The organism is Pseudoalteromonas sp. 10-33 (genome assembly GCF_001469195.1).
Lineage (GTDB): Bacteria > Pseudomonadota > Gammaproteobacteria > Enterobacterales > Alteromonadaceae > Pseudoalteromonas.
The window spans coordinates 57,672-115,342 of sequence record NZ_LOFI01000003.1 but is presented as its reverse complement, the minus strand read 5'-3'; the positions used below and the strand labels follow the sequence as shown (position 1 = coordinate 115,342).

54 protein-coding genes (2 of these 54 cut by a window edge) are annotated in these 57,671 nt (G+C 40.6%); 29 read left to right on the top strand and 25 right to left on the bottom strand.

Features of this window, described 5'->3' with window-relative positions; genetic code table 11:
* The 4 genes in view from hemC to cyaY are tightly spaced (at most 36 nt apart) and all read right to left on the bottom strand, a layout consistent with a single transcriptional unit that may run on beyond the window.
* Positions 1 to 38 carry the start of a hydroxymethylbilane synthase gene (hemC, locus tag ATS76_RS04615; RefSeq protein ID WP_058551241.1) on the bottom strand. Its footprint begins 901 nt before the window's first position, so the window shows 38 of its 939 coding nt (coding positions 1-38); its start codon is at positions 36 to 38; its stop codon lies beyond the left edge, outside the window.
* 36 nt (positions 39 to 74) lie between these two features.
* The gene (locus ATS76_RS04610) at positions 75 to 1,067 is read right to left on the bottom strand and encodes a DUF2914 domain-containing protein (protein ID WP_058551240.1); all 993 of its coding nucleotides are present in this window, start codon (positions 1,065 to 1,067) and stop codon (positions 75 to 77) included.
* 22 nt (positions 1,068 to 1,089) lie between these two features.
* Positions 1,090 to 1,746 carry an alpha/beta hydrolase gene (locus tag ATS76_RS04605; protein WP_058551239.1) on the bottom strand — a complete coding sequence of 219 codons (657 nt, stop codon included), beginning with the start codon at positions 1,744 to 1,746 and terminating at the stop codon, positions 1,090 to 1,092.
* Entirely contained in the window at positions 1,743 to 2,066 is a 324-nt protein-coding gene (gene cyaY, locus ATS76_RS04600; RefSeq protein WP_006792464.1) for an iron donor protein CyaY, read from the bottom strand. Before cyaY ends, ATS76_RS04605 begins: the two co-directional genes overlap by 4 nt.
* Positions 2,067 to 2,223: 157 nt before the next feature.
* Between cyaY and lptM the strand changes: the two genes are divergently transcribed.
* From lptM to ATS76_RS04565, 7 genes are all read left to right on the top strand, one after another.
* Positions 2,224 to 2,418: an LPS translocon maturation chaperone LptM gene (lptM, locus tag ATS76_RS04595; RefSeq protein ID WP_006792465.1), complete on the top strand. Its 195-nt coding sequence runs from the start codon at positions 2,224 to 2,226 to the stop codon at positions 2,416 to 2,418.
* Positions 2,419 to 3,672: a diaminopimelate decarboxylase gene (lysA, locus tag ATS76_RS04590; RefSeq protein WP_058551238.1), complete on the top strand. Its 1,254-nt coding sequence runs from the start codon at positions 2,419 to 2,421 to the stop codon at positions 3,670 to 3,672. It abuts the gene before it with no gap.
* Positions 3,673 to 3,736: 64 nt separating this feature from the next.
* On the top strand, positions 3,737 to 4,567 hold the full coding sequence (gene dapF / locus ATS76_RS04585) for a diaminopimelate epimerase (protein WP_010557932.1): 831 nt from the start codon (positions 3,737 to 3,739) through the stop codon (positions 4,565 to 4,567).
* Positions 4,564 to 5,175: a DUF484 family protein gene (locus ATS76_RS04580; protein WP_058551237.1), complete on the top strand. Its 612-nt coding sequence runs from the start codon at positions 4,564 to 4,566 to the stop codon at positions 5,173 to 5,175. The genes dapF and ATS76_RS04580 overlap by 4 nt, the downstream gene beginning before the upstream one ends.
* Positions 5,172 to 6,116: a tyrosine recombinase XerC gene (locus ATS76_RS04575; protein ID WP_058551236.1), complete on the top strand. Its 945-nt coding sequence runs from the start codon at positions 5,172 to 5,174 to the stop codon at positions 6,114 to 6,116. Before ATS76_RS04580 ends, ATS76_RS04575 begins: the two co-directional genes overlap by 4 nt.
* Before the next feature lie 9 nt (positions 6,117 to 6,125).
* Positions 6,126 to 6,836 carry an HAD-IA family hydrolase gene (locus tag ATS76_RS04570; RefSeq protein WP_058551235.1) on the top strand — a complete coding sequence of 237 codons (711 nt, stop codon included), beginning with the start codon at positions 6,126 to 6,128 and terminating at the stop codon, positions 6,834 to 6,836.
* 47 nt (positions 6,837 to 6,883) lie between these two features.
* Entirely contained in the window at positions 6,884 to 7,240 is a 357-nt protein-coding gene (locus ATS76_RS04565) for a HopJ type III effector protein (RefSeq protein ID WP_058551234.1), read from the top strand.
* A gap of 36 nt (positions 7,241 to 7,276) precedes the next feature.
* Here ATS76_RS04565 and ATS76_RS04560 read toward each other — a convergent pair whose 3' ends face one another.
* Both ATS76_RS04560 and ATS76_RS04555 read right to left on the bottom strand, forming a co-directional pair.
* Positions 7,277 to 7,684, bottom strand: coding sequence for a GNAT family N-acetyltransferase (locus tag ATS76_RS04560; RefSeq protein ID WP_058551233.1), 408 nt, complete (start codon positions 7,682 to 7,684; stop codon positions 7,277 to 7,279).
* A 41-nt stretch (positions 7,685 to 7,725) separates the two neighbouring features.
* Entirely contained in the window at positions 7,726 to 8,031 is a 306-nt protein-coding gene (locus ATS76_RS04555; RefSeq protein WP_006792473.1) for a DUF6482 family protein, read from the bottom strand.
* Positions 8,032 to 8,122: 91 nt separating this feature from the next.
* Between ATS76_RS04555 and ATS76_RS04550 the strand changes: the two genes are divergently transcribed.
* The 3 genes from ATS76_RS04550 (at position 8,123) to ATS76_RS04540 (ending at position 10,511) form a co-directional block, all read left to right on the top strand.
* Positions 8,123 to 8,815: a pseudouridine synthase gene (locus ATS76_RS04550; RefSeq protein ID WP_058551232.1), complete on the top strand. Its 693-nt coding sequence runs from the start codon at positions 8,123 to 8,125 to the stop codon at positions 8,813 to 8,815.
* Between the two features lie 100 nt (positions 8,816 to 8,915).
* Positions 8,916 to 9,290, top strand: a complete 375-nt coding sequence (locus ATS76_RS04545; RefSeq protein WP_058551231.1) for a BlaI/MecI/CopY family transcriptional regulator — start codon at positions 8,916 to 8,918, stop codon at positions 9,288 to 9,290.
* Positions 9,291 to 9,299: 9 nt separating this feature from the next.
* Entirely contained in the window at positions 9,300 to 10,511 is a 1,212-nt protein-coding gene (locus ATS76_RS04540) for a TonB family protein (protein WP_058551230.1), read from the top strand.
* Between the two features lie 86 nt (positions 10,512 to 10,597).
* On the opposite strand, the gene ATS76_RS04535 is transcribed toward ATS76_RS04540, so the two are convergent.
* The gene (locus ATS76_RS04535; RefSeq protein ID WP_058551229.1) at positions 10,598 to 10,981 is read right to left on the bottom strand and encodes an MAPEG family protein; all 384 of its coding nucleotides are present in this window, start codon (positions 10,979 to 10,981) and stop codon (positions 10,598 to 10,600) included.
* A gap of 254 nt (positions 10,982 to 11,235) precedes the next feature.
* Between ATS76_RS04535 and ATS76_RS04530 the strand changes: the two genes are divergently transcribed.
* Positions 11,236 to 12,114: an EamA family transporter gene (locus tag ATS76_RS04530; RefSeq protein WP_201023490.1), complete on the top strand. Its 879-nt coding sequence runs from the start codon at positions 11,236 to 11,238 to the stop codon at positions 12,112 to 12,114.
* A gap of 81 nt (positions 12,115 to 12,195) precedes the next feature.
* Here the strand turns inward: ATS76_RS04530 and ATS76_RS04525 are convergent, their stop codons facing one another.
* The 4 genes from ATS76_RS04525 to ATS76_RS04510 form a co-directional block, all read right to left on the bottom strand.
* Positions 12,196 to 12,513, bottom strand: coding sequence for a DMT family transporter (locus ATS76_RS04525; RefSeq protein WP_058551228.1), 318 nt, complete (start codon positions 12,511 to 12,513; stop codon positions 12,196 to 12,198).
* Positions 12,513 to 14,045, bottom strand: coding sequence for a bifunctional GNAT family N-acetyltransferase/carbon-nitrogen hydrolase family protein (locus ATS76_RS04520; protein ID WP_058403712.1), 1,533 nt, complete (start codon positions 14,043 to 14,045; stop codon positions 12,513 to 12,515). Before ATS76_RS04520 ends, ATS76_RS04525 begins: the two co-directional genes overlap by 1 nt.
* 88 nt (positions 14,046 to 14,133) lie before the next feature.
* Complete coding sequence (locus ATS76_RS04515) at positions 14,134 to 14,982, bottom strand: MBL fold metallo-hydrolase (RefSeq protein WP_058551227.1); 849 nt, start codon at positions 14,980 to 14,982, stop codon at positions 14,134 to 14,136.
* Between the two features lie 57 nt (positions 14,983 to 15,039).
* Positions 15,040 to 17,322, bottom strand: coding sequence for a penicillin acylase family protein (locus tag ATS76_RS04510; RefSeq protein WP_058551226.1), 2,283 nt, complete (start codon positions 17,320 to 17,322; stop codon positions 15,040 to 15,042).
* 146 nt (positions 17,323 to 17,468) lie between these two features.
* Between ATS76_RS04510 and ycaO the strand changes: the two genes are divergently transcribed.
* The 7 genes from ycaO to folX all read left to right on the top strand — a co-directional run bounded on the left by ycaO (position 17,469) and on the right by folX (position 26,062).
* Entirely contained in the window at positions 17,469 to 19,229 is a 1,761-nt protein-coding gene (gene ycaO / locus ATS76_RS04505; protein WP_058551225.1) for a 30S ribosomal protein S12 methylthiotransferase accessory factor YcaO, read from the top strand.
* A gap of 110 nt (positions 19,230 to 19,339) precedes the next feature.
* On the top strand, positions 19,340 to 22,696 hold the full coding sequence (locus tag ATS76_RS04500) for an ATP-binding protein (RefSeq protein ID WP_058551224.1): 3,357 nt from the start codon (positions 19,340 to 19,342) through the stop codon (positions 22,694 to 22,696).
* Positions 22,697 to 22,746: 50 nt separating this feature from the next.
* Positions 22,747 to 23,376 carry a YceH family protein gene (locus ATS76_RS04495; protein WP_058551223.1) on the top strand — a complete coding sequence of 210 codons (630 nt, stop codon included), beginning with the start codon at positions 22,747 to 22,749 and terminating at the stop codon, positions 23,374 to 23,376.
* A gap of 68 nt (positions 23,377 to 23,444) precedes the next feature.
* Positions 23,445 to 24,275 carry an ammonia-dependent NAD(+) synthetase gene (gene nadE, locus ATS76_RS04490; RefSeq protein WP_058551222.1) on the top strand — a complete coding sequence of 277 codons (831 nt, stop codon included), beginning with the start codon at positions 23,445 to 23,447 and terminating at the stop codon, positions 24,273 to 24,275.
* A gap of 135 nt (positions 24,276 to 24,410) precedes the next feature.
* On the top strand, positions 24,411 to 25,130 hold the full coding sequence (gene folM / locus ATS76_RS04485; RefSeq protein WP_058551221.1) for a dihydromonapterin reductase: 720 nt from the start codon (positions 24,411 to 24,413) through the stop codon (positions 25,128 to 25,130).
* Positions 25,131 to 25,147: 17 nt separating this feature from the next.
* Entirely contained in the window at positions 25,148 to 25,702 is a 555-nt protein-coding gene (folE, locus tag ATS76_RS04480; protein WP_010557916.1) for a GTP cyclohydrolase I FolE, read from the top strand.
* Between the two features lie 3 nt (positions 25,703 to 25,705).
* The gene (gene folX, locus ATS76_RS04475; protein WP_008129424.1) at positions 25,706 to 26,062 is read left to right on the top strand and encodes a dihydroneopterin triphosphate 2'-epimerase; all 357 of its coding nucleotides are present in this window, start codon (positions 25,706 to 25,708) and stop codon (positions 26,060 to 26,062) included.
* A 12-nt stretch (positions 26,063 to 26,074) separates the two neighbouring features.
* Here the strand turns inward: folX and ATS76_RS04470 are convergent, their stop codons facing one another.
* Positions 26,075 to 26,509 carry a YqaA family protein gene (locus tag ATS76_RS04470; RefSeq protein ID WP_058551220.1) on the bottom strand — a complete coding sequence of 145 codons (435 nt, stop codon included), beginning with the start codon at positions 26,507 to 26,509 and terminating at the stop codon, positions 26,075 to 26,077.
* 69 nt (positions 26,510 to 26,578) lie between these two features.
* Entirely contained in the window at positions 26,579 to 26,944 is a 366-nt protein-coding gene (locus ATS76_RS04465) for a DUF4870 domain-containing protein (protein ID WP_058403704.1), read from the bottom strand.
* 182 nt (positions 26,945 to 27,126) lie between these two features.
* Between ATS76_RS04465 and ATS76_RS04460 the strand changes: the two genes are divergently transcribed.
* The 4 genes from ATS76_RS04460 to ATS76_RS04445 all read left to right on the top strand — a co-directional run bounded on the left by ATS76_RS04460 (position 27,127) and on the right by ATS76_RS04445 (position 30,868).
* Positions 27,127 to 27,828 carry a spondin domain-containing protein gene (locus ATS76_RS04460; RefSeq protein WP_006792493.1) on the top strand — a complete coding sequence of 234 codons (702 nt, stop codon included), beginning with the start codon at positions 27,127 to 27,129 and terminating at the stop codon, positions 27,826 to 27,828.
* A 10-nt stretch (positions 27,829 to 27,838) separates the two neighbouring features.
* Positions 27,839 to 28,561: a spondin domain-containing protein gene (locus ATS76_RS04455; protein ID WP_058551219.1), complete on the top strand. Its 723-nt coding sequence runs from the start codon at positions 27,839 to 27,841 to the stop codon at positions 28,559 to 28,561.
* Positions 28,562 to 28,650: 89 nt separating this feature from the next.
* Positions 28,651 to 29,376, top strand: coding sequence for a response regulator transcription factor (locus ATS76_RS04450; RefSeq protein WP_058551218.1), 726 nt, complete (start codon positions 28,651 to 28,653; stop codon positions 29,374 to 29,376).
* A 10-nt stretch (positions 29,377 to 29,386) separates the two neighbouring features.
* Positions 29,387 to 30,868, top strand: a complete 1,482-nt coding sequence (locus tag ATS76_RS04445) for a sensor histidine kinase (protein WP_058551217.1) — start codon at positions 29,387 to 29,389, stop codon at positions 30,866 to 30,868.
* A 46-nt stretch (positions 30,869 to 30,914) separates the two neighbouring features.
* Here the strand turns inward: ATS76_RS04445 and ATS76_RS04440 are convergent, their stop codons facing one another.
* Entirely contained in the window at positions 30,915 to 33,089 is a 2,175-nt protein-coding gene (locus ATS76_RS04440) for a S9 family peptidase (RefSeq protein WP_058551216.1), read from the bottom strand.
* Between the two features lie 133 nt (positions 33,090 to 33,222).
* Complete coding sequence (locus ATS76_RS04435) at positions 33,223 to 36,690, bottom strand: S8 family serine peptidase (protein WP_058551215.1); 3,468 nt, start codon at positions 36,688 to 36,690, stop codon at positions 33,223 to 33,225.
* A gap of 236 nt (positions 36,691 to 36,926) precedes the next feature.
* Between ATS76_RS04435 and ATS76_RS04430 the strand changes: the two genes are divergently transcribed.
* Positions 36,927 to 37,397, top strand: a complete 471-nt coding sequence (locus tag ATS76_RS04430; protein ID WP_006792500.1) for a DUF2721 domain-containing protein — start codon at positions 36,927 to 36,929, stop codon at positions 37,395 to 37,397.
* 90 nt (positions 37,398 to 37,487) lie between these two features.
* Positions 37,488 to 37,940 (top strand): c-type cytochrome, encoded by a 453-nt coding sequence (locus tag ATS76_RS04425; RefSeq protein WP_058551214.1) that lies wholly within the window; start codon positions 37,488 to 37,490, stop codon positions 37,938 to 37,940.
* 70 nt (positions 37,941 to 38,010) lie between these two features.
* Here ATS76_RS04425 and ATS76_RS04420 read toward each other — a convergent pair whose 3' ends face one another.
* Both ATS76_RS04420 and ATS76_RS04415 read right to left on the bottom strand, forming a co-directional pair.
* Positions 38,011 to 41,154: an efflux RND transporter permease subunit gene (locus ATS76_RS04420; protein ID WP_058551213.1), complete on the bottom strand. Its 3,144-nt coding sequence runs from the start codon at positions 41,152 to 41,154 to the stop codon at positions 38,011 to 38,013.
* Between the two features lie 11 nt (positions 41,155 to 41,165).
* Positions 41,166 to 42,344, bottom strand: coding sequence for an efflux RND transporter periplasmic adaptor subunit (locus tag ATS76_RS04415; RefSeq protein ID WP_058551212.1), 1,179 nt, complete (start codon positions 42,342 to 42,344; stop codon positions 41,166 to 41,168).
* 288 nt (positions 42,345 to 42,632) lie between these two features.
* On the opposite strand from ATS76_RS04415, the gene ATS76_RS04410 reads away from it, so the two are divergent.
* Positions 42,633 to 45,140 carry a zinc-dependent metalloprotease gene (locus tag ATS76_RS04410; protein WP_058551211.1) on the top strand — a complete coding sequence of 836 codons (2,508 nt, stop codon included), beginning with the start codon at positions 42,633 to 42,635 and terminating at the stop codon, positions 45,138 to 45,140.
* A 64-nt stretch (positions 45,141 to 45,204) separates the two neighbouring features.
* Here ATS76_RS04410 and ATS76_RS04405 read toward each other — a convergent pair whose 3' ends face one another.
* From ATS76_RS04405 to ATS76_RS04390, 4 genes are all read right to left on the bottom strand, one after another.
* Complete coding sequence (locus ATS76_RS04405; protein ID WP_058551210.1) at positions 45,205 to 45,993, bottom strand: PhzF family phenazine biosynthesis protein; 789 nt, start codon at positions 45,991 to 45,993, stop codon at positions 45,205 to 45,207.
* A 16-nt stretch (positions 45,994 to 46,009) separates the two neighbouring features.
* Positions 46,010 to 46,483, bottom strand: coding sequence for a pilin (locus tag ATS76_RS04400; RefSeq protein WP_006792506.1), 474 nt, complete (start codon positions 46,481 to 46,483; stop codon positions 46,010 to 46,012).
* Positions 46,480 to 47,301 (bottom strand): hypothetical protein, encoded by an 822-nt coding sequence (locus tag ATS76_RS04395; RefSeq protein WP_058551209.1) that lies wholly within the window; start codon positions 47,299 to 47,301, stop codon positions 46,480 to 46,482. The genes ATS76_RS04400 and ATS76_RS04395 overlap by 4 nt, the downstream gene beginning before the upstream one ends.
* 64 nt (positions 47,302 to 47,365) lie before the next feature.
* On the bottom strand, positions 47,366 to 47,980 hold the full coding sequence (locus ATS76_RS04390; protein ID WP_058551208.1) for a SemiSWEET family transporter: 615 nt from the start codon (positions 47,978 to 47,980) through the stop codon (positions 47,366 to 47,368).
* 284 nt (positions 47,981 to 48,264) lie between these two features.
* Here ATS76_RS04390 and ATS76_RS04385 point away from each other — a divergent pair, with 284 nt between their 5' ends.
* Both ATS76_RS04385 and ATS76_RS04380 read left to right on the top strand, forming a co-directional pair.
* The gene (locus ATS76_RS04385) at positions 48,265 to 49,398 is read left to right on the top strand and encodes a PepSY-associated TM helix domain-containing protein (protein WP_058551207.1); all 1,134 of its coding nucleotides are present in this window, start codon (positions 48,265 to 48,267) and stop codon (positions 49,396 to 49,398) included.
* Positions 49,399 to 49,446: 48 nt separating this feature from the next.
* Positions 49,447 to 50,598 (top strand): tetratricopeptide repeat protein, encoded by a 1,152-nt coding sequence (locus tag ATS76_RS04380; RefSeq protein ID WP_058551206.1) that lies wholly within the window; start codon positions 49,447 to 49,449, stop codon positions 50,596 to 50,598.
* A gap of 66 nt (positions 50,599 to 50,664) precedes the next feature.
* Here ATS76_RS04380 and ATS76_RS04375 read toward each other — a convergent pair whose 3' ends face one another.
* From ATS76_RS04375 to ATS76_RS04360, 4 genes are all read right to left on the bottom strand, one after another.
* On the bottom strand, positions 50,665 to 53,490 hold the full coding sequence (locus ATS76_RS04375) for a TolB family protein (RefSeq protein ID WP_058551205.1): 2,826 nt from the start codon (positions 53,488 to 53,490) through the stop codon (positions 50,665 to 50,667).
* A 126-nt stretch (positions 53,491 to 53,616) separates the two neighbouring features.
* On the bottom strand, positions 53,617 to 55,176 hold the full coding sequence (locus ATS76_RS04370; protein ID WP_058551204.1) for a PH domain-containing protein: 1,560 nt from the start codon (positions 55,174 to 55,176) through the stop codon (positions 53,617 to 53,619).
* On the bottom strand, positions 55,169 to 55,702 hold the full coding sequence (locus ATS76_RS04365) for a PH domain-containing protein (protein WP_058551203.1): 534 nt from the start codon (positions 55,700 to 55,702) through the stop codon (positions 55,169 to 55,171). The genes ATS76_RS04370 and ATS76_RS04365 overlap by 8 nt, the downstream gene beginning before the upstream one ends.
* 62 nt (positions 55,703 to 55,764) lie before the next feature.
* Positions 55,765 to 56,616: a D-hexose-6-phosphate mutarotase gene (locus ATS76_RS04360; RefSeq protein ID WP_058551202.1), complete on the bottom strand. Its 852-nt coding sequence runs from the start codon at positions 56,614 to 56,616 to the stop codon at positions 55,765 to 55,767.
* A 425-nt stretch (positions 56,617 to 57,041) separates the two neighbouring features.
* Between ATS76_RS04360 and ATS76_RS04355 the strand changes: the two genes are divergently transcribed.
* Positions 57,042 to 57,524 carry a MarR family winged helix-turn-helix transcriptional regulator gene (locus tag ATS76_RS04355; RefSeq protein ID WP_008131907.1) on the top strand — a complete coding sequence of 161 codons (483 nt, stop codon included), beginning with the start codon at positions 57,042 to 57,044 and terminating at the stop codon, positions 57,522 to 57,524.
* A 104-nt stretch (positions 57,525 to 57,628) separates the two neighbouring features.
* Positions 57,629 to 57,671, top strand: the start of a protein-coding gene (locus tag ATS76_RS04350; protein ID WP_058551201.1) for a porin. Its footprint extends 1,271 nt past the window's final position; the window shows 43 of its 1,314 coding nt (coding positions 1-43); it begins with the start codon at positions 57,629 to 57,631; its stop codon lies beyond the right edge, outside the window.

Below are 57,671 nucleotides of genomic sequence, written 5' to 3'. Positions count from 1 at the left end.
CGAGTTGCTATACGTACTAATTTTGTTTTTTCTGTCATAGGGGTATCCAATTAATTACTGCGGTTAGCATTGATTTAGTTAGCTAACACTCTAAATTCTTTTTGGGCAATTAAATTACCTTGCTCATCAACAACAGCTACACGCCAATGGCCTGTTTGCGTATTCATAATATTTTTTGTCGAATAAGTTCTGTAGCGTGGCGAAGTAACATTAAGTGAAATTTCGGCCATTGTTTCACTTTCAAAAGACCAAACATGTTTTACGCGCTGGCCTTGCAGCCCTTTAAGCTCACTAAAAAATGATAACGAACCTTCAAACTGGCTTAAACGCACGTCGGCTGCAAACACATTAGTAGGTTCGCGTTTTACTACACTGCGTGTAAGCACTGCGCGGCTTATTTTACTGGTATCAATCTGAGCACCGAGTGCCACGCTAGCAATATGGGCATCTTCCGCAAATTGCTCTGTAACAGGTTGCGAATCAATATTACTCTCTGGCTCTAATGCGATTGTGCCAAGCTCAGAAGTTTGCTCTGACGCAGGTACAGATACTGCTTCACTTGTTGTATCAGCGCTTATTGCATTAGTGACCAACGCATCGTTTTTACTGTTATCAACTGTATTCGTTTTTTCAGTTATTGAGTCAACTGTTGATTGGGTGTTCGTCGGCTCATCTGAGATTGGCGCAACGGTTACTGACTCAGCGTTTTCAAGTAAGGCATTGGTAATGTCCGCCTCTTGAGCTGTCGGTAGTTGATCAGCAGGCAGTGTTTCAGCATGCTCAGTCTCTATATGCAATTGGTTGCTGGGTGCATTATGTGTTTCGCTTTCAGTTACTTCATCACCTTGTGTGCTATCAGTAATTAAAAGCTCTGTTTGTTCATTGGGATGTGCGCCCTGATCTGCATTTACTGAGCTGGTTAAACCATATATCACAGCCGCAGACGTCATTACTATCAACATAGCCAAACTCACAATTCGACGCCAATGCCATTCATAGCTTACCGTAGGTAGGCTGTTTTGTGGTTCGCGTTTTACATTTGCTTTAATAACTATTTTTTGACTCATATTGACCTCAGCGGCTCCAAAATTAGCTTAAACGGGCAATTAACCATTGGCGAATAGCGTGTAACTCTTCTGCACACACTTGGTGTGCCATTGGGTATTCTTGCCAGCTTACATCCATGTTATGTGCTGTTAATACATCAAATGCACTTTTACCTGCACTCATTGGTACCACGTTATCGTGACTACCATGTGCCATAAATACATTTAAATCGGTATGCTTTGCTTCATCTGTAAATTTATGCGGCGCGCACATATAAGTAGACAATGCCATAACACCCGCCAACTTTTGTTCAAAGCGCGGAGCTAAGTGAAGCGACACAACACCACCTTGTGAAAAGCCAGCCAAAATAATTTTGTTAGCCGGTATCCCGTTGGCTATTTCTGTATTTATTAGCGCCTCTACTTTTTCAGCAGACTCCCTAACCCCTTCTTCATCGGCACGTTTATCAAGCTCAATTGACTTAATATCGTACCAAGAACGCATTTCCATACCACCATTTATGGTGACCGGTTGCACAGGTGCATGTGGGAAAACAAAACGCACACCTAACTCATCTGGTAAGTTTAATTGCGGCGCTACAGGGGCAAACCCATCACCCGAATCACCTAAACCATGTAACCAAATAACGGTCGCTTTATGCGCGCTCTGTGCGGGGTATTGAACAAACTCTAAACTCATAATGATGATTGCCACTTAATTTCTTGGCCAGCTTGGCGAGTTGACGCTTCGTTAATGAATTCCCAAAACTCTGCACCAGAGCGGTTATCAATCCATTGACCATCACGCATTTCAAAATGGTGACCATTGAATTTAGTTGCTACCCACACTTGATGAAGAGGCGCTTGCTTATTGATGACAATTTTACTCTTATCAGGAAAAATAATTTCTAAAATACCTTGCGCTGATTCGTAATCTAAATCGGCTTCACAATCATCAATTTGCTCTTCAATTGTGAACATAAGAGCTTCGGCTAATTGGTGATATTCGTGTTCAGTCATTGTTGATTCCTTTGCAGGCGGGCCGCCTAATATTGGGTACGTAATTGCGTTAAAAATATGCAGCTAGTGTAACAGGAATAAAATCATCCGCGAATAGCTGCATTTTTTAGATATTCTGTTACTCTGCGATTATAAAGCCAGCAACAATATTAATCTAATGAAAGCGACACATACCTTACAATTAAAAAAACTATTAATTTGCACGGCCCTATTTGGCGCATTAGCTGGCTGCGGACAAAGCGGCCCATTATATTTGCCTGAACAACAGGCCGAGCAAAACCAACCAGAAAACACTATGGTGCCTGCCGCAGAGGCCAAGCAACCTACAACACCAGTAAAACAGGAGCAATAAATGGATTTTTTTAACTATAAAAACAACCAATTGTTTGCTGAAGATGTGAGTATTGCCGCTATTGCTCAGCAATATGGTACGCCTTGCTATGTGTATTCTCGTGCAACGTTTGAGCGCCACTATCTTGCGTTTGCCAATGCGACTAAAAACCATAAAAGCTTGGTATGTTATGCCGTAAAAGCAAACTCTAATATTGCTGTATTAAATATTTTAGTGCGCCTTGGTTCGGGTTTTGACATTGTTTCAAAAGGTGAGCTGGCCCGTGTAATTAAAGCCGGAGGAGACGCGGGTAAAGTAGTATTTTCAGGTGTTGCTAAAACCGCTGACGAAATAGCGTATGCATTAAAATTAGGGATTAAATGTTTTAACGTTGAATCTGCCTCTGAATTAGAGCGTATTTCAGAGATTGCGTGTGAGCTTAACTTAGTAGCGCCAATTTCTATTCGCGTTAACCCCGATATAGATGCAAAAACGCATCCTTATATTTCCACTGGCCTAAAAGAAAACAAATTTGGCATTGATATTCAAACCGCTGTAAGTGTTTATCAACAAGCCGCGGCTTTACCTGGCTTAAACATAATAGGCGTAGATTGCCATATTGGTTCGCAGTTAACCGAAGTAAAGCCTTTTTTAGAAGCGCTCGACAAACTCCTTGCGCTAATAGATGAACTAAAAAATGTCGGGATAGAATTAAGCCATTTAGACATAGGTGGCGGTTTAGGTGTTCCTTACGACAACGAACAACCACCTCATCCTAGTGAATATGCAGAGCAAGTAACGGCTCGCCTAGAAAACTACCGCCATTTAGAACTTATTTTTGAACCAGGTCGTGCTATTGCTGCAAACGCAGGGGTATTAATTACGCAAGTTGAGTTTATTAAACAAAACCAAAGTAAATTTTTTGCCATTGTTGATGCCGGTATGAACGATATGCTTCGCCCTTCTCTTTATCAAGCGTGGCAAAAAATTATACCTGTGTCGGTTCGTGATGACGATACGCCAACTCACAACTTTGATATTGTTGGCCCCGTGTGCGAAACCGGTGACTTTTTAGGAAAAGACCGAGAACTGGCGCTGAAACAAGGCGATTTACTCGCGCAGCGCAGTGCTGGGGCATATGGCTTTACTATGAGTTCAAACTATAACTCTCGTCCACGCGTAGCTGAAATAATGGTAGACGGTGAACAGCACCATCTTATTCGCGAACGTGAAACCATTGAGAGTCTTTATCAAGGTGAGAAAATTTTACCATAAACGTTTTTGCCAACTAGCTGCTCTGTGGCATGATTACCACAGAGCAAACACGAATTAGAGCGCTATGTTAGTTAATTTTTCCAAAATGCACGGCTTAGGCAACGACTTTGTTGTTATTGATAACATTACACAAAATGTATTTTTATCACGAGATCAAATAAAAAAGCTGGCTGATCGCCACTTTGGCATTGGCTTTGACCAATTACTCATGGTTGAAGCACCATACTCTCCCGATCTTGATTTTCATTATCGTATTTTTAATGCCGATGGTACCGAAGTAGAACAGTGCGGTAATGGTGCACGTTGCTTTGCACGTTTTGTGCGTATGAAAGGCCTGACTAACAAACATAAAATTAGTGTATCAACCAAATCGGGTAACTTAACGCTCTATATAGAAAAAGACGGCCAAGTTACGGTTAACATGGGGCATCCTAATTTCGAGCCAAGCAAAATACCGCTTAAAGCCAGCAAACGTGAACTCACCTACATTATAAGGGCTGAAGAACACACCGTATTTAGTGGCGCAGTATCTATGGGGAACCCACACTGTGTACTTGAGGTTGACGATATTACGACAGCGCAGGTCGATGTATTAGGTCCACTGCTTGAAAACCACGAACGTTTTCCACAACGCGCTAACATTGGCTTTATGCAAGTTATATCGCAAGAGCATATAAAGCTAAGAGTATGGGAGCGCGGCGTAAACGAAACGCTCGCATGCGGCACTGGCGCGTGTGCTGCAATGGTCATTGGCCATATGCAAAGCAAGCTTTCAAGCGCGGTACAAGTCGACCTACCTGGTGGGACACTTCAAATACGTTGGAGTGGAGAAGGTCATCCAGTACGAATGACAGGCCCTGCTGAACACGTATTCGATGGACAAGTCGCGTTATGAGCGAGCTAAATGAAGAGCAAATTATTAGCTACTTACTCGCAAATCCTGACTTTTTAGTTAAACACCCAAACGTGCTTGCTCAGCTAGACCTTCAGCAGCAAGCGCAAGGGGCAACGTCATTAGTTCATATTCAACAGCGCCAATTGCGTGAGCACAATACACGTTTAAAAAAGCAAATCGACACCATGAGTAAACACGCTGTTCAAAATGAGCGAGTGTACAGTTTACTTAGCCAATGCCATCGCCAACTTTGGCGCCATGATGACTTTGATACAATCGCTAAAAACTTACACGCTATTGTGTGCTCAAATGACGACATAAGCGACTTCAAATTATTAAAATACACTCCTGACTTTGACGAACTCATTGAACATCGCCTCAGCAATTCTGGGTATTACTTAGGGCGTATTACAACGCAAGAACGTGCATTATTATTTAGAGATGACACGCAATCTGTGGCTATTTATTTAATTGGCGATGAAAAGCAGCCTAGTGCCATACTGGCGTTTGGCAGCAACAACGTGAACCATTTTGAACCCGCACAAGACAACCTATTTATACTGGATTTTATTAGCGCCCTGCAACTAAGGTTACAAAAACTCGCATGAGTGATGATGCGCCTAATATAAGCGAATTAAGTGACAACTGGCGCACACCCATTACGCTATTTAGCGACTACCTTAAATTTGAAAAACAATATTCAGCGCACACTGTAAATCAGTATGTGAGCCAACTTGGCTTTGCAGCGCTTTATTTCAATAAATTATGCGATGACTGGTTTGGCGTACAAGCAGAGCATATTCGCCGCTACAGTATGGCTTTACGCGCCAAACAATTAAGTGGCCGAACCATTAGCTTAAAATTGAGCTGTATCAGAAGTTTATATAAGTTTTTAAAAGCCAAAAATATTGCACAGCAATCGCATTATCATAACCCTGCGACCGGCATTAAAGGGCCTAAATTTGCCAAGCCTTTACCTAAAAATCTTGATGTTGATCAAATGGCGCGTTTGCTCGAAATACCCGACGACGACCCTTTAGCAGTCAGAGATAAAGCCATGATGGAACTTATGTACTCATCAGGTTTACGTATTAGCGAGTTAGTTGGCGCTAACATGCAAGATATTAATGCCAAAAGTGGCGAAATATTAGTTCGCGGTAAAGGTAACAAAGAACGCCTTATTCCCGTGGGAACAAAGGCATTAGACGCATTAAAAAAATGGTTAACCGTGCGGCCTCAATTTACAAAACCAGACGAGCCCGGCGTATTTTTAAGTAGCCAAAAAAACCGTATCTCAATTCGCCAAGTGCGTTTGCGTATGCAAGAGTGGGGAATAAAGCAAGGGATTAGCTCACAGGTGCATCCGCATAAATTACGCCATTCATTTGCATCACATATTTTAGAATCGTCGGGTGATTTACGTGCCGTACAGGAATTGCTTGGCCACAGTAGCTTGTCGGCCACACAAGTGTATACCCATTTAGATTTTCAGCATTTAGCCAAGGTGTACGACAACACACACCCGCGCGCTAAAAAACAAACTGATTAGGAAATTACAATGATCCGATTTAATCGTGCAATACGCCCTTTTTCTGTCATGAGCTTTGATTTAGACGACACCTTATACAACAACCACCCAATTATAAAAGCAGCCGTTAGCGCCCAACAAAATTACTTAAATGCATTACCACGCTACCAAGAACAAGGCCCACAATACTGGCAACAATGCCGGCAACTTGCCGCCCTGCAACAGCCAGAGCTAAAAGACAATGTAACGCAGTGGCGCAAGCACACATTGCGTTTAGCACTATCAAAGTTAGGATTTACTGAACAAGAAGTAGCACTGCACGCTAGTAACGCCTATAACGCATTTGCCGATGCACGCAGTAACATTGTAGTCAGCGACGACGTTTTAGCGCTACTTGATAACTTAGCGCAACATTTTACCTTAATCGCCATAACCAATGGCAATGTTGAAATAGAACGCTTTAATTTACACAATAAGTTTAAGCTAGTACTACAAGCAGGCATGCACGGCAAAGCTAAACCTCATAGCACCTTATTTGACAAAGCCGCTGCGCGCCTAAAAGTCACCAAAAGCGACATACTCCATATTGGTGATAGCCTAGATACCGACGTACAGGGCGCCAATAACACAGGTTGCCAATCAGTGTGGTTAAACGATCAAAACGCTAAGTATAACTACAAAGGCCTAGCCGACGTGGAAATCACCAACATTCACGCATTAACGCATTTTATTCGTTCATAAACTGCTACGAGTAAATTAGCCTTATAAATTAAATTTAGGGAACAATGATGACTTTAAACGAATACCTTAAATCACTTGCTGAAAACCCAAAAAACATTCAATTTACCGATACAATGGCGGTGATTGAAGCCAATTACGATTTTACTGCTTGTGCCTTTAATAACCACGGGTTGCTGAGTTCAGCGAGTGAAAATAACGGTTCATGTAAAATTTTTGCTTTTGCCAAACTCAATGGGCTTAGCAAGCAAAACACTCTTGATTGCTTTGGTAAGTTTTATCGCGAAGACGTACTACAAAACCCTAACGGTGACGATCATATGAACATTCGCACGTTTATGTTATCGCCAGAGGCGACCCCATTTTTGGGCATTACGTTTGAGGGCGAGCCTTTAACAGCTAAGTAACTGAGCTCCGGTTAAAAACTTAAGTTATGTTATAAATTAAAGTGGTTTTTCCATAAAATAGCGGGTGCCGCAAAGTGGGTAGTTATCAAGTTGATACTTTACGCTGTATCCGCGTTTTTCATAAAAAGGTTTTGCTTGAAAATCAAGTGTATCAAGCTGAGCTTTTTTAGCGCCAAGCAATATTGCAGCTTGCTCTAGTTCAGCGAGTAACTGTCCAGCAAGGCCTTTATTGCGCACTCTTTCACTGCACCAAAGCCAGTTTATAATTAGCCAATTACCAAATACGCAACCACTAATACCAACCACCAATTCGTTACTATCGTCAACAAATTTATAGCCGAGTGGCACTCTTTGCGCATCGAAATGCTGGGCATTAAATTCAACCATTTCACTACGTAACGTTGAGTTTAACGCATCACTATTGTCTGCTTGTAATTGGTACATATTGCGCTTCTTAAAAAGCAGATACTAACAAACTCATACCGTCAAAACAGATTATTTTTACCAAAGGGCACTTCAAGCAGATTACTTGAGGTTTTTTCTGGTTGACCACACATTTCGTCATAAGCACTTGTATGGCGGAGCATCATTTGTGCGTACGCTATTTTTTCAAATCGCTTTTGCACATGTAGCGGGCTTACTGCTCTTACAAACTCGCCATCTTCTTCTGTTACGTAATATTCAACGTTATTAATAATCACAGACACCTGGTAAAGCGCCATTTCTAGTGAGTGAACAACTACTTTTTGTAGTGGCTCATGATTTTTTAGTTCAGAAAATTTCATACCCATTTTGTTCACCTAAATTAAATATTGCTATATCGATACGCAGCTTTGCTATAATCGCGATCAGTTTTTTATTGCCAACCAACGAGTATATTTTATGAGCACCAAAATCCGACTGGCTAAATACATTGCTCATGCCGGTGTGTGCTCACGTAAACAGGCATCGCGTTTAATTGATGAAGGGGTAGTAACAGTAAATAATCGCCCTGCTAATCATATTGATCACGTTAATGAGCAAGACGAAGTAATAGTTAATGGCCAAGCAGTTAAAGGTGCGGCCGATTTAGTTTATTTTGCGTACCATAAGCCAGTAGGTATTGACTGTAAATTAAATAAAAATGACCCTGCCAGCCTTATTCACCATTTGCCTACACTTACCCGTGTTTACCCTATTGGCCGATTAGATAAAGACTCTCGAGGCTTACTTATTTTGACCAACGATGGCGACTTTTGTAATCAGCTAATCCATCCTGACTTCCACCAGCCTAAACATTATATAGTCACAGTAGATAAACCTATTAATAATGAGTTTTGTGAAAAAATGACCGCTGGGGTGCCTGTTGATAAGCAAGTAACCTTACCGTGTGAAGTAACAAAAGTAGCTAGCAATCAATTTAGTATTATTTTAAAGCAAGGGCTTAACAGGCAAATACGTAAAATGGCGCATTACTGCGGCTTTAAAGTAATTGATTTATTTAGAGTGCAATTTAGCGACCTTGCTCTTTCAAAATTAAACCTTTCTGAAAACCACTACATACAAATTAATAAAACTGATATTTCAAAAATCTAACCTTCGTTTAAATAGCGCACAAAAAAAGTTAAAAAATAACCTTGCAAAAATAGATTACAGGTGTAGTCTTAACTTAAAGATTACATTTGTAGGCAATAAAATGATTGAGTTATCAAAAGCAGAATTTGAAGTACTTGACGCACTTTGGATTAATTACCCAGCAACTGCCAGCCAAATTATTGAGCGCTTAAGCGATGACAAACAATGGCACGAAAAAACCATTAAAACCTTACTCGGTCGATTAGTTAAAAAAGGTGCACTGTCGTTTGAAAAAGACGGTCGCCAATATATTTATACCCCCTGCATGGAGCGCGCCGACTACACTTTAAAAGAAAGCCAAAACTTTATTGAGCGCTTTTTTAGTGGCCGCATAGCGCCGCTGGTAAGCGGGTTTGCTAAATCGGAGCAGCTTTCTCAGCAAGATATAAATGAGCTTAAAAAAGTCATTGATGACTGGGAAAAAAAACAAAAGTAAGGGATTAACATGGTTATTCAAACTGGGTTTAATTGGTTAATTGAGCAACAACTACTATTAAGTATTTTGTTTTGTGGATTTATTTTACTCGAGCGATTTGGTTTAAAAACCCTTGGCGCGGGGTTTGTATACAAGTTAGTGTGGTTAGTGCCTGCGGCATTAGTTATCGCTAATTTACCCAATGCGATTAAACCATTGCAAAATAGCAATATTAGCCATTACTTAATTACCCCTAACCAGCCTTTTGCACATGAAGTGGGTATTAGCTGGGCACTCATGTATGTACTTATTACCGCAGGGTTATTAATAGCTAGTTTTATTACACATACTCGTTTTGTCAAAAGCCTGCAGCTAACTGAGCTAACACACTTTAACCATACACTTACTACAAATGCTAAAGCTTATATCAGCCAACATGTAGCCACACCAATGGTAGCCGGTATTTTTCAAAGCAAGCTCATACTGCCCAACAATTATAAAAGCCAGTTTGATAAAGCCACTTTGGCGCTTATTTTAGAGCATGAATCTGTGCACATAAAACGCAAAGACAACCTAATAAATGCCCTGCTGTTACTTGCTACTATTTTATTATGGTTTAACCCGCTCGCGTGGATGGCATACGCAAGCTGTAGGCGCTTACAAGAGCTCACTTGTGATGAACGGGTACTTGCCAATAAAACCACACACCAACACATTTTATACAGCAGAGCCTTAGTTAACTGCGCGGCAACAACGCCCGCAGGCCTAATGGCTTATTCACACTACGGAGATAAAAAAACCATGTTACAACGACTTACCAATATAAAGCACAGTGGCAATCGCTCTCGCTTTGCCAAAGGAGGCTTACTGCTTGTTGCAGCAAGCATGTTAAGTACGCTCGCTATTGCAAAGCAACCGCAAGTAGAAGGTGCTAAAAGCGATCACATTTCACCAATAATTCGAATTGAGCCACGCTACCCTGCCCAAGCAGCTAAGCAAGGCATTAGCGGCTCGGTAGTATTAAAATACGATATTGCCGCCAATGGCAGAACAAAAAACATAAGCGTAATTCAATCTAAGCCATCAGACGTTTTTGATAAATCAGCTAAAGAAGCCTTGGCAAAGTGGGAATATAAAATGTCTGAGGCAGGCTTTGATGATGTACTCGTACAGCTAGATTTTGCTATAAACAGCGAGGTTGCACATACCGATTTAATCGAGCGAATTAAAGTATCGCATTAATGCTTTCGAATTATGCCATTAAGTAATGCAAGAGCACAAAGCAAGCGCCCTTTTAGGCCGCTTGCTTTGTGGTTTTAACTATAAAATTAAATACTCACTACAATCATGGCAATGGCAGTGCCTAAGCCAATAAACCATACAAGCGAACGTATAATATCTAGATTCAACCAATAAAAAATACAATACAAAGTACGCGAAACTATATGAGTAACCGCCAAGGTTTCGGTTACTGCATTTACCGAGTTAGTACCCAATACCACTGCAATAGCAACAGCAAAAACAGTAAGTGATTCAAAACAATTTTGATGAGCAGCGAGCGCCCGCGCACCAAAACCCGTTAGTTTTGCTTGCTGGGAACGAGGGTCTTTATTGTCGTACCGGCCAAGCTTTGCCATCGCAACGGCCACAGGTACTTTTGCAAAATAAGGCATTAATACAGTTAATAATGCACACACCAATAATGTTGTCATAGTTTATTCTCTTATTATAAAACCTGATTATTTAGCAATACATATAACATACACACATAAAAAAAGCCGCCAATACGTTTTATGACAAACGCTGGCGGCTAAACAATAACATCATATTGACTATAGCTAAATTTACTCATAAAGCAGTGCGGCATAATGTCGCAGATGATGAATATTCACTATCACCCTTAATGCATCGCATTAATCACTAAAGATTGTTAACTTAAAGGGCTTATTTTTAATCGACGAATACCATGACTTGGATCTTTTTCACTTTTTTAGCTGCCTTTATGCAAGCCTGGCGTAATGCCCTGCAAAGTAAATTAAGTAACAATGTAAGTGTTGCTGGCGTTACCCTTTCACGTTTTATTTTAGCGGGCCCCATTGCTGCCGTTTATTTATATGGCCTTTATCAATATCAAGATACCGCCATGCCTACGTTTAATAATGCCTTTTGGGGATTTATTATTGGCGCAAGCGTTATGCAAATACTTGCCACGGGTTTAATGGTAAAGCTATTTAAAATGAACAATTACGCCGTAGGTGCAGGCCTTGCTAAAAGTGAAGCGTTAGTCGCGGCTATTTTAGGCGTATTATTTTTTGGCTCTGCGCTTAGTGTATTTGGCTGGCTAGGGGTATTTTTAGGCGCCATCGCAGTGCTTTTACTTAGCGGTATAACCAGCGTAAAACAGTTTGATGCTAAAACAGCGTTACTTGGCCTTGCCTGCGGCACAAGCTTTGCCCTTACATCGCTTTGGGTACGTGAAGCGAGTTTAAATTCAGGGTTATTATTTCCGCACTCGGCTGCATGGGTTTTACTGTTTGTAATAAGCCTACAAACACTTATATTACTTGGCTATTTATTACTAAAAGAACCACATACCCTAAGTAAACTTTGGCAATATAAAAGCATTACAACAGCAATTAGTGTTTTTAGCTGTGTAGGCTCTATTGGCTGGTTTAGTGCAATGAGTTTACAGCACGTGGCGTATGTTAAAACGCTTGGGCAGGTTGAAGTATTTTTTACGATGCTAATAGCTGTACTTTGGCTAAAGCAACCACTTAAAAAACAAGACACCGCTGGCTTAATCCTAATAGCCATTGCCGCTATTTTGGTGATGCTGCCAAATTGAGAACATAAAAAGCGCAGGCTTTTAAACCTGCGCTACTATAAAGCTGCTTATAACTTTTAAAGCGAGTGTTAAGCGCTCTTTTTAAGAGCTAATTTTTAGCGTTATCACACCGCAAATAATCATGAGTACACCTGCAATACGGCCAAACGTGGCTGCATCACCGTAAAATAATATACCCACTAAAAACGTTCCTGCAGCGCCTATTCCGGTCCATACGGCGTAGGAAGTCCCCATTGATATTTGCTTTTGTGCAAGCCACAACATAAAGCCACTGGCTGTTAAAAATGCCACAGCCATTGCAATACCCTGCCAGCGAGTGTCGGGGTGTTGTGAAATTTTTAAACCAATTGGCCAGCCTACTTCAAGCAGGCCTGCAATGACTAAATAAACCCATGCCATTAAACATCTCTCTTTTTCAAAATTACGTCGTATAAATCTTCACGGCGATCTTTTAAATTACGCACCGTCCCTTCGCTATGAAGGATTTTTAGCTTATCCATATCAAGGTCGCTAAATAATAACATTTCGGTATTCGGTGTGGCTTCATTGAGTGTTGCATCGTGCGGAAAAGAAAAGTCAGACGGGGTCAATACTGCCGATTGCGAGTATTGTACGTCTAGGCTTTCTACCTCAGGTAAGTTACCCACTGAGCCTGCAATAACCACATAACATTCGTTTTCGATTGCGCGCGCTTGCGCGCAATGGCGAACCCGTAAATAACTATTTTTAGTGTCGGTCCAAAACGGCACAAAGAGTATATCAAGACCCTGCTTGGCAAGTATGCGCGAAAGCTCTGGGAACTCTACATCGTAACAAATTTGAATACCTACACGCCCAGCATCGGTATCAAACACGGCAATTTTGTCGCCGCCTTGAATAACCCAATCATTTTGCTCATGCGGGGTTATGTGTATTTTGCGCTGCTCGTCTATTTTACCGCTACGGTGGCATAAGTAACTTACGTTATAAATTTTATCGTCTTCGGCAAGCGGCATAGAGCCGGTAATAATATTGGCGTTATATTCTATTGCCATACGCGACATCGCGTTTTTAAACGTCTCTGTATATTCCGCTAAATAGCGGATGGCTTCGGTTTGATTATTTTGATCGCCTAAGCCCATAAGTGGCGCGTTAAAAAACTCAGGAAATAATATAAAATCGCTTTTGTAGTCAGATACCGTATCTACGAAGTATTCTACCTGCTTAAGCATTTCTTCAACCGACTCAACGCAGCGCATTTGCCATTGCACCGCGCCTATACGCACGATTGATTTAGTAGATTCGAGCACCGTATCGGTTGGCTCATACATTATGTTATTCCACTCAAGTAAGGTGGCGTAACCTACAGATTCTTGATCCTCCGGCAGATACTTTTTAAGTAACCGCTTTACCTGAAAGTCATTAGAAAGCTGAAAGCTTAAAATTGGGTCGTAAAGCTCTTTTTGGTCAACTTTTTCAATGTATTCCATTGGCGTCATTTCACTGCTGTGATTGTAATAACGTGGAATACGCCCACCGGCTAAAATAGCGCGTAAGTTATATTGGCGGCACAATTCTTTACGGGCATCATAAAGCCGACGCCCTAAACGCATGCCCCGGTGAGTTTCGCTAATAGCAACATCCAAACCGTATAGCGCATCGCCATCGGTATCGCTGAATACGCGATCATGGCCATCAGCTATGTCTTCGTAGGTGTGTGGGTTTGAAAAACGCGTGTAGTCTACTTGCACGCTCAGCGCTAAGCCCACCAGCACACCATCATCTACTATACCTATTTGCCCTTCAGGGAACTGGTCTATTAATCTAAAAATGGTATGGCTTGGCCATGCGCCACCTAAGTCTGGGTAGGCTTGATCCATTAGCGTTTTTATTTGTGGATACTGCTCTTTGGTCAAGTTACAAATTTCTAGGTGGGTTTTTTCTGCCGACATACACAACTCCTTGGGGCATGGGAACAAAAAAGCTGAGCAAATGCTCAGCTTAATAAACTATATTATGCGTGCTAACTCACTTTACAAGTTACTTTAAGCTACGATAAAACAATGTGGTTACTCGCTCTTTTGGTAGCCAATTTGCGTATTTAAGACCCAGTTCTGAGAGTGGGTCAGCGTCAAGCACTTGCTGTAAACTCGCATCGTTTTGCATTGCCTTAAGCATAACATCTTTGGCCTTTTGCACCAGCTTACGATACGTTATCAGCCCTGAACGGTCACTTACTGGACCATGGCCCGGAATAACTTGAGTATTATCGTCAATTTGGTTAATAACATCGTCAACCGCCGCTAATACTCCATCAACACTGCCGCCGCTATCTACATCAACAAACGGCAAGCTGCCAAAGTTAAAGTAAATATCACCCATGTGCACTATGTTATCGTTACTAAAAAATATAACTGAGTCGCCATCGGTATGGGCATGTTTGTAATGCACAACATGTGCGTGTTCGTTATTAAAATGAAGTTTTAAATCGTGGCCAAAACTAATACGCGGTAAAAATTCAGAGCCCTCACCATGCTTTTCTTTTAAACGCTTATGTACGTTGTCGTGCGCAATGACATGTGCACCCGCTTTAGCAAAGTTTTCGTTACCGCCGGTGTGGTCGCCATGATGATGGGTATTAATTACGAACTCAGCGCTACCAGGTTTTAAATCGCTAATGGTTTTTTTAATGTCGTCTGAGAGCTTGGCAAACTGATCGTCAATAATGTAAATACCGTCATCACCAACACTTGCAGCAATGTTGCCACCTTGACCAAATAATACATAGACGCTTTCACTGAGTTTTTCTGCGGTGACGGGGTTGTCGTCTGCATGAGCCGATGCGCTCACTAGTAAACCTGTTATTAACGCGGGTAGTAATTTTTTCATTTTAGTTCTCCATTGTTAGAGTTATATAGAACGTTATTACTAGCATTTTGGCTCACACTATTTTGGTGAGATAACTATTTGATGCGCTAGCGTTTGTGGTAATAGCGCAGTTTGCTTCCCTTCAATATAGTCGCTAAAACCAGCTCTATAAAACTCTGATAGCGGATGTCCCGACTGCCCACCCGGCACACTTAAAATAGCGTGATCTAAATGCCCAGGTTGAGCAATAAAACGCTGCGATGCACCAAAATCTCGTCCTTGTACTGCGGGCATGTAAGTATCACCAAACCCTGCAGCAGTTGGCATATTAAGTAACTTTGCCAATAGCGGGATTTGTTTTGCAAAAGGATGCTCTATAACCAGCTCGTTTACTTTACCCCACTGCCATTGCTTTATATTAGTGCCAAATTGCTCACTCAATTTATTTACAGCTTTATCAAAAGCACCCACTAATTGTTCATCCCAACTATTAAATTCAAAATTAACCCAAGATGCAGGTTTATTGTTAATAAGTTGCCAAAGCGCAGGCTCTAACCCTAGTTTTATAGGTTTAAGTGTGCCTTTGTGCTCATTAAGAGTGACTTCAATATTGTTAAACACGAGGTTAATAACTTCGTCGCGATAGCGTTTAACTAAGGTATAACCTACCGAAGAAGCACATGCGCATTGCTGCCAGTTTTCAAGCTCTGTTATATACTGCGCATTTTTAACCTTATTGGTGTTTAACTGCTTGAGTAACAGCTCATGCCATGGCATTAAAAAACGGGCTTGGTTATCAAGCTGTAGCGCGTAAAAGTCAGACTCTGCAAATGTGTTTTTTTCAAATAAGCGGTCTCTAATTTGACTTGAACGCGCACCTAATGCATACCCGCCATTACCAAAGCGTGCGTTATCGCTGGCGGATACAACCCGAGAATTCCCCGTCCATAATCGCCCACTGGGCGGATTTTTAACAAATGGGCGATTAATTTCGTTTTGTTCAAAAAGTGCCGAATACTGCGTTTCATTTACACTTAACTCACTCGCAGTTGTTCGTGCCGGAATACCGCCTATATTTTTCCATGCCGCATTGCCTAGGCTATCAACGACCATTAAGTTCTGTACCGGAATACCAATATCACTTGCAAGGGCAAGCGCATCATCCACAGTATCTGCTTGCTCAAGCTTTAATAGCTGCATGTTAACTGCATAAGGTTGATGCGCCGCCCAACTAAGTGCATGAGGCTTTTCGTTAATGTATTTTACTGGACCATATTCGCTCATTATTAGCGAGTAAGGTTCAGAGCTTCCCTCTGGTAATAAAATAGGCTCATCAACAAGCCATGTTTTGCTATCGTTATTAAGCGCTATCCAATCGGCGGTATCTAAATAACCGTTAGTAAACCCCCATGCAATTTTATTATTTGTTCCCACCACTATGGCTGGAGTGCCAGGAAGTGATACACCCGTTATCTGCATTGGCATGTTATTTAACGTATAATTGAGTTGTGCTCGATACCAAATAACCGGTACTGCCATTGATAAGTGCATATCGTCAGACACCATTCCTGCGCCGGTTTTTGTAAGCTCTCCGGTGACTGCCCAATTATTACTGCCAAGCTCTTGAGGGGCTTCAATGTGGGTGGCAACATGAGCCGTTTGCGTAGCAAGAACCGGCAGTTCACCTACAAACGGGGCTAATTTGCTACCATCAAGCGCTGCTTGGTATTGACTAGGTTGCGTTAAAAAATCAACCATATTCTTGCTGTATATTTGCTCTAGCTGAATCAGAGTTTGATCGCGATTAAATGTCATGCTTTGTAAATCTAAGTACATACTAAATATCACTAATAAGCTGTCTTCGCTTTGCCACGGTTTTTGAGTTGCGCCGGTAAGTATATATTCAAAGCTTGCATACCCTACTTGGGCTAAACCTTCGTTTACGCCTTGAGCATAACTTTTTAACAGCTGTTTATCGCGCTCTGGTAAGGTATTTAAAATAGCGAGGCTACGTTTTCGTAGTTGATGAAAACGCATTTTTTTATCAAGCTCAACAGCGGCTTTACCAAATAATTCACTTAGCTCTCCTGCAGCATTACGCCTAAGTAGGTCCATTTGAAAAAATCGGTCCTGTCCGTGCGCATACCCTAAGCCATAAGCGGCATCGTTGCGGTTTTTAGCGTTGATAACAGCTTGGCCCAATGTATCACGGGAAATTTTAACGGGTTCATTTACTGCCATACTGCGCCCGTTGCCATCAAGTGCAGGTAAACTTAAGCTAAGTACCCCATACACCACAGCGGTGCCACCCAGCCCTAAAATTACAATTAATAACAACAAGCGTTTGATTAATTTATACATTGAGTTGCCCTTCACCCTTTGCGTTGCTTATATAATAACCACAGATTTATTAAATAATCATGATCTTGCTCGCAAAGGATGAAATAAACATCAAAATCCACGATAATGTCACTTCCACACATCGTGCAGAACTAGTTGAGATCAATATGACTGAAAAAACGTTTATCAAAGGTAAAGACCGCGATTTAGAATCGTCAATCTCTACCATGCAAAACAAGCTTAAAGCCCTAAACATTAATGTTGAAGAGGCGCTTTGGCTTAACCCTGTAGCTAACTGTTATTCGGTTCATATAAAAGATAGCGACTGCGGTGTTATGTTTACTAATGGTAAAGGTGCAACTGATAAAGCATCTATTGCTTCTGCACTTGGTGAATATTTTGAGCGTTTAAGCTGTAACTACTTTTTTGCTGACTTTTACTTAGGTGAAGAATTTGCCAACGGCGAGTTTACTCATTACCCAAACGAAAAATGGTTTAAAGTTGAAGGTGAAGAAGTGCCTGAGGGCATAATGGATGAAAGCCTGTGGGATTACTTTGACCCAGAGCGCGAACTTAATGCATCACACCTTTTTGATTTTAACTCAGGTAATAACGAGCGCGGCATTTGCACATTGCCATACACGCGCCAACGCGATAACCAAGACGTGTACATTCCGGTAAACGTGATTGGTAATATTTTTGTATCTAACGGTATGAGCGCAGGTAACACCAAGTTTGAAGCGCGAGTTCAGGGCTTGTCTGAAGTATTTGAACGCGCTATTAAAAACCGTATTATTGCTGAAGGCATTTGTTTACCAATCGTGCCTGAAGAGGTTGTTAAGCAGTACCCACAAATTCACGAAGCGTGTGAAGAACTGCGTAGCCATGGTTTTCATTTACGTATCGCCGATGCATCACTAGGCGGTAAATACCCAGTAATGAGCGTAACGCTGATTAACCCAACAGATGGCTCTGTATTTGCCTCGTTTGGTGCTCACCCTTCATTTGAAGTAGCTCTTGAACGTACCGTTACTGAATTACTACAAGGTCGTCGCCTTGATCAGCTTGATGTGTTCCAACCAGCCACGTTTGATAACGACGAAGTAGCAACGCCTGAAAACATTGAACTGCACTTTATTGATTCTAGCGGTTTAATATCGCATGACTTTTTCCGTGCAACTCCTGATTTTGACTTTGTTCATTGGGACTTTAGCGGCACAACAGAGCAAGAATACAACTTCTGTACTGACTTAATCCACAGCATGAACCACGACATTTACATTATGGATTACACGCACTTAAACGTGTATGCATGTCGTATTTTAGTACCGGGCATGTCAGACATTTACCCAGTAGATGAGCTTATTTGGCGTAACAACAACGAAGGCGCTAAATTCCGTGAAGCATTCCTATCGCTTGATCAGTACGATGCTGAGCAATGGATGGACATTTACGACAGCCTAGAAGAAGCCGGCCACAGCGATATTATTCGCGCAGCAGAGTTTATTGGCCTTGCAACCGATGCCGATACACCTTGGCATACACTACGTATTGGTGAGCTTAAAGCGCACCTATGTTTAGCCGCAGGCAGCGAAGAAGCAATTGATTGGGTTGATTGGATACTGCATACAGGCCAAGTAAACGAAGAGGCAATGCGCCATTTCCGCTGCTTAAAAGCCATTCTTGAAATTAAATACGATGACGAACGTGAATACGCCGACTACCAAGATGCACTGGGCTTAATGTTTGGCACCGACAACGTAACGCTTGCGATTGAAATTGCCGAAGGCCGTGCATTATTTAACGGTTTAACCTTCCCTGGTTTGTCGCTTAACGGCTTTAAAAAGCATGCAGCACTCCTAGATGGCTACCGTAAGTTACATATAGCTAAACAAAACCATTGGGCACGTGATGTTAGCGATTCTTGATATTTAGATCGTTAATTATAAAAATAAAATGGCGCTTATGTATAAGCGTCATTTTAATTTGTACAATAAATAGCTATAGTTGAGTAGCCTAACCCAAGCCAATGTAGCTAATGCCGCCAACTAATAATAAAAAAACGAATATTCATAACTACAAACGAACCTTCTGGTTATCGATGACACTACTACTGCTTATTAGTGTTGTACTAGAGCGCATTAATTACAACCGCGTAAAAGACGCTCATCGCCTACAAATACTCTTTGAAGTAAGCACCTACAGAGCACAACTAGAAGCCATTTTAATTTCAAACATTCAATTAGTCCGTGGTTTAGGCGTTGCGGTTTCTGCAGAGCCTAACTTAAATCAAGAACGCTTTGCACAAATTGCAGCCCCTCTTTTTAATACATCAAAAGAACTTCGAAATATTGGCGGTGCACCCAATATGATTATAAAAATGACCTACCCTATTAAAGGCAACGAAGGTGCGCTTGGCCTTAACTTACTGACCAATAAAAACCAACGCGCTGATGCAATAAAAGCACGCGATACCAATACAATTATAATGGCAGGCCCATTAACACTTGTGCAAGGTGGAAAAGCACTCATAGCGCGCGTACCTGTATATACCCCGCCAGAGAATACGTTTTGGGGATTACTGTCGGTTGTTTTAGATATCAATAAAATTTATAAAAACGCCGGTATTTTAGATCTAGAAGAAAATTATAACGTTGCACTTCAAGGCCGAAATGGGCTGGGTGATAAAGGCGAGTTTTTTTATGGTGACGCCACAATACTGAATCAAAACCCTCTGGCATTTTCGCTAAACTTTCAAGGCGGTAACTGGCAGTTATATGTTGCACCAAAGCAGGGCTGGAGCCCACCCAGCTCAGCAATTTGGCCATTACGTTTAGCAATAATTATTATTTGTGCCTTACTAGCGTGGGCATTTTTGTTTTTTTTACAAATGCTTGACCGCCAGCAAAAAAACGAAAGAATGCTAGAAACCATGAGCGATTTGGCGCAAATAGGTGCGTGGTCGTTTAATTTAGAAACTAAGCAAGTTTATTGGTCAGATATGACTAAAAAACTGTTTAAATACCCACTCAATACCCAGCCACAATGGCCTGAAGATTTAAGCTATTTTAAAGAAGGCGAAAGCAGAGAAATAATCAAACCTCTACTCGAACGTGCTATAAAGTATGGCCACAGTTACGAAGTTGAAATAGAGGTAATAAACGGTGAAGGGGAAGCCGTATGGGTACTGGTTAACGCAGAAGCTGAACATAAAAATGGTCGATGTGTGCGTATTTTTGGTTCGCTACAAAATATTGATACCCGTAAAAAAATTGAATTAGAAAACAGCTTTACAGCACTGCACAATGAAACGTTAGCCTCATTAACAGTTAATAAGCTCATTTTAAACGGTAAACTTAGCCAATCAAAAGACATACTCACTGAGGCTATTTGCCATGCTTTAAAAATTGAGCGTGCCAGCATTCGTTTTTATAACGAAGACCAAACACAGTTAATACCGTTTGCACTTCATAGCGAATTAACACAGGCCGAGAGCGTTGAACTTACTTGGCTTAGAAAACACCTTCCTAACTTTTTTAATATGCTTGATAACCAAGCTGTATTTAATATTCCCGACGTTATTCATAATTCAGCGCTATCTCCTTTATCGCCATATTACTTATTGCCATTGGGAATAAAATCGATGTTATGCGTAACAATCCCTGCCGGCAACGGGGTATTAGGAATAATATGTGCTGAGCAATGCAAAACCACACGCTTGTGGACAAAAAACGAAGAAAGTTTTTTAATCACAGTGGCTACGCTTATAGGCAGTTTACATTCAAGCCAGCAACGCATAGAAGCAGAACAGGAGTTAGTAGAAGCTAAGGAATTAGCCGAACAAGCGGTGGCAGCAAAAAGTGAATTTTTAGCAACTATGAGCCACGAAATTCGCACTCCTATGAATGGGGTGCTAGGCATGCTAAATATAATTAAGCAAACAAAGTTAGATCAACAACAAGCACATCATATAGAGCTTGCGCAATCATCTGCCGAATCATTGCTTAATATTATTAATGACATATTAGACTTTTCAAAAATGGAAGCGGGTAAACTTAATATTGATAGTATTCAGTTTAATCTCCCAAAATTATTAGGTGAAGTGGTTGAATCGTTTGCACTAAAAGTAGAGCAAAACAATACAAAACTTATTTTAGACGCAACCCAAATTACAGTAAGTGAAATAATTAGTGATCCGAATAGGCTTAGGCAAATTCTTAATAACCTGATTGGCAATGCTGTTAAATTTACTAAAAACGGTGACGTTATTATTATAGCTAGAGTGGACGACTCCACCGATGGATCCTTTTTAGAGTGCTCAGTAATTGATACTGGTATTGGTATTAATAAAAACCAGCAAACATCATTATTTAATTCATTTACACAGGCCGACACGTCAACTACGCGCCAATTTGGCGGTACAGGCCTTGGGCTAACTATAGTAAAACAGCTATGTGAATTAATGGGTGGCGGCGTCAGTGTTAACAGTGTTGAAGGCGAAGGCAGTACGTTTACGTTCAGTGTAAAAATACAGCCTAGATTAAGTAAAGAGCAAGATTTACCTAGCCATCTAATAAACAACAAACGTATTTTAATTATTGATGAATGCCACTTAAATACCAGTATAGCCACTAAACAGCTGATGATTTGGGGGGCCCATGTGGAGTTTATTAATGACTATAATGAGGTGCTGATACACTTAGAAGAGACGACTCATTCATACGATGCAATTTTAGTTGATTATCACTTTTTTTCTGTTGCTGCAAAAACGCAAACAACCGCCTTACAAAACTTTATTAAAAAGTTTAAATGTAAATCAGTAATTATGGCCCCAATGAGTTATTCACAAAAAGAATCAACGCTTAAAATGAATGTCGACTGCATGATTTTTAAACCTCTTACGCCATCAGATCTGTTTGATTCACTAACTAATGAAAAATTTTTAGAGCAGCAATTAAATCAGGCGCAACTCACTAATACACTTACAAAAGCACCTATTAAAGATTCATCAGAGCCCGTTTTATTATTAGTAGAAGACAATAAGATAAATCAAGTTGTGGCCTCTGCATTGTTAAAAGAGGCTGGGGTGATCTTTGATATTGCTGAAAATGGTGAGCAAGCAATTAGCAAACTAAACGCCAAACAAAATAACCCGTATAAACTTATTTTAATGGATTGCCAAATGCCAATAATGGATGGTTACCAAGCCACGCAAGCAATTAGGCAAGGCGAAGCAGGTGAAATATATAATCGCGTTTCAATTATTGCTTTAACGGCTAATGCCATGCAAGGCGATAGAGAAAAATGTATTGCTGCGGGCATGGACGATTACTTAACTAAGCCGCTTGATATGGCCGCCTTAAAACCCAAGTTGCAGCACTGGCTTGGCAGTTAATTAGGCTTACCACTAATTAGCATTAACAATTAATATTTTTAAGGGTACTTATGCAGTTATCACCACACCAACAACGTGTTATTGGTTGCCTTCTGGAAAAACAAAGCACTACACCAGAGCATTACCCTTTATCACTCAATGGGCTAACCAATGCATGTAATCAAAAATCGAATCGCGATCCTGTTCTTAATTTAACAGAAAGTGATGTTCAAAATGCGCTAGATGAACTTAGTGATATACGCCTAGTTACTGTTGATGAAGCGCTTTCAGGGCGGGTAAATAAGTACGACCACCGCTTTTGCAATACCGAATTTAGTAGCTTACAGTTTTCAGCACAACAACGTGCCATTATTTGCCTATTGCTGTTACGCGGCGCCCAAACACCCGGCGAATTAAGAACTCGCAGCGCTCGCCTCGCTGATTTTAATAATGTAGATGAGGTTGAAAACGCCCTAAATAAACTAATTGAAGACGAGCAAGTCGCCAAACTACCGCGCGAAGCAGGTAAACGTGAAAGCCGATATATTCATTTATTTGGTGAGCAACAAATTACACCTGATAGCGATACCATTAATTTACCCAGCGAAGCGATTAAAGATAAAGAGCTAAACGATTTATTACGCGAAGTAGAAGAGCTAAAAGCAGAACTTAACCAGATAAAAGCACATTTAGGGCTTTAAATAAGTAAAACTAAATCACATAATAAGTTTATTGCGTATCACATTTAAAATATTACAAGGAGCCGGCAATGCGCGCCGAAATAATGGCTGAAATGAAAGTTCAGCCAACCATTGATGTAAACGCTGAGATATCTCGTCGAGTTAACTTTATAAAAGCACGTTTAGTTGCGGCTCACTCACGGTCGCTTGTGCTTGGTATTAGTGGCGGGGTTGATTCTTCAACTTGCGGCCGTTTATGCCAGTTAGCTGTTAACGAATTAAACGAAGAACACAGCACTAATAAATACCAATTTATTGCTGTGCGCTTACCTTACGGTGTTCAAGTTGATGAAGACGAAGCGCAAATGGCGGTTGATTTTATTCAGCCAAGTATGCGCATGACCGTTAACATTCAGCCTGCTGCCGATGCATTGCATGAGCAAGTGTTAATGGCAATGACTAGCAGCGGTGACGCATTACCAGAACAAGCACAAATAGATTTTATTAAAGGTAACGTTAAAGCGCGCCAACGCATGGTTTCCCAATACGAAATTGCCGGTTTTAGTCAAGGTTTAGTGGTTGGCACCGACCATAGCGCTGAAAATATTACAGGCTTTTACACTAAATTTGGCGATGGTGCATGTGATTTGGCGCCTCTTTTTGGCTTATCTAAGCGCCAAGTTCGCGCACTAGCGACTGCTTTAGGCGCGCCAGCATTGCTTGTTGAAAAAGCCCCTACAGCCGATTTAGAAAGCGACCGACCAGGCCTCACCGACGAAGAAGCACTTGGTTTAAGTTACAACCAAATTGATGATTTTTTAGAGGGCAAACCTGTCTCTGAAGAGGTGGAGCAAAAGTTAATCGGTATATATCTGCGCACGCAACATAAACGCCAGCCAATACCAACAATTTACGATTGATATAAGTGATATAAAAAGCAATTAACAGCATCTAGTTTAATTGCTTTTTTGATCGCCCCACTCGAATATTACGTACACATTGCACTTAACGTACTAATATTTATTAAAAACTTGCCAAAGAGAACACTGCATTATATGACATCGCCTATTTTAATTACTGGCGCAGGCCAACGAATCGGCCTAGCCCTTGCTCAGCACTACCTTACCCAAGGGCAAAAAGTGATTATTACTTACCGTACTCGCCATGATGCTGTAGAAAAACTAGCGCAGCAAGGGGTGACCTGTATTCATGCCGATTTTAGTACTGATGCGGGAATTAATGAGTTTATTAATACATTGAAAGCCCATACCCAATCTTTAAAGGCTGTTATACACAACGCATCTAGCTGGGACTGTGAAGCAAATAACCCAGACCACGCCAAGCTTTTTGATAACATGATGCGCATACATGCCAAAGCACCTTACTTAATTAATATGCAGTGCGCTGACTTACTTTTAGCGTACCAGCACGCTAGTGGCACCGCAGCAGATATTGTGCACCTTACTGACTATGTGGTTGAAACAGGAAGCCCTAAGCATTTGGCATACGCGGCAAGCAAGGGCGCACTTGATAATCTAACAAAATCGTTTAGTGCTAAATATGCACCTAATATAAAAGTAAATGCGGTTGCGCCTTCGCTTATTATTTTTAACGAGCACGACGACGAACAATACCGCGCTAAAACACTCAAAAAATCATTGATGGGCATCGAACCTGGGTGCCAAGAAATTGTTAACAGCATTGATTTACTCTTACAAAGCCAGTACATAACAGGGCGCTCTATTCCTGTTGATGGCGGACGTCATTTAAAGTAAAAAACACTGAGACACCTATGCATAACGAATTAAAAGACAGCTACCAAAAAATTATAACCGCCGTAGGCGAAGACGCTGAACGTGAAGGTCTATTAGACACACCAAAACGTGCGGCAAAAGCAATGGAATACCTAACACAAGGTTATCGCCAAACGCTTGATGAAATTACTAATAATGCAGTATTTACCTCTGATGCCGACGACATGGTATTAGTACAAGACATAGAACTTTACTCTATGTGTGAGCACCACTTACTGCCATTTATTGGCCGCTGCCATATTGCTTATATTCCAAATGGCAAAGTGCTGGGGTTATCTAAATTTGCGCGTATTGTTGATATGTTTTCGCGTCGCTTTCAAATACAAGAACAGTTAACACATCAAATTGCCAAAGCCGTTGAAGAAGTAACCGGCGCAAAAGGCGTAGGTGTTATTGTTGAAGCAAAGCACATGTGTATGATGATGCGTGGTGTAGAAAAGCAAAACTCAAGCATGCGTACATCGGTAATGCTGGGTAACTTTAGAAGCGACCCTAAAACACGCAACGAATTTTTGCAGCTTATTAAAGGGTAATCTATGGCCAACGCAATTATTAATGTTACTAACTTACGCTTGCGTACATTTATTGGTTTTAATCCTGAAGAGCGTGAAAAAAAGCAAGACGTAGTCATTAATTTAGAGATTCACTACCCTGCTGATAACGCATGTAAAACCGATGAAGTAGACCAAGCACTTAACTATAAAGTGATCACCAAAGAGGTAATTAGTTTAGTTGAGCAAGGGCACTTTTTATTACTAGAAAAGCTCGTAGCTGAAATTCTTGCGGTTTGTCATTCTCATCCAAGTGTAAATTACGCTAAAGCCCGTGTAGATAAACCGCATGCGCTTCGCTTTGCTGACTCTGTATCATTAACACTTGATTGGACAAAGTAGCCTGCGTATAGCTTAAATAAGAGCTTCTATCCCCACGGCAAGGGCAATAACCGCTAAGTAGCGTGCGCCTTTGCCAAGTGTTACTAAAACCAAAAACACGCTAAACCTTACTTTAAAAATACCACCAATGACTGTTAGTGGATCGCCAACAATAGGCAGCCATGCAAACAATAAGCTGTACACGCCATATTTATTAAACTGATTTTGCGCCTTTTCAAGCCCTTGCTCTGATACCGGAAACCACTTTTTATGTTTAAAACGTAAAACTTGCGTGCCTAACCAATAGTTAACACAGCTTCCCAATACATTACCTAGTGTTGCTACCAACCATAAAAGCCAAAGGTTAACTTGGCTTTGTGTGATCATTCCCACCATGATCACCTCTGAAGAACTCGGCAATAGCGTAGCTGAAATAAATGCGCTTAAAAACAGCGTTAGATAAAGCATAATAACCTTGCGGGAAAAGGTAAAACCCCAGCCTAAGGCTAGGGTCGGTTTATACAAATAATTGAGCGCTTATTTTATCAAATTTAAACTCAGTGGATAATTAAACTCTTTACCTTCATTGGCTTTAATACTCGCTAAAACCACCATCACAAAAGCAAATATAGCCACAATAGGAAGTAAAATTACACCAATCACAACAAACATCAACACAAAACAAATAATATAGGCAATGGCCATAGTTATCTGAAAATTAAGCGCTTTTTTACCGTGCTCATTGACCATTTGCATTTCATCTTTTTTAATTAACCAAATAATTAATGGCCCTATTATTGAACCAAACGGCACAATAAAACCAGCAAATGCGCTTAAATGGCACAACATTGCCCATGTACGTTCATCTTTATTTACTACTTTAACCTGTTGATTTTCTTCCATAACACAATCCTTTAATTTTTATAATGCGGTTTAATTATACACAGGTATATAAATTTTCTGGCGTATTTATTTACAAAAATCACAGCCTAAATGTCTGTGATAAAAAAGTGATAAGTTTGTGAGAGTTTCTGGAGACGATTATTCAATACTTATCTCGAATCATCACTTACAGGAAATAAAAAATGAAAGCTTCAACATTTACACTTGCAACTCTTTTAGCGGTAGCTAGCCAGTCAACCATGGCTGCAGAGTTAGACTTAACAATAACCAACCTAACCCAAGGCATTCACTTCACTCCGCTACTAGTTACAGCACATAACAGTGAAGATAAGCTTTTTGAAGTTGCAACTGAAGCTTCTACCGCATTACAAACAATGGCTGAAGGTGGCAACATTGCTGAGCTAATGGCACAAGCCACTGCAGCAGGTAGCGATATGGCTGCAAACCCAGCAGAAGGTTTATTAGCGCCATCGTCATCAACCATGACCACATTAATGACGACTGACGGTAACGATTACTTATCGGTGACCGCTATGTTACTGCCTACAAACGATGGCTTTGTTGGCCTTGATAGCTGGAAAATACCAACCGAAGCAGGTACCTACACGGTCTATTTAAATGCATACGATGCGGGCACGGAGCAAAATAATGAGCTAGTGGTTGAAGGTTCTGGTGCACCGGGTACGCCAGGTATTCCTGCAGCACCAGGTGGTGATGCGGGTACAGGTGGCGCAGGCTTAACAAGTACCGATAGCAACATTAACGTGCATATTCACCCTGGCACACTAGGTGACGACGATTTAACCGCTGGTAATAGCGATTTAAGTAATACGGTTCACAGGTGGTTAAACCCTGTAGCTAAGCTAACCGTTACGGTTAAGTAGGAGCGTAATCATGGTATCTTTAAATAACTTTAAAAAAAGCATCGTGGTTGTTGCACTAGCAGCTTCACTTGCAGCCTGTGGCGACAACGACAGTAACGATCCTGTTCAGGTTGTCACACCGCCAACGCCTGAGCCTGTAAGCTATACATTTGATGTAACCGTAAGCAACTTAACTGCAGGGCAGCCACTATCGCCTATTGCTGTTATTGCACATACAGAAGGCACACTTTGGCAAATAGGTAGTGCGGCATCGGTTGCATTAGAAACCATGGCTGAAGGAGGCGACAACAGCCAACTGCTAGCATTAGAAAACGCCATTGCCAACGCATCAAGCGAAGGCCCTGTTGGACCTGGTGCTAATACCACGATCACATTAACCACAGACTCACTTGAAGCACTTAAGCTGTCGCTTGCCACTATGATGGTGAATACGAATGATGGATTTACCGGTCTTAGTGCTTTAGACGTATCTTCATTAGCCGTGGGCGACTCTTTAACTCGCACCACCGTTGCTTATGATGCAGGTACTGAAGCAAATACAGAAGCAGCTGGTACGATACCCGGTCCTGCTGATGGCGGAGAAGGTTTTAATGAAGCCCGTGATGATGTTAATTTTGTAGCAAGACACCCAGGTGTCGTTACAAATGAAGATGGTTTATCTAGTTCAGTGCTTAGCCCTGAGCATAAATTTGATAACCCATTAGCAAAAGTGGTTATTACCCGCACTCAGTAATTCGTTTATCAATGTCAACCTCGATATACCAGCTTGTAATGGGGAAGTAGGGGCGCACGGAAGCCCCCTTTTTTTTACGAGGATAAACAATGCGTCATGAAAAATTACTTGTAGTCGAAGACGACAGAGAAATTGGTAAATTAATTACCACACAGCTTACATCGCTAAATTTGCATGTGGATCATGTTGTTAGTGCTGAACTGGCTTTAAAGAAAATAGCTAAGCACCCCTACGGGCTTATTTTACTGGATATAAACCTTCCGCAAATGGATGGGTTGAGTTTATGTCGTAAAATAAAAGAGCACTATCCAACAACCTCCGTTATTTTACTCACCGCACTAAGTAGCGACATGGACAGAGTTATTGGCCTAGAAATGGGCGCAGACGACTATATTTGTAAACCCTTTTTTGCACGTGAACTTCAAGCCAGAGTAAAAACCCAACTGCGACACAGAGCACAATTACTCGCCAGCCAAAATACTGATAAACCCTCTGTTGTTAGTGAACAAACCCTTAAAGTTGGCTCATTAAACATTGAGTTTGACTCTCATCAAGTGTATTTAGCCGAACAATCAATTAATCTTACCGCCACCGAATTTGACCTGCTGGTGTATTTTGCACGCCACCCTAACCATGTATTTAGTCGCCAGCAACTGCTCGATAAAGTATGGGGGTACCAACACAGCGGTTACGAACATACTGTTAATTCACATATTAATCGCTTGCGCGCAAAGCTTGAATTGCACCAATCGACACCTATTATAGAAACCGTTTGGGGTGTGGGATACAAACTCAATCCAAACCAACTTAATTAAGACTTTTATTATGAAGCTCTCTTTGTACCAAAAATTAGCAGTGTCGTTAGCCGTTATTTTTTGTTTTATTTGCGCGCTGGTTTATAGCTGGAGTAAACAACTAGAACTCACCTCTAAACACCATGGAGAACAAAATTTACATTTAGCGCTAGCTGAGCATTTAGTACAAGATAATCCATTGATAAAAGAGGGTGTATACGATTACGGAGCCCTTGAAAACCTATTTCATACTTTAATGTTACTCGGCCCCGCCTTTGAATTTTACTTTGTAGACGAAAACGGAAAAATATTAACTTACTCTGCAGAGCCCGGAAAAGTGAAGCGTACACATATTAATTTAACGCCTTTAAAGCACCTTATAGCCAACCCAAGTGCTACACCGGTTTATGGCGACAACCCAAGAAACCCTGATCAACAAAAAATATTTTCTGTGGCGCCTGTTTTTAATAACAACGCATTGCAAGGGTATTTATACGTAATTATTGGTGGTGAGGCATACGACACCTCACTCAATAATATAAAAAGTAACGACTCGTTATTAGTGGCTGCCATATGGCTTGGCTCAGCACTCGTTTTTTTATTTATTGCGATGCTTATTTTACTGCGATTTTTTACAAATCCTATTCAACGTCTTGCAAAAGATGTGAGCAATATAGAGGCTGCTAATTATAGCCTAACCGATACAAAGCTGAGTATCTATTCAACTCAAAAAAGTAATGAAGTCCACAGCTTAAGTCGAACTATTCAAGCAATGCTTACACGTATAGACGAGCAATTTAAAGCACTAGAACAAGGCGATAAACAACGCAAAGAGCTACTTACCCACTTATCTCACGACTTACGTACGCCACTGGCTTCGTTACAAGGTTTTTTAGAGGTGTTAAATCAGTCAGGTGACAAATTAAGTGCGCAAGAGCAGCAAGATTACTTGCAAGTATCATTGAATAACTGTGGCCAACTCAAGCAACTAATAGAGCAAATTTTTGAACTCGCACACCTAGAAAATGGCCAAATAAATATTAATAAAGAAACATTTAACCTAGGAGAGCTCATTTACGATTGTATTGCTAAGTTTAGTTTGGCCGTAGAGAAAAAAGGCATTAATTTATCGGTTGAGCCAGAAATTTGTGACTTTCCCGTCATTGCCGACATAGCCAAGCTTGAGCGTGTTTTAAGTAACTTAATCGATAACGCCATTAGGCATACCCCGCGTGATGGTAGTATTGCTATACGTGTAAAACGCGGTGATGACAATCAATTATTTGTGCAGGTTTCGGACACCGGCGTGGGTATTAAACACGATGAGTTACAAGCTATCTTTGATCCCCACTACCAAGCTAGTAATTCTAATAAAGCGGGCCGCCAACAAGGTGGGTTAGGCCTTGCTATTTGCCGCGGGCTATTAAAGCTCATGGACAGTGAAATAAACGTTCAAAGTGAAATAGGTAAAGGCACTATGTTTAGCTTTAACTTGCCACAAAAAAAGGCGTAACTTAACGTTACGCCTTGGCTCATTACTTAGTTGAATTTGGGTGTGGCTATTTTTTTATACCGGCTAAATCAAGCATAAATGCATAATTTAACGCAGCATCTTCTAAGCGTTTAAAACGGCCAGAAGCACCGCCATGTCCGGCTTCCATGTCTATTTTAAATAGTAGCTTATTATCATCTGTTTTGTAGTCACGCAACTTCGCAACCCATTTTGCTGGCTCAAAATATTGAACCTGTGAATCGTGTAAGCCTGTAGTTACTAACATATTAGGGTAGTCTTGCTTACTGACTTGATCGTACGGTGAATAAGACAACATATAATCGTAGTATTCTTTCTCGTTAGGGTTACCCCACTCGCCATACTCGTTCGTTGTAAGCGGAATAGTTTCATCCAGCATAGTGGTCACCACATCAACAAACGCAACCTGTGCAACCATGCCTTTATAAAGCTCAGGCGCTTGGTTAGCCACTGCCCCCATTAAGAGTCCACCCGCACTACCGCCTTGTGCAAATATGCTGTCTTTTGCACCATATTTTTGCTCAACTAATGACTTAGTTACATCTACAAAGTCGTTAAACGTGTTCTTTTTGGTAAGTAGCTTACCCGCTTCGTACCAAGGACGACCTAACATTTGCGAGCCTCGTACGTGAGCAATTGCAAATACAAAGCCACGGTCAAGCAACGTTAGTCGTGCAGAAGAAAAGCTCGGATCCATTGTTGCACCATACGAACCATAGCCGTATTGCAATAATGGGTTAGTACCATCTTTTTTAAATAGCTCTTTTCGATACACCAAACTCACCGGTACTTTTACGCCATCGCGTGCTGTAACAAAAATACGCTCAGACGCGTAGTTATCTGCGTTAAAGTCACCTAATACCGTTTGTTGCTTCAATAATGTTTTTGCGCCAGTGGCCAAATTAACATCATAAGATGAGCCCGGTGTCGTCATACTGGTGTAATACACACGCAGCGTATCGCTGTTCAATTCGTTATTACCGTACGCATTAATGGTGTACGCACTGTCGTTAAAGCTTAGTGGTAACTCTTTGCCTGATGTTAAATTACGCGCAATCAGTGTTGATTGACCCATTTCACGTTGTTGATATACCAAGTAGTCATCAAATAACTCAACGTCTTCGAGTTTAATATCCTCGCGAGCAGGGATCACACTTTGCCAATTTGCTTTATCACCGGCTTTATCAATATCAACTTTCATAAGCTGAAAGTTAACCGCATTTAAATTAGTCACAATGTAATAAGTATTGCCTAATTTTGAAATGCTGTATTCTAGGTTGGCTTCACGCTCAATTAAACGCTTAGGCTTAGCGTCTACATCATTTGCACTCAGCACTGACAAACCCGATGCATCGGTACTGCTATGCCAAATATAAATTTCTGAGCCGTCTTTGCTCTTGCTCATACCGGTGTAATAGCTTGTGTCTGTTTCTTCGTAAACAAGCTCATCATCGCTTTGTGGTGTACCAAGCGTATGGCGATAAACTTGGTAACCGAGTAAGGTTTGCGCATCTTTTTTGATGTAATACACCGTTTTATTGTCGTTCGCCCACACAACATAACCACTGGTGCCTTCGAGCGTGTCTTCTAATAATTTACCAGTGCTTAAATCTTTAATTTTTATGTTGTAAACACGACGACTCACCGTATCTTCACCATATGCCATTAAGTTGTCATTTGGGCTTACATTTAGGCCGCTAACCGCAAAATAGTCATGGCCTTTAGCTAGTTCATTTACGTCTAAAATAACTTCCTGATCGGTGCCTGCAAAATCACTACTGCGTAAGTAAGTGGCATACTCATTATCGCCGCGAGTTTGCGACGAGTAATAGTACTCTCCGTCCTTTACTGGAACTGAGTCATCATCTTTTTGAATTCGCCCTTTAAGCTCTTCAAATAAACTACTTTGCAGTGCTTTAGTATGCGCGAGCATAGCCTCAGAGTAGGCATTTTCTGCTTCTAAGTAGCTAATGATTTCAGGTGCTTTTCGTTCGTCATCTCTAAGCCAGTAGTAATTATCTATACGTGTATCACCATGAATGGTCATTTCATGGGGTACTTTTTTAGCAATGGGTGCAACCGCGGTTACTACTTGAGCTGACTCAACTTGAACCGTGTTTTTATGAGTTTCTTCGGGGGCTTTATTACAACCACTTAGAATAGCAAGCGAGAGTGCAGCAAGTGCAAAGGGAGTACGTGTCATCAGGCAAAATCCTTATTATTTTTGTTTGTTACTTAAATATACCTAAAATTAGTACCTTATGTGATTTAGTTTGTGAAGCTATGTAAAAAGGGAGCCGAAGCTCCCTTTATTTAGTACTTAAGCGTTTTTAAGCTTACTTTTGCTTGCGACGACGCATAAATGCGAACGGTGCAACTAAAAGAGTTAACCAAGCTAATGAACCTGAAGAACTTTTCTTCTCTGGCTCTGGAGTAACAACAGCCGGAGGTACTACTGCAGTTACATTAACAGTTACAGTTACAGGCTCAGAAACATTGCCTCGAATATCAATCGCAACAACTTCCATTTCAGCAGTGGTATCACCTGCTAACATATTGGTGTCAGCAACAACAATTTGGCCTTGCTCATCAACACCTAAACCAATATTGGTGTTTGATTGAACGTAGTACTCAGAAACCGCTAAATCAAACTCAGCTTCTTCAATTGTAAGCGCGCCAACTACTGTACCATCGGCTGCATCTTCAGAAACTGAGAATTCACCACCCACTAAGATAGGCGCCTCAATAGCTGGTAATGTAAGCTCTTCACTTGTCATTGCTTTAATGATGTTAGTGCCAGCACCTTGAGATAAAACAAATGGACCACTTGCAGATACCATTGCTTTTTCACCAGGTAGAAGTGATGCAACAGCTTCGCCAGTTTCAAGCGAAGTCATTTGAACTTCTGGTTGAACACCAAATACAACTGAGCCAGTTACACTGTCTGTCTCAGAGAATACACCTGATTGGTAGCTTGGGTAACCCACTGATACTCTGAAGTTCATTGGCTGACCAAGTAACGACCCATCGATGTTCATTAGCTCAGAACAACCAGTAAATGTGATTGTATCTTCACCTGCTGAATGAAGAAGTGGTGTACCCCATGCCCAACCATCGTTGCCAGCACCGTCAGTAGTACCGATCAATGTACGGCTACGACCTGGTGACGCAGTTGTACGACCACGGTCATTTAAGTTTTGTAAGAACTGATCAGCAACACCATCATTATCTGTATCGATTTCAACTCTGTAACCTGCTTGGAATGTATGCGTTAGCGGATCACGTAATTGAATTGATGAAGTGATGTAAATACCTGAATCACAGAAGTCTGCACCAAATGCAGAGAATGTGCTCGACAGAATATTATACTCTGCCTCTTCCATTGTTTTCTCTGTACCTACTGCAATAATGCTTTCAGCCTGAGGAGTGATTTCAGTCTGGCCAGTGTTTTCAAGTACTAGTGCAACTTTATTGTCAATCAGCTCGGCAGTATAACTTAGCTCTGTTGCTGCTTTTGGCATTGCATGATACACAACGTGTAAATCGTGGGTTGTATCTGTTGACGCATCATCAAATACTAACGCACCATCAAACTCAATCGATGTTAGTGCAGCACTACGAGCAGCAATATCATCAGCACTAAATGGATTCTCTAATTCCCATGCAGGTAGTTTACTTGGGTCAACCATCATTGTGATGTCAAAGTTTACAGCTTGCCCAGCAGGGATTGTTACTGACTCTGGGAAATCCCAGCTAACAGCTTCAGTTTTTTCGTCGCTTTCGTAACGTGCTTCAGTACGAAGGTTGTATGTTTTCGCTTCAGCAGAGAAGTTTTTCACAGTGACTGTTTTAGTGATAGAACCGGCTTCTGCAAGGCTCACTAAACCATAAGAAAGGGCAGCTTGTTTTGTATCAAACTCGGCATTATGTACCCATGCTGCAACAGGTAAGTTAACAGCTTTAGTCACATCGACTAAACCAGCACCTATCATACTAATAGGCGCAAGCTCTGAATCAGGATTGATAGCAAGAGGTTCGTTAGTTACTTCAAGGTTTGCCGCGTTCATAATCGTTGCTTTAATTTCAAACGCATTACGATTCGGGTGAGCTTCACGGATCATAGCAACTGCACCGGCTGTAATTGGACCTGAGAACGAGGTACCCGACACAGGGTTAGTGCCCGTTTGAGTTCCTGTTGCTGCTACCTCAATACTTGTACCTGGCGCTGTAATTTCTGGTTTAAGTAAACCATCCATTGAAGGGCCGCGTGATGAGAATGTTGCCACAGCACCCGCTGTTGTTTTAATCTCAACACTAATATCAAATGTTGCAGGGCCGCCAGCTTCTAGCTGTGCTTTTAGTGCAGCACCCGCAGCAAAATTAATACCAACGTTTTTAATAGTTACGGCAGCATCAAAACCACCCATTGGGGCTGGTGTGCCGTCGTCAGTGTTATTTGCAATAAATACAAACTCAGCACCTTTAGCTTGTGCGTTTAGTACTTTTTGTGTGAATGCACAGGCACCACGGTCTATAAGTACCGCTTTGCCTGTAAAGTCAACATCTTCTGCAAAAGCATCACAGCCGTTTTGATTTGCTGTAGGGTATACTAAATCAATATCAGCACCTGATAGGGTAAAGCCTTCTTGTGGGCCAAAACCTGACGCTTGAATATCGCCTTCAACGCCTGCAACTGTTCCACTTGCAATACCAACCTCTGTTGTTGGGTGTGTCATTGCACCAACAGACAAGGCGTTAGGGGTTGTACTTGGACCACCAACACGGAATGGGTTATCACCATCGTTACCGGCAGAAATTACCATGTTAACACCCAATTCAACAGCACGTTGTACTAGGTATTGTGTACCACCACCAGTGTAAGTGTCACCAAATTCACCACCAAGAGACATGTTCATTACGTCAACACGATCTGAAATATCCCCATCACCGTTAGGATCCATTGCAGCTTCTAATGCAGCTGCTTGTGCTGCACTTGGACAACCACCACCACATACAGAATATGCGTATAGCTCAACCTCTGGTGCAATACCGTTTACAGAGTTTGCAGATGAGGTACCGTGATTTGTTGGATCACCTGTTGACGGTGAATTTGCAGCGTCATTTTCAATTGGATCTGCATCATCACGAATGAAGTCATAACCACCTTGTACAATGCCTTGTGGCCATGTAACCGTTGTAGGATCTTCTTGTGCTGCTAGGTATGCTTCAACAGTACCTGCACCGCCAAATGCTGCGTGAGTATAGTCAATACCTGTATCTAGTACTGCAACGCGCTGGCCTTTACCGCTTACAATACCATCAGTAATTAATGGTTTAGCGTTGATATAATCAGAGCTTGCTGCAACGTGAAGTTCACTGTCAAACATTGGTAATACTTTTGCAACGCGATCATCTTTTGCAATTTGCTTTAAAGCTTCAGGTGTTGCTTGAACTATTAACGTTGGAGCAAGAATTTTTGTTTTGCCAATTACTTTTGCATCAAAATCTAAGTTGCTCAACTCTGCAGTCATTATGTCTTGAAGCTGCTCAACCTGAGCTGTTATTTCACGGCTACTTGAAGCCTGATAAGTTCCAGCGGTTACTGAATCCACAGATGTTGCTGCTTTAAGAACGATCATATGAGCTGAAGGCTCTTTTTTGTCTGCTGCAACTTCAACTACTTGCTCTACTTGTTTGTAGTTAACATTTGCTTTTGGTAATTCAGCGGCACTTGCAAGTGTTGCCACAAATGCGCTAGAAACAGCCGTCGCTATCGCTGTCTTTTTTATTATATTGTTACTCATGAGTTCCCCTAGGATATTTTATGTATTATTGTAGTCACATTAATAAAGCAAATTACAATGTATGAATGAATATAAAACGTTCATTACCCACCAAGCAACACTTTGGTTACAAATAAGCATAAAGCATACAAAGAACACAAATAAAAAAACACCAAGTTACTGATATATATAAATAAAAAAACACTTCACTTTTGTGAATGTTTGTAAACAAAAACTGCATTATCACCAGGTACTTTATGAATAATGATGTAATCAACATTTTAACTATGGCTAAAGTAATACAAACAGCCGTTGCACCGGTGTTTTTAATAACGGGTATTGCTGCAACCCTTGGCGTTTTATCAAACCGCTTGGCTCGTATTACGGACCGTGCGAGGCAATTAGAGCGCAAGTTAAAAGTAAGCACCGATGAAGATTTTAATAAATCACTCGCAACAGAACTTCGCGCTCTATTAAAACGATCCCGTTGTATACACATAGCCTTTAGTTTAAGTGTTTTGAGCGCTTTGCTTGTATGCGCAGTGGTTATGCTGTTATTTTTATCTCACATTCAATCAATAAACTTAGGCGTTACTATCGCTAGTTGTTTTGTGGCCGCTATGGCGTTGTTAATATGTGCATTTATGTCATTACTTGGTGAGGTATTCTTAGCGACTCGGAGTATGCGACGTGGGATGATATTTGCTGATATTGATATGAACGATTAACTTTTAGTTAATTTTTCTGTATTAGCTTGAATAAAACCAATAGCTAAGATACAAAGCAATAGTCAAAAAATAGTTAACAGGGGCAATAATATGAAATTTAAAAAGATTCTAGCGGGTGCATTACTAACAACATGCGCGCTAAGTGTATCTGCAAACTCTGCGTTTAAAGAGCCAAGCGACGCGATTGAATACCGTCAAAGTGCATTCTCTATACTATCAGTTCAAATTGGTGATATGGGCGCAATGCTTAAGGGCAAGGTTCCGTTTGACGCTGAGCAATTCAAAATGCGTGCAAATAACGCAGCAGCGCTTTCAAAAATGCCATGGGAAGCGTTTTATGCAGGAACAGACAAAGGCGATACATCGGCACTTGCTGCTGTGTGGTCTGAAAATACGGTATTTGTTGAAAAAGCCAATGCGTTTGCGGCAAACGCAGACAAACTTGCTCTAGCTGCTCAATCTGGTGACAAAGCGGTTATTGGTAAAGCCTTTGGTGCATGGGCTAAAGGTTGTAAAGAATGCCACAAGCAATTTAAAGACTAATTAAAAATTGATAAAAACAAAAAAGGACTAAGTGTTAACGCTCAGTCCTTTTTTTATTGTTTAGCAAAAATTAGCTATCAACTGACACTTCTACATTTCCTCGCTTAAAAATACGTCGGTAAGTCTTTTTAAATAGCGCCCCAATATCACCTAATATAATGTACAAACAAGGTACAAGAATAAGCGTAATTAAGGTTGCAAACATAACTGCAAATCCCAGCGCAACTGCCATAGGAATTACAAACTTAGCCTGTAGGCTGGTTTCAAACATAATAGGCAACACACCAGCAAACGTAGTGATTGAGGTGAGTAATATTGCTCTGAAACGCGCACAGCCGGCTTCAATTACAGCATTTTTAACGCTAACGCCTTGCTTACGTACCTGGTTTACATAGTCGGTCATAACCAAGGAGTCATTAATTACAACACCCGCCGCAGCAATAAGACCAAAGCCAGACATTAAGCTCATATCCAAATCAAACCAGTAGTGCCCCCAAATAGCCCCCGTTAAGCTAAACGGAATAACCGACATTACAATAAGCGGTTGTGAATAGCTTTTTAGTGGTACAGCAAGCAGTATGTAAACTAATATCATGCCTCCTGCAAAAAACAACATTTGCTCATTGGCTTGCGCCTGTTGCTCCTCAATAGCACCACCAAGTTCTGATTTAACGCTTGGGTATTCTTCTTTAAGCTGTGGTAATAGGTTTTCTTTTACCTGTTTAACCACTTCGCCCGGCTCAATTTGCTCTTCATCAATACTGCCGTACACATAAACAGTTCGATAGCCACCTTCACGGCGAATATAGCTAATACCAGGTGTTTCGGTTAGCTCAACCACATCACCCAATAACACTTCGCGCCCTGTTGGTGTAGTCACCACTGTATGTTTAAGTGATGAAAATGCTTCGCGTGTAAGTTTAGGGTAACGAACCATTACACGGACTTCTTCACCATTTCTAATTACGCGTTGTGCTTCGCCACCATAAAAACTGGCACCTACTTGATTGGCAATACTGGCTAAGTCTAACCCCAAATCAAAGGCAACGGGTTTTAAACTCATTTGCACTTCTTTACTCGCAGGATCTATGGTTGAACTTATATCAAACAAGCCTTCTTGCTGCTGAAGTAATTGAATAAAACGACGCCCAGCTTCGTTTAATGTATCGATATCAGACCCAAATAGAAGGTAACCAAACTCGCCACCACCGTTGCCGCCACCGCCGCCTACGTCGTCTTGAATAGTTAACGATTTAACACCTGCAATAGTAGGCATGGCTTCACGCCAACGGCGCGATAATTCAAACGCATCGTAAGGACGTAAGTCTTCATCAACTAATGGGGCTAATAATTGCGCCTCTGTGCGGCCTTGGTTAAACACGAGTAAATCGCGGATAATTTTTTGACCTGTTTGACGCTCTGTTTCTTTATCTACCTCAAGCACCATCGCTTCTATTTCACGAATAGCATTAATAGTTTGAATGTCGGATACGTTGTCATTCATTTCAATATTAATTTGTGGGAAATCATGCGGGACTTTAGGTGAAGGAATAGTGCGCACCTGATTTGAAGCAATTAATGCAAAAGTCACGACTAATAAAGCAATAAAACTAAATAAAACAGTCCAACGCCATTCAACACACTTGGAAACAAACCGTTTATATGGGCCATTTACAAAACCAAAAAAGCGGGTATTAAATCTATCTCGCCAGCCACCTTTTTTAATAGGAGTAAAATGTGTATGTGCAATATGCGCAGGTAATATAAGTTTCGATTCAATTAAGCTAAATACCAAACACAGCATTACAACAACAGCAATACCGTAAAAAAAGGCACTTTCAGGGCCGCTCGAAAGCGTAAACGGCGCAAATACAGCAATGGTAGTAAGTACACCAAATGTCGCTGGGGTCGCTACACGCTTTGCACCTCGTACAACGTTATCGACACCGCCGCCACTTTTTTCAACCTCACTGTATGCGGCTTCGCCTATAACTATGGCGTCATCCACCACAATCCCTAGCACCATGATAAACGCAAATAACGAGATAATATTTATGCTAATACCAAATAGTGGCATCACCATCATCGCGCCTAAAAAGCACACTGGTAAACCTATCATTACCCACAATGCCAACTTAAAGCGTAAGAATAACGACAACATAATTGCGACTAAAATCGCACCTTGAAGAAGGTTTAATTTCATCATATCTAAGCGAGCATTTAGGTAGTACGTCATATCCATTAAAGGCTCTATACGCACACCCGGTGGGAGCTCTTTATTCTTTTTATCAATATACGCTTTAACCGATTCAGCTACCGGAATAATATTTTGTGATTGCGTTGCTTTTACTGATAAATAAACGGCATTTTCACCATTAAACTTAAAATAACGTTCACCTTCAGTAAATTGATCTTTAATTGTGGCAATATCTTGCAGTAAAACTTTGGCACCATACTCGCCAATTTTTACCGGGATTTGTCTAAATTCTTCGCCTGAATAAAATTGGTTTTCAACACGAACTGATATAACGCCCGCATCCGTTTTTAACTGACCTGCCGAAAAGTTAGCTGAGTAACGACGCACGGCATTCATAACATCTGAAATTGTTAAATTGTACTGGCGTAATGTATCTGGATCGATTTCAATCGCTATTTCATCAAGCGGTACATCATTGACCACAAGCGATACATTAGATAATTGCAGCAATTCATCTTCGATATTGTTTGCTATCGGCTTAAGCTCAAATAAAGGCAAGTCAGCAACCAGTGTCATGCCTATTACATCTTGTCTAAATTCAATCTGACTTATGGTGACCGGTTCCATCCCAGCTGGAAAAGTAGCAATACCGTCAACACGCAATTTTACTTTATCAAGCACATCGGTAAGTTCTGCGTCTGTATGAATTTCAAGACTTGCAGAGCCGCCGTTTCTAAATGCGCGATACACGCCTTTTTTTATTTCGGTAATATCTTTAAGTGATTCTTCAATTTTTATAAGAATACTTTCTTCAATTTCCTGAGGAGAGGCACCTGGGTAATTAGCGTTTACGTTAATATAGTTAATTTCTATATTAGGAAACATTTGTCGCTGAATCGTTTTGTAGCTTAAAAAGCCCATAACAATAATAAACAACATCATTAAGTTTGCAGCAACCGAGTTATTAGCAAAATAAGCTATTAACCCTGTTTGTTTTGTTTGTGTTGATTCACTCATTGTATTACACCTTAAAGCTGTTGCGTATTTGAGGTGCTCACATCAGAGCTTTCAGGTGCCGGTTGCGCACCTGCTATTTTAACTTCCATTCCCTTTTGAGGGTACTCTGGTAACGTAACCACCAGCTTATCGTCAGCTTTTAGGCCACTACTAATATAGAAGTACTCGCCCTCTTCTCGTATTACCGTTACCTTTCTTGGTTCAAGGGTTTGGTTTTCACCAACTACCCAAACGGTTTGGTTGTTAACAAGCGCCTGGGGTAAACGATAGATATTACTTAATGTCGTACCGGCAAAATTAACCTGTACGTAACTGCCAAACTTAATTGCTGGCTGCTTATTTTTAAGGCCATACGGGTCTTCAATTCGCACCACTAAACTGCTCATACGTGTTGCGTTATCTACAATGCCTAAATCGCGGTCAATAACACCTTCACGGGTAAAGCTATTAAGGCCTTTTTGAATAACGGTTGCAGTAATCCCTTTAATGCGCTCAGGCAAAAACACACTATCAAAGCCTGCAATAGGAATAATAACTTCAGCTGTTTCTATATTGTTTAACTCAGCAACTTGAGAGCCCATTGTCACGTATTGGCCCACACCTACATTACGGTTCACAATAAGTGCATCATAAGGTGCTTTAACATCACAGTTTTCTAAATCGCGCTGCGCACGTTTTAATGCTGCTTGTGCTGATTTAACATTTGCTTGCGCACTAAGCACTTGAGGCTTGCGTAAAAATAAATCGGTACGTGCTTTACTTGGAAAGCGTTTTGCTTCGTCTTCAGCTACTTTTGCTTGCGCTTGTTCTTCAATTAAACCCGCTTGGGCGCGAGCAAGTTCAGCTTCAGCCACGAGCACTGCAGCTTCGTAGTTATCTTTTTCAATTGAAAATAAGGTTTCACCACGCGCTACAACCCCACCGGCAACAAAGTTCGGATGCCAACTCAGTACCTCTCCCGATACCTGTGCAGACAGTTGTGTATTTTCCAGCGGCTTTACTTCACCATAGCTGTTAATTATAACCTGATGATCGTTAGCCGAAACCGGCTCAACTTGAACGGTTGGTCGCGTATCAACTAACGCCTTTTTTTCTTGCTCACTGGCAAGCGCGTTTATTGCTTTAAAACCAACAACTCCTATCGCAAGCGCAACAAATGGAAAAACCCATCTAAGTGAATTTGTTTGCATATCCTAATTACCCCAAATTTCTATTAACGCCATAATAACAGAGCTTAATTAAACAATTACGTGACATTTGTAAGCAACTGTTACAAATGTGCATTAATTATACTTCTCATAATGAATCGTTTAATTATAAATTAGATTATATAGCCATAAAATTATATTTTGTTACAAACTTTTACTATTTAAAATCAATACATTAAATAAAAAAGGTATTATTTCATCGATTTGTTGTACGAAACAAATTGAAATTACGTACAGTAAAAATAAATTAACAAACGAAAAGATGACATTATGAAACTAACCACCCTAACTCTTGCGCTCAGTATTGCCCTAAGCGGCCATGCTTTTGCCGATGACAAAAAAGACGAAAAAAAACCAAAAACATTAAGTGAAATGATCAAAGGACAAACCGAATTTGCCGGTGTATTTAACCTTTATCAGGACGAAAAAACGGGTAAGCACTTAATGGTCATTAACGAATCGCAACTTGATACTCCTTTCGTTTATTTTGCTCATACTGTTGATGGGGTGACTGATGCAGGACACTTTCGTGGATCGTACCGTGAAACCAAACTCATTGAGTTTAGAAAGTACTTCGACCGTATCGATATTATAAGTAAAACACCTCGTTATAAATTTGACGAGAACAGTGCCATTTCAAAAGCCAGCAATGCAAACATTAGTGAAGCCGTGCTCGCGAGTATTAAAATAGAAAAAGAAGAAGACGGTAAAATTGCATTTAACGTCAATAAGTTATTTTTAAGTGAAGCACTTCATAAAGTATCTCCAACTATTAACCCTGCAGATAAAAATGCTAAAAAACGTTTTAAAGTGGGTAAATTAGACAGCAAAAAGTCGCGTATTATTAAACAGCGTCCTTACCCTAATAATTTAGACGTTGTCGTCGATTACGTATTTACCAATGCAAGTCCAACCGTTCGTGGCTCTGGCGCAGTAAGTGACCCGCGTAGTGTTTCGGTGAAGGTTCAGCATTCATTTGTCGCATTACCTAAAAACAGTTATCAACCTCGTTTAGACGATGCGCGCATTGGCTATTTCACAAACCAGTTTGATCAAATGACGTCAACTGATTGGACGCCTTACGAAGATGTAATTAAGCGCTGGGATTTACAAAAGAAAGATCAAAGCGCTGCACTTTCAGAGCCTGTAAAACCAATTACATGGTGGATAGAAAACACTACACCAATAGAGTGGCGCGATACAATAAAAGACGCCGTACTTGCGTGGAATAGCTCTTTTGAAAAAGCAGGCTTTAAAAATGCCTTAGAAGTAAAAGTACAACCTGATGATGCCGACTGGGATGCAGGCGACATTAATTACAATGTACTGCGTTGGACCTCATCGCCTAAGCCTCCCTTTGGTGGCTACGGGCCTGCACTTGCCAACCCGCTAACAGGCGAAATACTGGGCTCAGACATTATGCTTGAGTTTGTATTTATGAAAAATCGCTGGATTTACGACACCCTTTATACACAAGGCGCTATGAGCCACAGCAATAGTACACATACTGGTGAATTAAACTGCTCATTAGGTCATGAAATTCAACAAAACCTTATGCTTGCAAAGGGCTTAGCTGCTGGCGATAGCATTGAAGAAAACGAAATGATACGCCAAGGGTTAACACAGCTTATTCTGCATGAAGTAGGTCATACATTGGGCCTTAACCACAACATGAAATCATCTATTTTGTGGGATGAAAAAGAAGTGCACGACAAGAGTAAAACCCAAGGTATCGTAACAGGCTCAGTAATGGACTACGCACCGGCTAATATTGCACCAATTGGCATGCAGCAAGGGGATATTTTTCAAACTAAACCAGGTCCTTACGACGACTGGGCTATTAACTACGGATACAGCGTAGCGCTGGCTGATGAATCTGCCGAGCAAGCTCGCCTTAGTAAAATTCTTGCGCGTTCTAGTGAGCATGCATTAGCGTTTGGTAACGATGCTGACGACATGCGTGCGCCGGGCCGTCATATCGATCCCCGTGTTATGATTGGTGACTTATCATCAAACCCAGCAGCCTATGGTGCAGACCGTATGGCACTTATCAATAAACTATTTACTGAGCTTAAAGATAAAGCCACTGTTGAAGGCGACTCTTACCAGCAACTTGTCACCTCAGCCAATAGCTTATTTGGCCAATACAGATCGCAGGCAGGTATTGTGTCTCGTCAAATTGGTGGAGTGTATGTAGAGCGCGCCGTTGTAGGTGATGCAAACGCCGACAAACCTTTCACCCCAGTGCCACTTGAAAAACAAACCCAAGCCATGGAAATTTTAGCCGAATACGTGTTTGCACCTGATGTATTACAAAGCATGCAACCGCTTTATAATTTCATGCAGCAACAGCGCCGCGGGTTTAATCATTATGGTAAAAATGAAGACCCTAAACCTCATAAAATGATTTTAGGAATGCAAAAGTCTGTGCTTGCACAACTATTGCATCCGGCGGTTTTACTGCGTATTTCAGATACCGCGCTATACGGAAACGAATATAGCTTAAATCAATTTATGGGGGATTTAACAGCGAGCATTTTTGTTAAAGACGCAGAAGTCAGCTCAATCAGTCATAACCTACAAATTGAATATGTAAATCAACTGATTGCCATTGCAGGTTTAGGCAAACCAAGTAAGTTTGATAACCTCGCTAAAACGGCTGCGTTATATCAGCTAACCGAAATAGCTGATACAAGCCTGTCATGGGGCGCAGATACCGCAGCTAAAGCACATAAAAAGTATATTGATCGCTTAATTGCAAAAGCACTAGAAGCGTAAGTAGTTGTAAAAAAAAAGGCCACATTGATTGTGGCCTTTTTTATAAACTTAATCCATATCACCATTAAAGGTAAATTGTGCCTTTTAAATACCTAACAGCATGACCTGTTAAAGTTACCGTTGACTCCCCAACATCGCACTGTATATGACCACCTCGGCTAGATGCCTGATAGGCAGTTAATTGTGTCTTATCTAACAGTTTTGCCCAATATGGAGCAAGCCCTGTATGAATAGAGCCCGTGACATAATCTTCATCGCCACCGCTGGCAGGCCAAAAATAACGAGAAATAAAATCGTATTCATCACTCGGCGCAGTGGCAACTACATCGTGTGGCGCTAACGTTTTTAAGAGTAGCGACTCGGTAATTAAGTTCTCCACCTGTTTAGCAGATTCATAAACAGCAAAGTAAGCTTGGCGATTTTTAAGTACCTTAATAGGTTGTATAGACAAGCCATTTAACAGTGTCTGTGGCGGGTTTTTAACCTCTACAGGTGCTTGTTTAGGGAATGTCATAGCAAAGCTGCCATCATTGTTTCTATTAACAATAAGCTCGCCTACTGCATCAGCGATAAAGCGAATTTGCGATACATTATGTTCTTCACATAATACATACGCAGCAGCCAAAGTGGCATGGCCACAAAAGTCTATTTCCATTAAAGGTGAAAACCAACGAATAGCAAAACAGCCATCGGTTTGCCTACAGGTAAACGCAGTTTCAGATACGTTGTTTTCAGCGCCTATGTTTTGCATTAGGTCATCATCCAACCACGACTCAAGTGGGATAACAGCTGCATAATTGCCTTTAAATAAAGTGTGTGTAAACGCATCAATTTGGTGAATAGTTAATTGCATTAGCTTCCCTAGTATTTTAAATACACGCCGAGGGTAATAAATCTTTTGGCACTGAGGTTTTATTTTCGCCAATCGCTTTCATACCTGTGACTGGCTGATCAAAGCCGCACAACCAAGAAATTGGGCTAGAGGGGCTGCCCTCAACAACTGCTGGTCTAAACGTTAATGTGGTATTTTGTAAAGGCCGAGATGCTTTGTTGCCTAAAGCAATATGTATGGCACCGTTTTTAATAGTAATTCCCGTTACCCTATTCCCTATTAAGTATTGACTAGCAGGCACACCCGCTTCTTCATTATTATTAGGAAAACGTTTATTCTCGAGGTAAAACACAGTTACGTCTTCTCTTATTGCAGCCGCCATAGCAAGGGGATCAACAAGCTCTGCCTTTTGCATGTATTTACTGTATTGAGGCAATGCTACAGCAGCCAAAATACCAATAATTGATACAACCACCATTAACTCTATGAGCGTAAATCCTTTTGCTTTCATAATACTTCTCCATACATAAATAGTGGTTTATAGGCCGCTGAAACAAACAAATAAATAGAGACAACAATCACTGCACCATAAATAATTATAAGTTTATTAATAAAGCGTTTTGCGAGCTGATTAAACTGTTTTAACTGCTGCTGTAACAGTACTTCAAACTCATCTTGAGCATTTAATCCCAGTGCTTCACACTCATATAAATGCTTTGTTTCTGTGGTTGTAACACCTGAATTTACTGAGCTTAATGGAACAAATAAAATAGCAGTTAGTGTTTCGTAGTTTTTGACTAGTTTTCGTGGGAAAAACACTTTAAACAAGCCTGAAAACGGCTTTAACTCACTCAATATACTGGCGTTTTTGAGCTTTAAAATTACGCTGAGTATGAAGCTGAGCAACAAAAACAATATTATTATCGGAACATACCAATAGCGAAAATAGCTATCAAAGGTATTGTGATCATGTCGTAGGTTCATGCTATACATGTCTACAAATGCAGGAACAACAAAAAGTTGGTAAAGAAGAGAAGATAAACAAAAAAACGCAAAAACAAACGTCAAATAAACAAGCCAGCCTTTATGCTCAAATTTAAAGTCGTTGATTAATTTGGGTAAACACTGGTAATAAGTTGCACTTTTTTGCGCGGCTATTTCGTCTTGCGACACAACACCTACAACTAGCGCTTTTGCAAGTTCACTATCGTCGTTATCGCCTTGATATATGCTTAGGCTCGCCTTTTCACTTAACCTTAGCTTATCGCTTTTGCTTAACTGTGCTGAACTATTTATTCGGCATAAATAGCCAAATTGCTCCCAATTCATACTCTATCCTTTGAATAACGATAAAGTAACATGCCATATATTTACCTAAATATAAATGAAAACATTAAGCCATTACTGGTCGCATTTTATAATATTGCATGCAACCAAATTGCACAGCATTAGTCAGCAACAACATGATAAACATAAGTAAGTGTGAAGTACTTGGTATGGTATTTGTTAACTCAACAACTAAGCCACAAATGCCCGCTATGAACTGCAAACTAAAGTAACGAGCACTTAAATTACTTACATCACCTGTGCGCAGCGTTTTGTAGGTTTGTGGCATTACGCGCACTGAGCTCATCACCAATCCTACATAAGTAAGTGCGTTGAGCACCCATGCGGTATCAAAGTTTGGACTTAATAACAGCGAAAAAGGCATAAGCGAAAAGCCAAGCATGAGTATTAATTGCAGCCGCTCTTGCTTTGCGGCGTTGTAACGGGCAAAAAAGTACAAGATCAAGCCGCTCAATACGCCTGTTACAAAAAAAGGTAAAGCAATAAAGTATCGCTCAAAATAAATGTTATACGTTATGAAATAGAGACTTTGTGCGACTCCAAATGTCATCATCAACAAAGATAAACCAGAAACACTTCTGTTTTTTCTAATTTTATTTAGCAATGGTAAAAAACTAAAAAGTAAAATAAATGAAGACAAAATAGGCAAATAGTGCGCCAAAACAACCTCGCTGTTACATAACGGTTACTTTAATTACTTAATAAAAACATTTATTAAACATATGTTTTAAAAGGCTTTTACTGTGAGCGCGGCATTGTAGAGTGAAGTTAATTTAACTCAACTAAACAGCAAAAACCCTTTCAAGGAACTGGAAACTTATATTTACAAAATATGTTATGTAATGTGCACAGTTTATTAATTTCCCGAATACTTACTCAATTACTATTAAATACAAATAACAATTGATATCATTTGTATATAGGTGAATTAGATAACGATAACCCATGAGAAAAACACTTTTCAAAATTCATAGCTGGATTGCTCTCATTGCAATTATTCCATTAATTGTAATTAGTATTACCGGCAGTGTGCTCGTATTTAAAAGCGAGATAGATGGCCTACTTATGCCCGAAAGTCATTTTGTGATTAGCACTCAACCTGAACGCTTGAATATGGATGAGTTAATTTCCATCACTCAGAACGCTTACCCTGAGTATGTCATCGGTAGCTGGGAAATTTTTAACGACGATACAGCTGATCGGGTTTACTTAATCGAGCGCGAGTCGCAAGTTTGGTATAAATTTCATTTAAATCAATATACTGGTGATATTTTGTCAACTCCCGTGGGAACGAGCCATTATTTTACAGATTGGTTTTTAGAACTCCATTACACCTTTTTACTCAATGATTTAAAAAGCTTACCAGGCCAAACAGGCACCGTTTTGGGGTTCTTTTTTGCTTTATTTTTATTGGTGCTCGGAATAACCGGCCTTATTATTTACCGAAAGTTTTGGCAACGCCTATTTACCGTGCGTTGGCGCGCAACATTACAAATCGTATTAAGTGATATTCATAAAATGACTGGTGTTATTGGCTCACCTATTTTAATTGTTTTAGCTATAACCGGTGGATATTTTAATGGTGCCGTTTGGTATCACGAAGTACTTGAACATGCTGAAGAAGAACATCATGCCCTAACCAAAAACCTGTATAGCAAAACTGTTTCCTTCCAAGATATTTTAGATGACAGCAAGCAACAAATAGCTACGTTCAACAGCACTTACTTGGTTATGCCATTAGAGCCTGATGACAACATTACTGTATTTGGTGAAGTAAACTCCACTAACCCACTGGCAAGTGAATACGCTAATACCGTTTCGTATAACAAAATCACTGGTGAGCATATTGCCAATTGGGATATACGCCAAGTAGGTCTTGGCTGGAAAGTGCTAGACAGCTTTCGTAAGCTTCATTTTGGTTATTTTGCTGGCCTAATAAGTAAAATACTGTGGAGTTTTATAGGTCTAAGCCCACTATGGCTAAGCGCTACTGGCTTTTATTTATGGTTCACACGCCACAAACGTAAAAAACAATCGCAAAAAAATCGTCATAATAAACAACGAACAATAACCGCTTGATTAAAAAGTCACCTCAATGTAATGTTAAAAATCACATTGAGGTGGCTTATGAAATCTATAGTATTAGTTACATTATTTTTGGTATTTTTAAGTGCATGTAAAAGCACTCCAACAACGCATGCAATCAAGCAACCCCAGCTTACTGCGCTTATTAATCACACCCACTTTAAACAAATAGACACTCCCAGCGAGTTGAATATTTTTGAATTGCCAAACGCCGAAAAAAAACGCTTTTTAGCTTATGCCGACCAGCAGCAACTAAATGGTGTTAGAACCGATCGTATTATTTACAACTATTTAGAAAATCAACTTAGCGATTTTAGTTATCATGGTGACACATTAACTTCTTCGCAAACTCTGACTCGCGCACACGGCAACTGTATTAGTTTAGCGGTTCTTACACAAAGTTATGCCAATACGCTGGGGCTAGAAACCAGCTTTCAAGAAGTTACTAGTGAACCTGTGTACGCAAAAGAAAGTGGAATGGTCTATGTAGCTAATCATTTTAGAACCATGGTGTATGCACCAAAATTTGAGAAAAAAGATAACGTTATTCAGGTTTTTCGCCCAGGTACGCTTATCGATTATTTTCCTACACGCGGTAGCTTTTATTCAGGCAGCGCCAACTACAACGACTTAGTGGCTAAATTTTATGGCAACTTAGCAGCTAAAGCATTTGCTGAAGAAAATCTTAACGCTGCTTATTCTTTTATTCTACAAGCCAACAAATTTACCCCAAATGATCCTGAGCTTTTTAACATGGCAGGTATTTTACATCGCCGTGCGGGTGATTTAAAAACAGCAGAAGTAATTTACGAAACAGCTATAAACAATAATTTATCGAGCATAAATTTAATTAACAACTATCAAGTATTAGCTAAACAACTTGGTAAAACTGTACTTGCAGAGCAACTAACCAGCCAATTAAATTACAAAGAAAGAGATCCTTATGAACTGCTTGCTTTAGCAAAAAACGAATTACAAACCGGTTATATTAATCGAGCAAAAGACCACTTAGAGCTCGCTTTATTTAAAGCTCCCTATATCTCTGAGTTGTACTTAGAACTTGCTAAAGTTCGCTACCAGCAAGGCAAAACTGAGCGATCAAAGCGACTTCTCAAAAAAGCAATTGAATATGAACGAGACGATAAAAAGTTAGACGTATATCAAGCCAAGTTGTTGTCGCTGCAATATAAATAGCAGGCTAAATTGAACTGTGGTTAATCGGTTTACAATCCACAGTTCAAGTAAACTCATTCATCCTAGTTAAAGCGAATAATAGAAGCTTAGCCACGCACGCATTTCATCATCAAAGCTGCTGCCCTCAACCCGCGAAACCCCCATATTAAATGTTAAATCGTTAACACCCGCAGGCCCCATGCCAAAGCTAAAGTCACCTTGATATTTTAAACCGTAACTTTGTGCATAAACGCTGTCATCTAATTGATGTTGAGTGTAATAAAGCCATGGCATACCTTCTTTATAAGTAACTCCACCGCCATACCCTTGGTAACGATCGGCAGTTGCGCTGTAAAAAGGCAGGTCAGCTGCCAGCACAAATTCACTACTGTAGTGTTGATTAATAAGGTTTGAACTAAACCCGCCTAGCGCAAGGCGTGCATCGTCTCTCTGCCTCTGTGTAAAGTTGATGTACAAAGGAGCGTTAAATACCTTACCAAATACACTGGCATCTAGGTCATAACCCTGCCAATTGTTTTCACCTCTTCCTTCGTACCAACGGGCATTAACACGTTGCCCTATAGCAAACGTTTGGCGGTCATATTGCCAACTTTGAGCAAAACCTAAACGCGCCCAACGGGTATGGCTTTGTTTATAATCGGTATAGTTATAAGCCAGCTCGGGCGTTAGACTTAATTGTCCAAACTTAAGTGGATAGCTCATTGCTACAAACCCACCACGCGCATCTCTTTTTGTATTTAAATTGCTTGGGCTTACAGCTTGATATTGACGAGAAGTATCTAAGTTGTAGTCATACAAAGCGAGTTTAAACTTAACATCAAGCGCATTATATTTAGCATTTACAAACCCGCCATGTAATGCGCTATCGTTTACATCAATACTATAACCCGCTTGCAGGTCTAGCTGCTTTAATAAGTCACTGCTTTTAATACCCAGACTTAATAAGCTGGTCGATGCAGAATAATACTGAGAACCCAACGCAAAGGTTGCGTGCTGATCAAGTACTGCATAATCGCGCTGTTCGCCAACATCTTGGGTGTATACTTTAGCCTCTGGCAACGTGTGCTCATTAGCTATTAATAACGGGGCTTTGCTATTAATAGCTAAATCGGTCACCGTGGTGCTAATACTGCTATTTGCTAGGCTTTTTATATCAGGGCCGTCGGCATGAATCGATAAATAAAGCAGTGTCTCATCTTGCATTTCTATGGGGTGAGCAACAGCTTCTTGCCCTTGTGTTAATCGCTTAAGGGTATTGCTGGCTATATGATAGTTATAAATATCAGTCGTATTATTTAACCCAGCAACAAAGTAAATTGATTCGCCATTAATACTAAAACTAGGTTGGGTTAAATATTGATATCCGTTTGGCATAGGCACCGACTGGCTAATACCCCTGTCAACATCTTGTATATACATTTGCCAGTTTTCGTTTAAAGAAGCTGATAAATAAACTAATTTTTTATTATTAGGACTAAGCGTGGGGTAATCGTATGCGGTATTTAAGCTTTTTTTGAACAAAGGCGTTATGGCACCGGTGTTTATATCTACTTTTACTAATTCAGAATACCCATCACGTATTTGCTCTGCATACACAACTTCACCGTTGCTTGTTGCACTAAAGCGCCTGATACCTGCAAGCTCGGTTAGCTTTTCTACGTTGCCGGTTTCAATGTTATAGCTAAATATATCAGACACCCGATTATAAATGCCCGACTCTTCAGTGCTATAGGCATTAAAATACAGTGTCGTGCTATTTATCCATTGAGGGTTAGCTATACCAGCCCGGTTTATTTGATTAAGTATTTGTTTTTGTTCACGCTTAAATACACTCGGCGGCGTATCAGGTATATCGAGCGGATCTTGTTCAATTAGCGTTTTTTGCGCTTTTTCAAAGCTATTCATCGCTTTGGTGTTATCTTCGGTGCTATAAATAACCAGCTTAGTATCACGCTTTTCATTACGCTCAACTATCGCAAGCTTACTGCCATCATGTGAAAGCGCTGGATTACTAGCGTATAAATCAAGCTCAAGCCATAACTCACTATTAAGTGGTTGCTCTTCTTGCTCTTGCTGCATGGCCTTATACGTATATTCAGCTATAAAACGGCGATACAACTTGGCTGCGCTTTGCCCAAACACACCTTCAAACGCTTCATCAAAGTCACGTAACTTAACCGCCTGCATTCGGGTCCATACACTATCAAGGATTTGCTCTGAAAATGTTTGCTCTAACCAATATAAAAACCGGCTGCCCATCAAATAGGCCATTGAGCCCCCCATAAAACCACTATCACTATTCAATTGGCCATAGGTTGGTAACGCACCTTGCTGGGCAAATTCACGCAATATCGACTCAGAGTAATTATCAAATAATCGCCCTCGTCCTGTCATTTTAGATTCAATTAATGTTGCGTATCCTTCAGCAACCCAACGCGGTGTATCACTGTAGGTTAAGTCGTAAATATCCCATAAACCGCGCACTTTTTGTTGCCAGTGGTTACGTGTAGGCTGCGCTAAATGCACTAAATGAATATATTCATGCAACACCAGTAATTGCTGCCAGCCGGGGCTATTCGAAATCACCGTATCAGACTGCGGTGGCGTAGTAAAAAGTGCCATCACAGGGTTGTTCGATGTAGGCAAGGCAAACCCGTTCGCCGCATTTAAGGGATCAAACACGACAACGTCGACTACTTTATCGAGTGCACGATTTTGCTGCTCAAGCACTTTGGTGCGTATTATTTCAAGTTCAACAGCGGTCGATTTAGCAAAATCAATATGCTCAATGCTGTAGTGCACATTAAAATGTTCGGTATGAATGGTTTGCCAGTCGGCAGCGAATGCGGGGGTAGTAAGCAACAAAGCAGAGGCAATGAGTGACTTTTTCACAATAATCCCTTAAGTAGTATCTTTAATAATGCTTAGAGTATTATTAAACTAACTGGGATTGCAGTAAAAAAGTGTAATAAAGCATGTGCAAATGTGTTTTTGCACATACTTTATTGCTTAAAGACGTTACATCCAACTACGAGTGTCTGACTCAGCCTGTTTAAGAGTAAAATCAATCACAAAATCAGCATCTTGCTCTTTTATGTATGGCATAAACGCAAAGCCGTGAGCAAGTTGTATATACAGACTTTTCAGTCCTGATCTTCGCATTAAATAGGTACTTTCGCTGCTAGCACTTTGTACTTTATAAAGTTCAAACACGCGGTAATGTACGCCAATCATGCCCTTGCGTACAACCATGTAAAATCGGCCATTATCTTCATGTAAATAGTAGCCATAACGCTGATACGACAGAGTAACCAAGCCCGCAAATACACCAAGTACACCCAAGCTAATAAAGTAATTTAGCTCATTAAAATAACAAAAAACAGCCACAAGTAAGCTAGGTAACAATGCATACAAAACTAAGTTTTTATACCAAAGAGCGCGCTCTGCCTGCTTAAATGCCAGAGCGCTATTGTTAAACCACGGGTAAATCCACTGGCATACACTGTTAACTTGCTCGTTATTTAATACAGGTAGTACTAAGGTTTGTTTATTTTTTTTAGCGGCCATGCCCGCCATTGCACCACCGCTACTCGCTTGTAAAAATTCAACGGTAAAGCGCTTGAGTAATCGGGCAATAATATTTTGTTTTATGACAATCGACTGCACTTTATCTAAGCTCATAGATAACTGGTGGCGCTCTAATAAACCAGCAATGCGTTTAAACTTTTTACCTTTAAAATAAAGCTGATAATTATAAAAGCGGATCAGCGACATCCCCACCGACAGCAAAACAGCAATAAGTACCACAAATACAAATAATGTGAATATGGCAAATAACGCCGCACTGGCTACAAGGCCAAGTTCTTGCTCATAAAAGCCTTCTACTTTTGTGATTAGCTGCTTTTCAAGCACATCGGCTACCACATTTATGAGCGGTGCAATGGCTGCTAACGCTAAAATAGCCATGTTCGACATTAAACCAAACTTAGCTATTTCTTTGTTAGAAATAAACAAACTACTTTGCTCTGCAGCCTCGTCGGTTTCTACTTCCGTATCTGGCTCAAGCTGCTGTTGGGCCTTGTAAGCAAATATTTGCTTTCGCATTTGCTCTGCATAACTTTGGGTTACTCCTGGCAATACAGCTTCTTGAGCCGCACTACCCGCCGCATCAAAAATACAATTAACCAGCGTTACTGGTTTAAAGTAAAAAGGCTCAGCAATATTTACATTTTGAACTCGCTCAAATTTAAGCGTTAAACGTTCTTTTTTAAAAACGCCTTTATTAAGCAGTATTTCGTTATCGCTTGAAATACAAAACCTAAAGTTTCTGTAATATAAAATAGAGTATAAAAGCAACGCACTTACAGCCACTGCTGCTGCAATTTGCCCCCAAAAAAGTTTATTTTCTACTTGTGTAACAAATACAAAACCAAGCGGTAATAAGTTAAATATGCCGTCGCGCACAAAACGCACACCAAAATGGGCAACAAAATACACAAGCGCCCAAGGCGATACTTTTTGCCACAGTTGCGCGTGAGCAGCATCCGTTTGTGTGGGGTGAGGTGTTAAATCACTCATCGGCTGGTACAGCCTGTGTAGACGTGTGTTCTTGGCGGTAATCTTGAACAAACTGGCGCATATTTTTACAATCAGTGTGCGTAAGCCCACTTACTTGCAAATCGGCACTCATGCCACCGGCGCTATACAGTTTTAAACTGGCTAAACCCAGCTTTCGCTCAATAGGTCCACGATGTATTTCAATGTGCTGCACGCGTGCTAACGGTAAAATAGTAACCCGCTGCCAAATAATTCCTTTTTTAAACGCAATGTCGTGCTGGCGCATAGCCACACCCTGCAATTTAATACTCGCAACGCTGTAAAGCATAGAGATGAGTATTAAAATAGGCATACCAATTAATAAATACGTTTGCATATTATTGGCAAAGTTTTCGTTGAAGTAACAAATAGCGGCTAATATTGCGCTAAAGGGAATATAAAATACTAACCAGTTAAGCTGAGCATGGAGCAGTGCTTTATCGGCAAGCGCTTTAAACTCAATGCTTTTGTGTTGTGGTAAATCCGTTATTTGCTGATTATTAAACACACTATTTCCTATATTGTTTTTTATTATTTTAAAATTTAAGAATCCTAATCAAGCATATCTTATTATGCCCACTCTATAGATGTTACCAACGTATGGCTTTGCTGTGGTTCAAGGGTAACCGCATCCTCTAATACATTAGCGGCTTCTAGGCATAACATGGTTTTGTATTCACCGTCAGCAAAATTAGACAAGCGCTTTGATTTTTCAATCCACGGATTCCAAAGTACACACGAACTAGAGTTTGCTCGCCCAACCTTGATAACGCCTTCGGGTGTATTAATGTATTGCACAGGTGCAGCTTGGGTGTAAACCATATCGGTTTCACGTTCAAAGCCAACAACCGCTTGTTGCGTAAAAGGCCCTTCAGCAAATTCAATATATTGCGCGCCTTGCAAGCCTTCAACGTGTGTATTAGTAATATCTGATGTTGGAAAATATGTGTGCAGCGCTTGTGTATAGCTAAACGCCTTACTGCCTAAATTTGTTGTGGTTAATTTTACTTCAAGAGAATCACTTAAAACAAATTCCACTTTTAATGCCGACTCGTGCGGCCAATATTCAGAGTTAATAAGCTTCACAGGGAGCTTTAAACTAACCGTAATACACTCGTCAGATTCATGCACCTCGTCGGCTTGCCATACACTAGTGCGAGCAAAACCATGTGCGGGCCAGCCAGTATTTACATGCGCGCCAAACCATGGCCAACAAATAGGAATACCACCGCGAATACTCGTCCCTTCTGAGAACGTTTCATTACCCGACACCCAAATAAGAGGTTGCTTACCCTTCGGTGTAAATTGCGTAATTTGACCACCTTGCAAAAATATTTTTGCATTGCATAAATCACTTTCAACGTTAATAAACTCAAGACCGGTTTCGGTGTGTTCAATACTCACTGATGGCGATAACTTCATGCCTTTCCCTTTAATGTTAATAATCACAACGTTCAATACTCTTACATATAACGTAAAGTATAAACCAATCAAATAAATTTTTGCTCACTAAGGTAATCATTGTGAGCATATTGATAGTTGTATATCATAAGCTTACTTAATCTACACTTTGATTAATTGCACACCAAACACATAAAATACACTTTTAAAAAAATTTTAGCGGTGTACCTATTACTTAAAACAGCGCTAAAACGCTTAATTAAACGCCCCACCTATTAAAAACACTTAATTAAAGTGCACTTGCTTTAAGATGAATTAGTTTCTACTCTAATCAATAAAGACGAGTAACTGCAGTAAAAAATTAAATTTTTAATTTGAATTCAATTTATTTGATGTGTAACATTTCGCGATTATGGCAAAGCATTGCTTTTCGACGAGATAAACACATGCAAAAATATGACGAGTTATTGGTATCTTTACGTAAAGTGATCCGAGCGATTGATTTACATTCTAAGCAACTTAATAAAACAGCCGGTTTAACTGGCCCACAGTTGCTTATAATGCACGAAGTGTCTCAAACTGATGGCATCACTGCTAGCCGCATTGCGCAAAATGTAAATTTAAGTCCAGCAACCGTGACTAATATTCTCGACAGAATTGAAAGCAGAGATCTGGTTACGCGCGTTCGAAGCCAAATGGATAAACGTCGAGTGAGCTTACATCTCACCGAAAAAGGGAAAGAATTACTACTTAAAGCCCCTCAACCATTACAAGAACACTTTATAGAAAAGTTTTCTGGTTTGGCCGAATGGGAGCAGTCTTTATTACTTTCCTCTATGCAGCGCATTGCAGCCATGATGGATGCAGACAAATTAGATGCTTCACCACTACTTGAAGTGGGTGCACTAACACAAGCGCCTAAAGAATAAAAACGAACAATAAAAATATAAAGGTTTTGTACTAAGCTCTTAACCCAAGGTGTTATTAATATCTTGGGTTTTAATTTTTAGCCAAACGAAAAGAAGCAGCTAATATGACCAAACTCTCAAAGTTATCGCTCGCATTTATTTTAGGTA

Bases quoted from the DNA above. Each gene is read 5' to 3' on its own strand.
- lysA (WP_058551238.1), top strand. From the start codon at position 2,419: ATGGATTTTTTTAACTATAAAAACAACCAATTGTTTGCTGAAGATGTG.
- ATS76_RS04520 (WP_058403712.1), bottom strand. From the start codon at position 14,045: ATGTCGGCAGAAAAAACCCACCTAGAAATTTGTAACTTGACCAAAGAG.
- folX (WP_008129424.1), top strand. From the start codon at position 25,706: ATGGCCAACGCAATTATTAATGTTACTAACTTACGCTTGCGTACATTT.
- ATS76_RS04550 (WP_058551232.1), top strand. From the start codon at position 8,123: ATGAGCACCAAAATCCGACTGGCTAAATACATTGCTCATGCCGGTGTG.
- ATS76_RS04355 (WP_008131907.1), top strand. From the start codon at position 57,042: ATGCAAAAATATGACGAGTTATTGGTATCTTTACGTAAAGTGATCCGA.
- ATS76_RS04500 (WP_058551224.1), top strand. From the start codon at position 19,340: ATGCCGCCAACTAATAATAAAAAAACGAATATTCATAACTACAAACGA.
- nadE (WP_058551222.1), top strand. From the start codon at position 23,445: ATGCGCGCCGAAATAATGGCTGAAATGAAAGTTCAGCCAACCATTGAT.
- lptM (WP_006792465.1), top strand. From the start codon at position 2,224: ATGAAAGCGACACATACCTTACAATTAAAAAAACTATTAATTTGCACG.
- ATS76_RS04515 (WP_058551227.1), bottom strand. From the start codon at position 14,982: ATGAAAAAATTACTACCCGCGTTAATAACAGGTTTACTAGTGAGCGCA.
- cyaY (WP_006792464.1), bottom strand. From the start codon at position 2,066: ATGACTGAACACGAATATCACCAATTAGCCGAAGCTCTTATGTTCACA.
- ATS76_RS04405 (WP_058551210.1), bottom strand. From the start codon at position 45,993: ATGCAATTAACTATTCACCAAATTGATGCGTTTACACACACTTTATTT.
- ATS76_RS04535 (WP_058551229.1), bottom strand. From the start codon at position 10,981: ATGACAACATTATTGGTGTGTGCATTATTAACTGTATTAATGCCTTAT.
- ATS76_RS04455 (WP_058551219.1), top strand. From the start codon at position 27,839: ATGGTATCTTTAAATAACTTTAAAAAAAGCATCGTGGTTGTTGCACTA.
- ATS76_RS04460 (WP_006792493.1), top strand. From the start codon at position 27,127: ATGAAAGCTTCAACATTTACACTTGCAACTCTTTTAGCGGTAGCTAGC.
- ATS76_RS04525 (WP_058551228.1), bottom strand. From the start codon at position 12,513: ATGGCATGGGTTTATTTAGTCATTGCAGGCCTGCTTGAAGTAGGCTGG.
- ATS76_RS04470 (WP_058551220.1), bottom strand. From the start codon at position 26,509: ATGCTTTATCTAACGCTGTTTTTAAGCGCATTTATTTCAGCTACGCTA.
- folE (WP_010557916.1), top strand. From the start codon at position 25,148: ATGCATAACGAATTAAAAGACAGCTACCAAAAAATTATAACCGCCGTA.
- ATS76_RS04580 (WP_058551237.1), top strand. From the start codon at position 4,564: ATGAGCGAGCTAAATGAAGAGCAAATTATTAGCTACTTACTCGCAAAT.
- ATS76_RS04495 (WP_058551223.1), top strand. From the start codon at position 22,747: ATGCAGTTATCACCACACCAACAACGTGTTATTGGTTGCCTTCTGGAA.
- ATS76_RS04565 (WP_058551234.1), top strand. From the start codon at position 6,884: ATGACTTTAAACGAATACCTTAAATCACTTGCTGAAAACCCAAAAAAC.
- ATS76_RS04540 (WP_058551230.1), top strand. From the start codon at position 9,300: ATGGTTATTCAAACTGGGTTTAATTGGTTAATTGAGCAACAACTACTA.
- ATS76_RS04570 (WP_058551235.1), top strand. From the start codon at position 6,126: ATGATCCGATTTAATCGTGCAATACGCCCTTTTTCTGTCATGAGCTTT.
- ATS76_RS04605 (WP_058551239.1), bottom strand. From the start codon at position 1,746: ATGAGTTTAGAGTTTGTTCAATACCCCGCACAGAGCGCGCATAAAGCG.
- ATS76_RS04555 (WP_006792473.1), bottom strand. From the start codon at position 8,031: ATGGGTATGAAATTTTCTGAACTAAAAAATCATGAGCCACTACAAAAA.
- ATS76_RS04465 (WP_058403704.1), bottom strand. From the start codon at position 26,944: ATGGAAGAAAATCAACAGGTTAAAGTAGTAAATAAAGATGAACGTACA.
- ATS76_RS04530 (WP_201023490.1), top strand. From the start codon at position 11,236: ATGACTTGGATCTTTTTCACTTTTTTAGCTGCCTTTATGCAAGCCTGG.
- ATS76_RS04415 (WP_058551212.1), bottom strand. From the start codon at position 42,344: ATGCAAACAAATTCACTTAGATGGGTTTTTCCATTTGTTGCGCTTGCG.
- ATS76_RS04370 (WP_058551204.1), bottom strand. From the start codon at position 55,176: ATGAGTGATTTAACACCTCACCCCACACAAACGGATGCTGCTCACGCG.
- ATS76_RS04440 (WP_058551216.1), bottom strand. From the start codon at position 33,089: ATGACACGTACTCCCTTTGCACTTGCTGCACTCTCGCTTGCTATTCTA.
- ATS76_RS04545 (WP_058551231.1), top strand. From the start codon at position 8,916: ATGATTGAGTTATCAAAAGCAGAATTTGAAGTACTTGACGCACTTTGG.
- ATS76_RS04395 (WP_058551209.1), bottom strand. From the start codon at position 47,301: ATGAATTGGGAGCAATTTGGCTATTTATGCCGAATAAATAGTTCAGCA.
- ATS76_RS04445 (WP_058551217.1), top strand. From the start codon at position 29,387: ATGAAGCTCTCTTTGTACCAAAAATTAGCAGTGTCGTTAGCCGTTATT.
- ATS76_RS04380 (WP_058551206.1), top strand. From the start codon at position 49,447: ATGAAATCTATAGTATTAGTTACATTATTTTTGGTATTTTTAAGTGCA.
- ATS76_RS04610 (WP_058551240.1), bottom strand. From the start codon at position 1,067: ATGAGTCAAAAAATAGTTATTAAAGCAAATGTAAAACGCGAACCACAA.
- ATS76_RS04510 (WP_058551226.1), bottom strand. From the start codon at position 17,322: ATGTATAAATTAATCAAACGCTTGTTGTTATTAATTGTAATTTTAGGG.
- ATS76_RS04400 (WP_006792506.1), bottom strand. From the start codon at position 46,483: ATGAAAGCAAAAGGATTTACGCTCATAGAGTTAATGGTGGTTGTATCA.
- ATS76_RS04425 (WP_058551214.1), top strand. From the start codon at position 37,488: ATGAAATTTAAAAAGATTCTAGCGGGTGCATTACTAACAACATGCGCG.
- ATS76_RS04420 (WP_058551213.1), bottom strand. From the start codon at position 41,154: ATGAGTGAATCAACACAAACAAAACAAACAGGGTTAATAGCTTATTTT.
- ATS76_RS04410 (WP_058551211.1), top strand. From the start codon at position 42,633: ATGAAACTAACCACCCTAACTCTTGCGCTCAGTATTGCCCTAAGCGGC.
- folM (WP_058551221.1), top strand. From the start codon at position 24,411: ATGACATCGCCTATTTTAATTACTGGCGCAGGCCAACGAATCGGCCTA.
- ATS76_RS04560 (WP_058551233.1), bottom strand. From the start codon at position 7,684: ATGTACCAATTACAAGCAGACAATAGTGATGCGTTAAACTCAACGTTA.
- dapF (WP_010557932.1), top strand. From the start codon at position 3,737: ATGTTAGTTAATTTTTCCAAAATGCACGGCTTAGGCAACGACTTTGTT.
- ATS76_RS04435 (WP_058551215.1), bottom strand. From the start codon at position 36,690: ATGAGTAACAATATAATAAAAAAGACAGCGATAGCGACGGCTGTTTCT.
- ATS76_RS04360 (WP_058551202.1), bottom strand. From the start codon at position 56,616: ATGAAGTTATCGCCATCAGTGAGTATTGAACACACCGAAACCGGTCTT.
- ATS76_RS04450 (WP_058551218.1), top strand. From the start codon at position 28,651: ATGCGTCATGAAAAATTACTTGTAGTCGAAGACGACAGAGAAATTGGT.
- ATS76_RS04575 (WP_058551236.1), top strand. From the start codon at position 5,172: ATGAGTGATGATGCGCCTAATATAAGCGAATTAAGTGACAACTGGCGC.
- ATS76_RS04385 (WP_058551207.1), top strand. From the start codon at position 48,265: ATGAGAAAAACACTTTTCAAAATTCATAGCTGGATTGCTCTCATTGCA.
- ATS76_RS04430 (WP_006792500.1), top strand. From the start codon at position 36,927: ATGAATAATGATGTAATCAACATTTTAACTATGGCTAAAGTAATACAA.
- ycaO (WP_058551225.1), top strand. From the start codon at position 17,469: ATGACTGAAAAAACGTTTATCAAAGGTAAAGACCGCGATTTAGAATCG.